The 57,671-nt window shown below is 52.8% G+C and carries 45 protein-coding genes (1 of these 45 running past the window's edge); 26 read left to right on the top strand and 19 right to left on the bottom strand.

Annotated elements, in window-relative coordinates:
- A protein-coding gene (locus E1H13_RS10000) for an EAL domain-containing protein (protein ID WP_240966571.1) crosses the window boundary here: on the bottom strand, nt 1–3,529 show its 5' portion. The gene continues 590 nt to the left of window position 1, outside the view; only the first 3,529 of its 4,119 coding nucleotides appear in the window; it begins with the start codon at nt 3,527–3,529; its stop codon lies beyond the left edge, outside the window.
- 115 nt (nt 3,530–3,644) lie between these two features.
- On the bottom strand, nt 3,645–5,591 hold the full coding sequence (locus E1H13_RS09995; RefSeq protein WP_169613267.1) for a HAMP domain-containing histidine kinase: 1,947 nt from the start codon (nt 5,589–5,591) through the stop codon (nt 3,645–3,647).
- A 262-nt stretch (nt 5,592–5,853) separates the two neighbouring features.
- Here E1H13_RS09995 and E1H13_RS09990 point away from each other — a divergent pair, with 262 nt between their 5' ends.
- The 3 genes from E1H13_RS09990 (at nt 5,854) to kaiC (ending at nt 9,147) form a co-directional block, all read left to right on the top strand.
- Entirely contained in the window at nt 5,854–6,744 is an 891-nt protein-coding gene (locus E1H13_RS09990) for a circadian clock protein KaiA (protein WP_240966570.1), read from the top strand.
- Nucleotides 6,745–6,996: 252 nt separating this feature from the next.
- Entirely contained in the window at nt 6,997–7,311 is a 315-nt protein-coding gene (kaiB, locus tag E1H13_RS09985) for a circadian clock protein KaiB (protein ID WP_169613266.1), read from the top strand.
- A gap of 279 nt (nt 7,312–7,590) precedes the next feature.
- Nucleotides 7,591–9,147 carry a circadian clock protein KaiC gene (gene kaiC, locus E1H13_RS09980; RefSeq protein ID WP_169613265.1) on the top strand — a complete coding sequence of 519 codons (1,557 nt, stop codon included), beginning with the start codon at nt 7,591–7,593 and terminating at the stop codon, nt 9,145–9,147.
- Here the strand turns inward: kaiC and guaD are convergent.
- Both guaD and E1H13_RS09970 read right to left on the bottom strand, forming a co-directional pair.
- Nucleotides 9,126–10,460 carry a guanine deaminase gene (guaD, locus tag E1H13_RS09975; protein ID WP_169613264.1) on the bottom strand — a complete coding sequence of 445 codons (1,335 nt, stop codon included), beginning with the start codon at nt 10,458–10,460 and terminating at the stop codon, nt 9,126–9,128. The genes kaiC and guaD overlap by 22 nt on opposite strands.
- 483 nt (nt 10,461–10,943) lie before the next feature.
- Nucleotides 10,944–11,579: a TIR domain-containing protein gene (locus tag E1H13_RS09970; protein WP_169613263.1), complete on the bottom strand. Its 636-nt coding sequence runs from the start codon at nt 11,577–11,579 to the stop codon at nt 10,944–10,946.
- A gap of 1,039 nt (nt 11,580–12,618) precedes the next feature.
- Between E1H13_RS09970 and E1H13_RS26845 the strand changes: the two genes are divergently transcribed.
- A complete protein-coding gene (locus tag E1H13_RS26845; protein ID WP_206070297.1) occupies nt 12,619–12,927 on the top strand; it encodes a hypothetical protein in 309 nt (102 codons plus the stop codon).
- A gap of 351 nt (nt 12,928–13,278) precedes the next feature.
- Here E1H13_RS26845 and E1H13_RS09955 read toward each other — a convergent pair whose 3' ends face one another.
- The 5 genes from E1H13_RS09955 to E1H13_RS09935 all read right to left on the bottom strand — a co-directional run bounded on the left by E1H13_RS09955 (nt 13,279) and on the right by E1H13_RS09935 (nt 18,845).
- Nucleotides 13,279–15,024 (bottom strand): NAD+ synthase, encoded by a 1,746-nt coding sequence (locus tag E1H13_RS09955; protein WP_169613262.1) that lies wholly within the window; start codon nt 15,022–15,024, stop codon nt 13,279–13,281.
- Between the two features lie 156 nt (nt 15,025–15,180).
- Nucleotides 15,181–16,128: a site-specific DNA-methyltransferase gene (locus E1H13_RS09950; RefSeq protein WP_169613261.1), complete on the bottom strand. Its 948-nt coding sequence runs from the start codon at nt 16,126–16,128 to the stop codon at nt 15,181–15,183.
- 26 nt (nt 16,129–16,154) lie between these two features.
- Entirely contained in the window at nt 16,155–16,910 is a 756-nt protein-coding gene (locus tag E1H13_RS09945) for an NUDIX domain-containing protein (protein WP_169613260.1), read from the bottom strand.
- Complete coding sequence (locus tag E1H13_RS09940) at nt 16,871–17,470, bottom strand: nicotinate-nucleotide adenylyltransferase (protein WP_169613259.1); 600 nt, start codon at nt 17,468–17,470, stop codon at nt 16,871–16,873. Before E1H13_RS09940 ends, E1H13_RS09945 begins: the two co-directional genes overlap by 40 nt.
- Nucleotides 17,471–17,480: 10 nt before the next feature.
- Nucleotides 17,481–18,845, bottom strand: coding sequence for a nicotinate phosphoribosyltransferase (locus E1H13_RS09935; RefSeq protein ID WP_169613258.1), 1,365 nt, complete (start codon nt 18,843–18,845; stop codon nt 17,481–17,483).
- A 504-nt stretch (nt 18,846–19,349) separates the two neighbouring features.
- On the opposite strand from E1H13_RS09935, the gene E1H13_RS09930 reads away from it, so the two are divergent.
- The 6 genes from E1H13_RS09930 (at nt 19,350) to E1H13_RS09905 (ending at nt 25,450) form a co-directional block, all read left to right on the top strand.
- On the top strand, nt 19,350–19,598 hold the full coding sequence (locus E1H13_RS09930; protein WP_169613257.1) for an NfeD family protein: 249 nt from the start codon (nt 19,350–19,352) through the stop codon (nt 19,596–19,598).
- Nucleotides 19,599–20,288: 690 nt separating this feature from the next.
- On the top strand, nt 20,289–21,500 hold the full coding sequence (locus tag E1H13_RS09925; RefSeq protein ID WP_169613256.1) for a peptidoglycan-binding protein: 1,212 nt from the start codon (nt 20,289–20,291) through the stop codon (nt 21,498–21,500).
- A gap of 13 nt (nt 21,501–21,513) precedes the next feature.
- Nucleotides 21,514–21,921, top strand: a complete 408-nt coding sequence (locus E1H13_RS09920) for a PPC domain-containing DNA-binding protein (RefSeq protein ID WP_169613255.1) — start codon at nt 21,514–21,516, stop codon at nt 21,919–21,921.
- A 37-nt stretch (nt 21,922–21,958) separates the two neighbouring features.
- A complete protein-coding gene (locus tag E1H13_RS09915; RefSeq protein WP_169613254.1) occupies nt 21,959–22,300 on the top strand; it encodes a hypothetical protein in 342 nt (113 codons plus the stop codon).
- 175 nt (nt 22,301–22,475) lie between these two features.
- Nucleotides 22,476–23,669 carry a matrixin family metalloprotease gene (locus tag E1H13_RS09910; RefSeq protein ID WP_169613253.1) on the top strand — a complete coding sequence of 398 codons (1,194 nt, stop codon included), beginning with the start codon at nt 22,476–22,478 and terminating at the stop codon, nt 23,667–23,669.
- A gap of 191 nt (nt 23,670–23,860) precedes the next feature.
- The gene (locus E1H13_RS09905) at nt 23,861–25,450 is read left to right on the top strand and encodes a glycoside hydrolase family 57 protein (RefSeq protein ID WP_169613252.1); all 1,590 of its coding nucleotides are present in this window, start codon (nt 23,861–23,863) and stop codon (nt 25,448–25,450) included.
- Between the two features lie 139 nt (nt 25,451–25,589).
- On the opposite strand, the gene psaI is transcribed toward E1H13_RS09905, so the two are convergent.
- Both psaI and E1H13_RS09895 read right to left on the bottom strand, forming a co-directional pair.
- The gene (gene psaI, locus E1H13_RS09900; RefSeq protein WP_169613251.1) at nt 25,590–25,700 is read right to left on the bottom strand and encodes a photosystem I reaction center subunit VIII; all 111 of its coding nucleotides are present in this window, start codon (nt 25,698–25,700) and stop codon (nt 25,590–25,592) included.
- A gap of 46 nt (nt 25,701–25,746) precedes the next feature.
- A complete protein-coding gene (locus tag E1H13_RS09895) occupies nt 25,747–26,178 on the bottom strand; it encodes a hypothetical protein (protein WP_206070295.1) in 432 nt (143 codons plus the stop codon).
- 49 nt (nt 26,179–26,227) lie between these two features.
- Here E1H13_RS09895 and E1H13_RS09890 point away from each other — a divergent pair, with 49 nt between their 5' ends.
- Both E1H13_RS09890 and E1H13_RS09885 read left to right on the top strand, forming a co-directional pair.
- The gene (locus tag E1H13_RS09890; protein WP_169613250.1) at nt 26,228–26,509 is read left to right on the top strand and encodes a DUF2470 domain-containing protein; all 282 of its coding nucleotides are present in this window, start codon (nt 26,228–26,230) and stop codon (nt 26,507–26,509) included.
- A 20-nt stretch (nt 26,510–26,529) separates the two neighbouring features.
- Nucleotides 26,530–26,772, top strand: a complete 243-nt coding sequence (locus E1H13_RS09885) for a 2Fe-2S iron-sulfur cluster-binding protein (RefSeq protein WP_169613249.1) — start codon at nt 26,530–26,532, stop codon at nt 26,770–26,772.
- 68 nt (nt 26,773–26,840) lie between these two features.
- Here the strand turns inward: E1H13_RS09885 and E1H13_RS09880 are convergent, their stop codons facing one another.
- Nucleotides 26,841–27,668: an acyl-CoA desaturase gene (locus E1H13_RS09880; protein ID WP_169613248.1), complete on the bottom strand. Its 828-nt coding sequence runs from the start codon at nt 27,666–27,668 to the stop codon at nt 26,841–26,843.
- 102 nt (nt 27,669–27,770) lie between these two features.
- On the opposite strand from E1H13_RS09880, the gene E1H13_RS09875 reads away from it, so the two are divergent.
- On the top strand, nt 27,771–28,985 hold the full coding sequence (locus E1H13_RS09875) for an aminotransferase class I/II-fold pyridoxal phosphate-dependent enzyme (protein WP_169613247.1): 1,215 nt from the start codon (nt 27,771–27,773) through the stop codon (nt 28,983–28,985).
- 222 nt (nt 28,986–29,207) lie between these two features.
- The gene (gene hisG, locus E1H13_RS09870) at nt 29,208–29,852 is read left to right on the top strand and encodes an ATP phosphoribosyltransferase (protein WP_169613246.1); all 645 of its coding nucleotides are present in this window, start codon (nt 29,208–29,210) and stop codon (nt 29,850–29,852) included.
- On the opposite strand, the gene E1H13_RS09865 is transcribed toward hisG, so the two are convergent.
- Nucleotides 29,849–30,631, bottom strand: coding sequence for a hypothetical protein (locus E1H13_RS09865; protein ID WP_169613245.1), 783 nt, complete (start codon nt 30,629–30,631; stop codon nt 29,849–29,851). The genes hisG and E1H13_RS09865 overlap by 4 nt on opposite strands.
- A gap of 286 nt (nt 30,632–30,917) precedes the next feature.
- On the opposite strand from E1H13_RS09865, the gene E1H13_RS09860 reads away from it, so the two are divergent.
- From E1H13_RS09860 to E1H13_RS09850, 3 genes are all read left to right on the top strand, one after another.
- Entirely contained in the window at nt 30,918–32,738 is a 1,821-nt protein-coding gene (locus tag E1H13_RS09860) for an ABC transporter ATP-binding protein (protein ID WP_169613244.1), read from the top strand.
- A gap of 475 nt (nt 32,739–33,213) precedes the next feature.
- On the top strand, nt 33,214–33,501 hold the full coding sequence (locus tag E1H13_RS09855) for a hypothetical protein (RefSeq protein ID WP_169613243.1): 288 nt from the start codon (nt 33,214–33,216) through the stop codon (nt 33,499–33,501).
- A gap of 223 nt (nt 33,502–33,724) precedes the next feature.
- Entirely contained in the window at nt 33,725–34,111 is a 387-nt protein-coding gene (locus E1H13_RS09850; protein ID WP_206070293.1) for a hypothetical protein, read from the top strand.
- A 51-nt stretch (nt 34,112–34,162) separates the two neighbouring features.
- Here the strand turns inward: E1H13_RS09850 and E1H13_RS09845 are convergent, their stop codons facing one another.
- Nucleotides 34,163–35,143 (bottom strand): glutathione S-transferase family protein, encoded by a 981-nt coding sequence (locus E1H13_RS09845; RefSeq protein WP_169613241.1) that lies wholly within the window; start codon nt 35,141–35,143, stop codon nt 34,163–34,165.
- A 450-nt stretch (nt 35,144–35,593) separates the two neighbouring features.
- Here E1H13_RS09845 and E1H13_RS09840 point away from each other — a divergent pair, with 450 nt between their 5' ends.
- The gene (locus E1H13_RS09840; protein ID WP_169613240.1) at nt 35,594–37,624 is read left to right on the top strand and encodes an HAD hydrolase-like protein; all 2,031 of its coding nucleotides are present in this window, start codon (nt 35,594–35,596) and stop codon (nt 37,622–37,624) included.
- 207 nt (nt 37,625–37,831) lie between these two features.
- On the opposite strand, the gene E1H13_RS27935 is transcribed toward E1H13_RS09840, so the two are convergent.
- Nucleotides 37,832–38,557: an acyltransferase gene (locus E1H13_RS27935; RefSeq protein ID WP_278002506.1), complete on the bottom strand. Its 726-nt coding sequence runs from the start codon at nt 38,555–38,557 to the stop codon at nt 37,832–37,834.
- A gap of 957 nt (nt 38,558–39,514) precedes the next feature.
- Here E1H13_RS27935 and glgA point away from each other — a divergent pair.
- The 4 genes from glgA (at nt 39,515) to E1H13_RS09820 (ending at nt 44,552) form a co-directional block, all read left to right on the top strand.
- Nucleotides 39,515–40,990, top strand: a complete 1,476-nt coding sequence (gene glgA, locus E1H13_RS09830; protein WP_169613239.1) for a glycogen synthase GlgA — start codon at nt 39,515–39,517, stop codon at nt 40,988–40,990.
- Nucleotides 40,968–41,102 carry a hypothetical protein gene (locus E1H13_RS27655; RefSeq protein ID WP_256378507.1) on the top strand — a complete coding sequence of 45 codons (135 nt, stop codon included), beginning with the start codon at nt 40,968–40,970 and terminating at the stop codon, nt 41,100–41,102. The genes glgA and E1H13_RS27655 overlap by 23 nt, the downstream gene beginning before the upstream one ends.
- A gap of 45 nt (nt 41,103–41,147) precedes the next feature.
- The gene (locus tag E1H13_RS09825; RefSeq protein WP_169613238.1) at nt 41,148–41,990 is read left to right on the top strand and encodes a tetratricopeptide repeat protein; all 843 of its coding nucleotides are present in this window, start codon (nt 41,148–41,150) and stop codon (nt 41,988–41,990) included.
- Between the two features lie 159 nt (nt 41,991–42,149).
- A complete protein-coding gene (locus E1H13_RS09820) occupies nt 42,150–44,552 on the top strand; it encodes a S8 family serine peptidase (protein ID WP_169613237.1) in 2,403 nt (800 codons plus the stop codon).
- Nucleotides 44,553–44,841: 289 nt separating this feature from the next.
- Here E1H13_RS09820 and E1H13_RS09815 read toward each other — a convergent pair whose 3' ends face one another.
- A complete protein-coding gene (locus E1H13_RS09815) occupies nt 44,842–47,415 on the bottom strand; it encodes a CHAT domain-containing tetratricopeptide repeat protein (RefSeq protein ID WP_169613236.1) in 2,574 nt (857 codons plus the stop codon).
- Nucleotides 47,416–47,757: 342 nt separating this feature from the next.
- On the opposite strand from E1H13_RS09815, the gene E1H13_RS09810 reads away from it, so the two are divergent.
- The gene (locus E1H13_RS09810) at nt 47,758–49,140 is read left to right on the top strand and encodes an ABC transporter substrate-binding protein (RefSeq protein WP_169613235.1); all 1,383 of its coding nucleotides are present in this window, start codon (nt 47,758–47,760) and stop codon (nt 49,138–49,140) included.
- 24 nt (nt 49,141–49,164) lie between these two features.
- Here the strand turns inward: E1H13_RS09810 and E1H13_RS09805 are convergent, their stop codons facing one another.
- On the bottom strand, nt 49,165–51,165 hold the full coding sequence (locus tag E1H13_RS09805) for a serine/threonine-protein kinase (RefSeq protein WP_169613234.1): 2,001 nt from the start codon (nt 51,163–51,165) through the stop codon (nt 49,165–49,167).
- Nucleotides 51,166–51,321: 156 nt separating this feature from the next.
- A complete protein-coding gene (locus E1H13_RS09800) occupies nt 51,322–52,971 on the bottom strand; it encodes an NB-ARC domain-containing protein (RefSeq protein ID WP_169613233.1) in 1,650 nt (549 codons plus the stop codon).
- A 445-nt stretch (nt 52,972–53,416) separates the two neighbouring features.
- Between E1H13_RS09800 and E1H13_RS09795 the strand changes: the two genes are divergently transcribed.
- Nucleotides 53,417–53,776: a hypothetical protein gene (locus E1H13_RS09795; protein ID WP_169613232.1), complete on the top strand. Its 360-nt coding sequence runs from the start codon at nt 53,417–53,419 to the stop codon at nt 53,774–53,776.
- 134 nt (nt 53,777–53,910) lie between these two features.
- Nucleotides 53,911–55,560 carry a hypothetical protein gene (locus tag E1H13_RS09790; RefSeq protein WP_169613231.1) on the top strand — a complete coding sequence of 550 codons (1,650 nt, stop codon included), beginning with the start codon at nt 53,911–53,913 and terminating at the stop codon, nt 55,558–55,560.
- A gap of 152 nt (nt 55,561–55,712) precedes the next feature.
- Here E1H13_RS09790 and E1H13_RS09785 read toward each other — a convergent pair whose 3' ends face one another.
- On the bottom strand, nt 55,713–56,624 hold the full coding sequence (locus E1H13_RS09785; protein WP_169613230.1) for a tetratricopeptide repeat protein: 912 nt from the start codon (nt 56,622–56,624) through the stop codon (nt 55,713–55,715).
- A gap of 493 nt (nt 56,625–57,117) precedes the next feature.
- Between E1H13_RS09785 and E1H13_RS09780 the strand changes: the two genes are divergently transcribed.
- Nucleotides 57,118–57,621: a rhomboid family intramembrane serine protease gene (locus E1H13_RS09780; protein WP_169613229.1), complete on the top strand. Its 504-nt coding sequence runs from the start codon at nt 57,118–57,120 to the stop codon at nt 57,619–57,621.
- Nucleotides 57,622–57,671 lie beyond the last annotated feature (50 nt).

Raw genomic sequence — 57,671 nt, 5'->3', positions numbered from 1 at the left:
CAATCAGGCCGTTCTCTTCTGCCAGCGGGATAAATTCATAGGGGGGAATCAGCCCCATTTGAGGATGCCGCCACCGCAAGAGCGCTTCCATCTGTTCGGCCTGCCCAGTGGTCACGTTGATTTGGGGCTGGTAGTACAGCATAAATTCTTGGCGGGCCAGGGCATGGTGCAAGGAACTCTCTAACTTCAGTCGCTGGGCAGCCTCGGTACTGAGGTTTTCGGTATAGAACTGATAGTTGTTACGCCCCCGCTCTTTGGCCCGGTACATGGCAGCATCAGCATTTTGCAGCAGGGTTGTCATGTCGTTGCCGTCTTGGGGAAAGAGGGTAATGCCAATGCTGCAAGTCACATGTAATTCGTGGGTATGCAGCACAAACGGGGTAGAGATCTGATCGGCAATACGCTGGGCAATTTTAGCGGCATCTTGGGCATGGGCCAGATGCGGCAAAATTAAGGTGAATTCATCCCCCCCCCAGCGGGCAACGATGTCGTCTGCACGTAAGGCCGTGGCAATGCGCTGGGCCACCTGCTGCAATAATAGATCGCCCACGGCGTGACTCAGGGTATCGTTAATGGTTTTGAAGCGGTCTAAATCCAAAAACATCACCGCCAGCAGCTGTTGGGTAGCGTGCGCTTGGGCAATTACCTCGGGCAGATGACGGTTAAAAAAGGCCCGGTTGGGTAGGTTGGTCAGCGTGTCGTGATACACCTGGTAGCACATTTGGGCTTCTGTCTGCTGTCGCTTCAAGGCTCCCCCTAAACTAGCGGCAACAGCTCGCAAAATTGACTCGTCATTGCTGGTCCATTCCCAAGGCTCGAGGCAGGCATCAAAGCCAATGTAGCCCCAGAGCTGGGTATCGATGAAAATGGGGACCATCAGAATGGATAGAATATGGTCGAGCTTGAGCAAGACTTGCTCTGGGGCAGGGAAGGTGCGAGTCAGGCCATGGATAGACTGGCCAGTCATAAAGGCCTGGTGCCAGCGCTCGATCCCTAGCTGCTTAAACGACTGATTTTGCCAGTGGGGCTGGTCGATACTAGGCGCAATGCCATCGCGGGTCCATTCATATTTCATGCTTATGGCCTGCTCCCCAGTGGTGGGGTGGAGATGCTGCTGATAAATGTAGGCGCGATCGGCAGCGGCGGCCTGCCCTAGGATCTGCAAGACTTGGCCAATGGCGTCGCTAAAGTCGGCCGTGGTGAGCAGGCACTGACTGGCCTGGGCCACCCCCTGCAATAGCAGGTCCTGTCGCAGGATAGCGGCTTCTCTCTGTTTACGCTCGGTGATGTCTTCAACGGTGCCTTCATAGGCGATAATTTCACCGCGATCGCTGTAGATAGCCCGGGCAGATTCTGAGATCCAAATAACTTGACCATCTTTGCGGTATACCTGGGACTCAAACCCCAAGACTGACCCGGCTTGCTGCATTTGGCTCACGAAGTCGAGACGGCGGTTAGGCTGGACATACAGCTGCCGGTTGATGTCGGCCAGGGTGTGGATCAACTCCGTGGGGGAGTCGTAGCCATAAATTCGGGCCAGCATGGGGTTGACGGTCAAATACTGTCCTTCTGGCGTACTTTGAAAAATACCTTCCACGGCATTCTCAAAAATGCTGCGGTATTTTTGCTCTGCCTGTTTGAGGGAGCGTTCCACCTGCTGACGTTCGATGGCTAGGCCCATGTCGGCAGTGGCCACCCGCAATAGCTCGACTTCGGAGCGTTCCCAAAGTTGGGGAATGAGGCAGTTGCTAAAGCCCATGACGCCCTGCATGTGACCTCTGACCATCAGGGGTAGCAACAGGATGGATTGAATATTGCTGGGCGGGGCCGCCAAAATTTGCCGCTGGGCCACCGTAAAGTCATGGACTGTACAGTTGAGGCTACCCTGGCGGTTCACTTGGTTGAGCCAATCGCTAAATAGCGGCACGACTGGAATCGCCTGAAAGCGTCTATCCGCCGTGGTGGGTAAAATACCGGGGGCTGACCATTCCACCCGTTGCCGCATCAGGGGAGTGCCATCGCTGTCGCTAAATAGCTCGTAGTAGTAAACTCGACTGGCCCCAGAAGTCCGCCCCAGGGCGGCGAAGATATGCTGCACCTGGCTACTATCCCAATCCCACTGACTAACGATTAACTGGCGCTGAATTTCGGCCAGGGTACTGAGGTATTGCTCCCGTGTCTTCAGAGCCTGTTGAGCGGTAATGTGATCGGTGACATCCTCAAAGCTACACAAGATCCCGATCACCTCCCCCTGCTCATTGTGCATGGGCAGGCGACTGCAAGAGATCCAGCCCTGACCTTGGGGATAGGTCTGGAGTTCGATCACCCTGGTGTTTGGTTGATTGCGCTGCATGACGATGCGATCGCAGTTTTGGTAGTATTCAGCCTCTTCCTGGCTGATATAGGGCAGTTGATCATCGGTCTGCCCAATAATCTCGAGCGGGTCAGCCAGCCCCATCACCTCTGCAAACACTTGATTACAGCCGAGGTAGCGACTTTGGCGATCTTTCCAAAACACGGGATGGGGAATGCTGTTCAGCACCAACTGTAAGAAAGCTTCCCGCGCTTTGAGGGTTTGCTCGACCTGGCGTAGGGCCGCTTCAGATAGCTTCAAAGACGTAATGTCGCTAATAAAGCCTTCCACCTGCTGAATTTGGCCCTGATCATCCACCGTTGCCGCCCCTTTTTCCCAAACCCACTTGATGTCTCCCTGGCGGGTGACAATGCGATATTCCACCCCATAGGATTCACCGGTGTCAACGGCCCGCTGAATACTGGCAAGCACCGTTGCCCGATCCTCTGGGTGCATCACCTGGTTATAGGAGATAGCTCCCCCTGGGGGCGAAACGTTCTCCACCACCAGCTCCTCAGCCTCGTAGCCTGTCAACGGTTTACAACCCGCGCTTAAGTAGCGCATGGACCAATCGGCATCAGGATTAGCCTGGAAGGCAATACCCGGCAGTACGTCAATCAGGCTTTGATACCGCTGCTGCTGCTGCCCCAAGGCCAGGCTAGTTTGTTTCAGCCGCCAGAGATGGTTAATGTGGGCACAAAGCTTAGTGATCTGACGCTGGCGATCGGCAGATAAGTCTGGGGGAACGGTAAAAAACCAGGCTAGCAGAGCTAACCGTTCCGGCTGATCGAGGGGCAAGGTTAAACCAGAATAGACCCCTGGCTGAGATCCATCAGGGGCATCTGGGGCAACCCATGACCACTGCCAGGTGGTTTGGCCCCAGGCGGTGGCAATAAAATCATCGATAGCAGGGTTCCGTATAGCTGGAGGGCCATAGATTAGGCCGCTGCTAGGGCCAGGACTCCTTGGGTTGCAAGGCTGGTGCCAGACTCCCCCGGCGATCGCGCCCAGGGCCTGCCCCACTACCTTAACAACCATGTCTAGGCTAGTTGACCAGTCTGAGGGGCTAGCTATCATCTGGGTCAGGCGACAGATTAAGTCTGACAGCGCCAAGCAGGACAGTCGTACTGGATGAGCAGTTTGTGGACCCAAGTCATAGGCCTCAGCGTTATTCATGGTGAGAGGAGTAGTCAGAGCCTTACTTAACCCGAGCAATTAGCATTAATGTGCCCAAAATTATTGAGAGTTAGTCCACTTACCATCTGGGTTTTCATCATCTCTTTATCGGGTCCTAACCTGTCCGGCGGGCAGCCACTACTGCCCGAATTAGGGCCAGGCTTCCCAACTGGGGCGGTTGCTGCACCACCTGAGCACAGGGCACAAACCGCAGCCCCAGATCAGAGGCCGACGGTGGCTGAGCCACATCCGCAAAGGTCACCAGGGGGAGGGGGGCCAACTCAGGGCATTGGGCCAAGGCTTGGAGATAGTCAGCCCCTAAGGTTTCCGCCCCCAGCAGAATAATCCCATCGGGTTGCCAAACCCGGCTGAGAACGCTGGCCTGGGTGAGATTGTCAACCTGCAATAGGCGACAGTGATAATGTTGCAGCCAAGCTTGCAAGTTAGTGGATAGCCTATCTGTGGGCCGCTCTAGGGTATCGGCACTTAACAGCAGCAGGGTTAACCCCGGGGGCTGGGATACCGCTGCGGGCCAAGACGTCATCCCAATCAAATCATCTAGGGCCGCCTTTAACCCAGAAGCAACACCATCGGGCGGCAGCGCCATCGCGGGTATGCCGTGCCAACTGGTGATGTTTTCAGATCCTAGTGTGACGATCCCTTGCGGTCTGCAATCAGCCCCTAACCTCCAGGGCAGATCCATCGTCTGATCAGCCACAGCCCCCTCCACAGGGAGGGCAACCTCACAGAGGATGACCCCAGCCAGGGGCAGTCGTTGTTGCAGAGCAGTCCAACGACTCAGGTTGGGGATAGATATCAGCCGGTAGCGGCTGTCCTGCAAGCCCTGGTGAGCCTGGGCAATCAGCTGGGGTTGCTGGCCCACGATCCCCACCAACACTGTAGCCGCATGATCGGGCTGAGCTAGGGGTAACGGTTGGTCGGCCATGGGCAGCAGCAGGGTGAGGTGTTTCTCGTCTGGAAGTGCCAATTCGCACAGGTCACCTCCATGGAGTTGAACCAGGCGCTGAGCCAAGGTCAACCCCAGGGCATCTAGGGCATCAGGGGCAATCCGTTTGGGTTCTGACGAGGGGGGCATCTGGAATGGCTGGGTCGCTGGATCTGGGGCTGGGCTTTGACCTGCTAGGGTAAGGCCTAGCCATCGGCCCCAATCATCGATCTCCAGATATCGGGGCTCAAACCCCTGCTGCATGAGGCTGTCGAGGGCATAGTGCAGACCCTGGCGCAAACGGAGAGCGTCTGCCATCACCACCGGCGGTGTAACCCGGCGGTGAATCTTGAATTGTTGGGGCCACTCGTCCACCACTAGGTCCTCGCTTTTGGTCGCCAAAAAGCTCGGGACCAGATCAGTAATAAATGCCTCTAGATCAAGGGCTTCTAGATGGAGCGGTAGTTGGTCAGATTCCAGCCGTAACCAGTCAAGTAGCTGGTTAACTAAGGTCATAATCTTGCGCACTGCCTGCCGCATCAAGACAACATAGCGAAATTGGCGATCGCTCAAAGACCCCAGCCGACTATCTAACAGCAGGGTAGACAGCCCCAGTAGCGTAGTAATCGGGGTTTTAAGCGCGTGACTCAGATCGACCACCCAGCCTAAATTATCCTGAGCTAGGGGCGATGCCGCCGAGGCAGACATAGGCACGAGCCCCTGGTCTGTCATTTTGGCGTGACGGGCGACCCAACCGAGCAGGCGATCAGCACTCACCACCCCTTGATAGGTCATCGCCCGATCCACCACCACCACCACTTGGGAATTTACCCCCGTCATCAGGGGCCAAAGCTCTGCTAACGTCTGGGGGGCCGTTACCTGCACAATCGGCTCTAGGTCGGCTTCTAAATGGGCCAACGTGACATCAGTCGCCGCTGCCCATAGGCACCCTAGGGCCAACGATCCCATCGGACGACGCTGGGCATCAACCACAATCAGGTGGCTATGCCCTTCCACAGCTTGATGACGCCAGTCCTGGGCAATGGTGCCTAAAGGGGTGTCCAGGGTATAGCTCGGGGCCTGGGTCAGAAATTGATCGATCGCAGGTAACGACATCGCTTAATTGCGAAAATGCAGGTCCTATGAGCCCAACTGGGTACCCCGTTTAGCGCAGCCCTTTTGGGAGCCAAGCCTAAACCAACGGCCGCCCAGAGTTAGCCCTTACGTTAGCACTATAGTCCCTGCTTCAGATTAGCCTCGGTATTCCGCCTTCCACCGATTACAATTGAACTACCTTTATCGCCTCCAGGTCAGCTTGGGTAGGTAAACCGCAATTTCGCTCATAGATCAATTTCGCTCATAGAAAGACGCAGCTGTTTTGGCTTCTCCCCTGCATATACATTTTTTAACCCGGTCTAAAGACATCACCCATGCGATCGCGGAAAGCCCCCAATCGTCTAACTATGTGGTGTCTCAAACTGATTCAATCCCCGCCTGCCTGGGCTGGCTGCAAGCCAATCACGGTCAGGCAGACTGTCTGGTGCTAGACCCCCCGTTGTTGTCAGAGGACCTATGGCAGGGCCTTTCAGAGCAAGGGTTACTGTTGCCGACTGTGGTCGTATTACCGGGGCAGCAACCAACCAAACCCAGCCTGGTTACAGCCATGGCTGATGCTCCAGACATTCCGAAGCCCCTGCTCAGCCACTATCATAAAGCTATTGTCGGGATCAGCGCTCACAGGCCCAAACAACTCGAAGCGGCCATTCGCCAGGCTATTCAAGCATTTTTAGAGCTACCCGCAGACAGCGGCGTGATCCCGACTCCATCTCCAGTCATCGAGTGGCCGTCGCCGTTTCCCCTGAGGGCTCAACAGGAACGTTTGACTGAAAAACTAAAAGCTCGCCTCGGCTATCTCGGCGTTTACTACAAACGCCATCCTGATAATTTTTTGCGCCATATGAGCCAGGACGATCGCCATTCCTTTCTGAAGCAGCTGAAGGCAAACTACCGCCAAATTATTCTGAGCTACTTTGCCAATGACCCTAAGCTGAATCAAGCGATTGACGATTTTGTCAATCAGGCGTTTATGGTTGATATTTCAGTCTCTCAAATTGTCGAGATGCATATGGAGTTAATGGATGAATTCTCAAAGCAGTTAAAGCTAGAAGGGCGCAGCGAGGAGATTTTACTGGATTATCGCCTGACGCTGATTGACGTGATTGCCCATCTCTGTGAAATGTACCGTCGTTCTATTCCCCGCGAACCGTGATATAAACCACATCCAAGTCCAGACCTGGAGTTCTGTCTGGGGGAAACCTGCGGATCTCGAGCTGGACTGGGCATAGAACGGGTGTAGGGCAAAACCCGGGGAAAGTAGGCCAGTGGAGCAGCCCATACCTTGCCGTGACCCCCTTGATTGGCAACTAGCGGGCCACACCTATGCAGCATGAAAATGCTATAGATCAGGCTTATTACCCGATACAATAGCCGATGTCCTAGTTCAATCCTAACCAAACTGCCCATGAGCTCCATTAAAAAGACTTATATTCTCAAGCTCTACGTTGCGGGCAATACCCCTAACTCCATTCGGGCCCTTAAAACCCTGAATAATATCTTGGAGGAAGAGTTCCAGGGTGTCTATGCCCTGAAGGTGATTGACGTGCTGAAAAATCCTCAGTTGGCTGAAGAAGACAAGATTTTAGCCACCCCGACCTTATCAAAGATTTTGCCACCGCCCGTCCGCAAGATTATTGGTGATTTATCAGACCGAGAGCGGGTGCTGATTGGCTTAGACCTACTCTATGACGAACTGCGGGAAGATGATGTCTTTAGTTGAGCCTTAGGGGACTAGGTTGCTGCTTGGCCATGGGGGCAAACCCAAGCAGCAGTCAGATCTGAAAACGTTGAAGGACCACAACAGATTGACACGCCATTTATTCAGAACCACCAGTTCGGGGTATGCTAAATGCGCGAAACCTCTATGATTATGATCGAGATGTATTGGTCAACCTTCAGCCCCCCTTAGTGCTGAACCCCTGTGGCAGGATGCTGCTTCCCAGCTGCTTTTGGAGCAACCTAAAGAAGATTCATTTCCCGGTCGGACTTAACAAAACCCATGACTGAATCAGCCCAAAACGACGCACAACAATCTAAGACTCCGGTCGGCGTCCGCAAAATCCGCACCATGATTGAAGGCTTTGATGACATCAGCCATGGTGGTATTCCAGCCGGGCGATCGACGCTGGTCAGTGGTACTTCAGGTACGGGGAAGACCCTACTGGCTGTGCAGTTTATCTATAACGGGATTGTTGACTTTGGCGAGAACGGGGTGTTCGTCACCTTTGAGGAGTCCCCCGAAGACATTATTCAAAATGCCTACAGCTTTGGTTGGGACCTGCAAAAGCTGGTGGATGAGGGCAAGCTGTTTATTTTGGATGCCTCCCCCGATCCTGAAGGGCAAGATATTGTCGGTAACTTTGACCTATCAGCCCTGATTGAACGAATTCAGTACGCGATTCGGAAATATAAGGCCCGACGGGTATCGATTGATTCGGTGACGGCTGTTTTTCAACAGTATGACGCGGCTTCGGTGGTGCGGCGGGAAATTTTTCGGTTGGTGGCTCGCCTGAAGCTGATAGGGGTGACCACGGTGATGACCACAGAACGGTTGGATGAGTATGGTCCTGTGGCCCGGTTTGGGGTAGAAGAATTTGTGTCCGATAATGTGGTGATCGTGCGTAACGCCCTGGAGGGGGAACGCCGCCGCCGGACTATCGAAATTTTAAAACTGCGGGGTACAACCCACATGAAGGGGGAGTACCCGTTTACGATTACCAACAATGGGGTGAATATCTTCCCCCTCGGGGCGATGCAGCTTACCCAGCGATCGTCTAATGCTCGGGTGTCGTCCGGCGTACCCACCCTAGATGAAATGTGCGGCGGTGGTTTCTTCAGAGATTCCATTATTTTGGCGACAGGAGCAACGGGCACTGGCAAGACTCTACTGGTCAGTAAGTTTTTGGTGGATGGCTGCAAAAACGGAGAACGGGCTATTCTGTTTGCCTACGAAGAGTCTCGGGCTCAGTTGTCCCGCAACGCCTACTCCTGGGGGGTTGACTTTGAAGCCATGGAAGAGAAGGGGCTGCTAAAGATTATCTGTGCCTATCCCGAGTCTGCCGGACTGGAAGACCACCTGCAAATTATTAAAACGGAAATCTCGCAGTTTAAGCCCTCACGGATAGCGATTGACTCCCTCTCGGCCCTAGATCGGGGGGTGAGCAATAACTCTTTCCGGCAATTTGTGATTGGGGTAACCGGGTTTGCTAAACAGGAGGAAATTACCGGCTTTTTCACCAACACCACAGAGCAGTTCATGGGGCTGCATTCGATTACGGAATCCCACATTTCTACCATTACCGACACCATCTTGATGCTGCAATATGTTGAGGTGCGGGGAGAGCTATCCCGAGCCATCAATGTCTTTAAGATGCGTGGCTCTTGGCATGACAAAGGGATTCGCGAGTACACCATTAATCAGGATGGACCCGATATTAAGGCTTCCTTCCGCAATTTGGAGCGGATTATCAGCGGCTCCCCGACTCGCATTTCTGTGAATGAGAAAAGTGAGCTATCGCGGATTATCCAGGGGGTTCAAGGGGCTGGGGATGAGTAGGCCAGTTGGCCCATGACATAGGTGGCGGTGATGGTGCGATCGTCCCCCAAAATAATTAGGGAGAAGGCGCGATCGGCTAGGGCCTCTAGGCTGTCGGGAGCTTCTGGGGAATTGCGAAAGGCCATCAATGGCGTTGCCCTGGGGTTAAGGACAATGAAGTCAGCCTCTTTGCCTAGGTTAAAGTTGCCCAGCTTGTCGTCTAGGCTAAGGGCTCTGGCTCCCCCCAGGGTGGCCAAAAAGAGGGCTTTGAAGGCAGAGAGCTTTTGACCCCGCAGTTGAGCCACCTTGTAAGCCTCATTGGCGGTTTGCAGTAGAGAAAAACTGGTACCCGCCCCGACATCCGTACCGAGGCCGACGTTGACCGGGTGCTCGGGGGATTTGGCCTGCTCAATCTTAAACAAGCCACTGCCTAAAAATAGATTTGAGGTGGGGCAAAAGGAAATCGCCGCCTTGGCCGCCGAGAGCCGCTGGAACTCGGCCTCTGTCAGCTGGACGCCATGGGCAAAGACGGCGCGATCGCCCACTAACCCGGCCCGGTCATACACATCTAGATAGCCATTGCTGTCAGGGAAGAGGGACTGCACCCAGGCCACCTCATTCACATTTTCGGACAGGTGGGTGTGCAGGTAGACATCAGGAAACTCTTGCAGCAGCCGGGCCGCCAGCTTCAGTTGAGCCGGAGTAGAGGTACCGGCAAACCGGGGGGTAACCGCGTAGAGCAATCGCCCCCGTCCGTGCCACTTCTGAATCAGCGCCTTGGAATCCACATAGGAACTTTCGGCCGTGTCCCTCAAATAATCGGGAGCATTGCGGTCCATCATCACCTTGCCGCTGATCATGCGCAGGTTACGGGCCGCTGCAGCTTCGAAAAAAGCATCTACCGACTCGGGGAAAACCGCTGCAAACACCAAGGCGGTGGTGGTGCCATGGCTTAACAGCTGATCGAGGAAAATATCGGCCACCGAGCGGGCATAGGCCGGATCTTTGAACTTGCGCTCGGTGGGGAAGGTGTAACGGTTGAGCCACTCTAACAGTTGCTCGCCATAGGCGGCCATCATACCGGTTTGGGGATAGTGAATGTGGGTGTCAATCATCCCCGGCATGATCAGCTGGCCAGAGTAGTCGACGATTGGCACACCCCCTAGGGTAGACCCGAGCTCTGCATAGGGGCCTAGGGCCGCCACCTGCCCCTGGCGGATCACCAGTACCCCATCGGGGATGAAGCGCACGGCTTCAGTGTCTGACACAAAGAAGGGGTCATTCACAAAGTCCAGTATGCAGCCACGAACAACTAAGGTGTGCTGATTTTCCATGCTGACGCCTTACCCCTCGGTGATGCATTATGCTGATAATGCTCCCACAAAAACTAAATATCTCCTAAGAGGTTGTTTAAAGCAGGGCATCCCTGGTACGGGTTGGCGCCAACAGGCCATAACCCCATTGAAGTTTGAGGTCATTATCCTATTCCATCGGTATCACCTGAGCAGCTCCGAATTGCCAACTTTGGCCCCCCTAGCCCCCGTTCGCGCAGCGTGCCCGGAGGGCAAATTAGGGGGATATGGAACTCAAAGTCCCCCAGAATTGGGGGATTATAGCCCTACGGGCATACCAGAAAAGGGGGCCAAAACGAAGGAATGAGGTCTAGCACAACTTGTGTGTATCAAGTAGCCCATTTTGGGAATAGGCCGTAGGGCGTGCTTAGCAAGGGTTGGGGGATGTAGAGCTTGCGTTTCCCGCAGGGTGGGCCAGACGGATAATTATTTTCATAGATTACTCTAAGCCTGATCGGAATCTTTCTAGCCGATCAACTGGCTCAGCCAAGTCTTAGCGCGAGTGAGCCTGGCTTCAGCCTGGGAAAGTGGCCTTAGCGGCGACTGGTTAAGACTTTCGGCCACATACAACACTTGCAACTGAAGGGGGTGATACGTAGTCCGCAGGAGTGCTTTGTGAGTCCATTGATGGTAGTGACACAGCTCTTGGCCTTTCAGGAGTAAAGCGGGCGATCGCCCTTGTCGCTCCCAAGTTAAGGCTTTGAGCAATAACTGGGTGTGCCAGCGATGGTACTCGGCCTGATGACGCAAACGGTGTAACAACTGATGGCCCCCATCACTTTGGCTGAGGGGTAACTGAGGCTGGCGCAAATTCACCCTGGGAATTGTTTGCAAGGGTTCAGGCAGACGAGCCGGATCTAGGGCTTCCACCTGCACTGGCACAATGCGCTTATGCATGCTGAGGGCAAACAGCAGTCCCTGCAAGCAAAGGGTGTCTTGCAGGGCTTGAGACGATAGCAGAATCATGTAGTTGTCGCAGGCCTCAGTGGCCCTAGAGGTGGCCTCCTCTGAGTTGGCCGCCCAGGGCAGTAGGTGATCTCGGTGCCATACTGTAAAGCCCGCCTGATCGATCAGTTGGGCGACCTCGGCCTCCTTGAACACTGTAGTTAGAGGTTTGGATGCGGCAAGGCGGTTGTGTTTTGTTCCCTGCCGATGAGTTCTATAGTGGGGGTGCCGCCTGAGAGCCCACTGAAGGCTGTCTGAGTGCTGTGGAAAAGGTTGCTGAGAGAAGACTGAGGGGTCACTAGCGCTTGGAACCTGGTAAAGCGGAACCCTTTCGTGTGGGGATGACTGGTAAAGTCTAAATCGGTACTGTCCTGTATCGACAAAACCGGTTGATAGCCACGTGCTCGAGCCGCGGTGCCTTCGATGTGCCCCTGGAGAATCGTCTCTGGCATCACCTTCGAGTTTGACCAAAATCGATAAATGCTTTGGGCGTCACTACTATTACGACTGGCCAACGGAATACTGGCGGTTGGGTTGTGGCCCAGTGTCCTCAAGATCTTCCGTAATCGTTTTGCATGACGCAGATCGCGAAAGTGACTCGGATTGATTGCTTAGCTAATCCAATCGTGCATGGAAGTGCAAACTGGGCGCGAGGGTTGATCCTAGCCTCGAAATCTGCCCAAGAGACTTGCGGGGTTAGCTGTCTGTTAGTGTTGGTAGCACCTTCAGCAGCGCCAAAGTCTTCAATCCCTGCATGGTAGCCGTTCAATAGAACGGTTTAATGTAAGAGCAAAGTCGGGTGGCTCCCTACCATCAACCGTAGCGTAACAATTGGCCTTGCACCCCTCAGCAAGCATACTATGAGAGCAAGACTCGGCTAAACACCTCTATGAGGGTAATTATCACGATTTGATTCAGCCTAACACCTGAATTTGGACAGATAGCCTGATAGGTTTCGGTATAACACCCCACTTTAGACAGTTATGCCGATAATGTTCGGTATAACTACCCCCAGAGGATGTGATATGTAACTTTAATGCTGTCTAACTCCCCTGCCGCAGGATATTAGCTGGTTGACTGACAAAAGTTGACTGTCAGTGGCTGAGTACATTGCTGTGCGGTAGTTTCGGAGACTGAAGGCATGAAGGGAGAGCCAGCGTTCTAAGCTTAGATACCACTCAACAGCGTGAACGCTGTGAAAAAAAACTCCCCTCTCTACAATGCCTTGAACACCTGGCTGGGTCAATCGGTGCCCTGGGCGCATCGCGGCCATCTGACCACCTGCCTCTGGATGGTGGTGGCCTTGATTCAGGCGGCGTTAGCGGATTGGAGCGAGGACTGTTTATATCTGAGCTTGGATACCTCCCTGTTTTGGGATGAGTGTCTGACTGGGGCCGTTCGCCTGCTCGGCATAGGTCAACCCCTAATGCTTGAGCAGATGAACCGGCTCAAGATAACCCCGTTCAAGTCGATGAATTTAGGACCGGGTGTCTGCTGGCGTTAGCCAATGGCTTTAACGTGGCCGCTCCCAGACAATGTGCAGTTCGGAGCGGCCACGAGTAAAATGCTACTCAGCCTCCGAGACAGCCGGTTCTGTCGAAGGGGTCAGCCGCTGGTTGGTGGTACCAACACCTTCCAGTGGCGCTCGACCAAATTTTGGGGACGTTCAGACTGCACGCACACAGCCTGTGCCCAGTAATGTAGTCTAATCGCGTACCGGGCGCAAGTAAGAATTGTTACCAACCAGGCTAGTACTGGAAGGTAGAAGTCAGAAGGATGAAGGCAGAAAGGGAACCCTAAGCCCATCAAGGCTTTCCAAAGGAATCAGTGGTAGGTTTATTTCCGCCCTAGAGTACTAGCTAGAACTGGGCCAGCGCTGGGCAATGGGCATGCGCCAGCCCATACCAAAGGCGCGATCGGTTACCTTGAGCACGGGCGGCGCCTGCCGTCGCTTAAACTCGGCGCGGGAAACCAGTTTGATCACCTGGTTGACCACCTCTGGTTGATGACCGGCGGCCACAATGTCGTCGGTAGACTGGTGGTGCTGCACCAACCGCTCCAAAATGTCATCCAGGATGTCGTAGGGGGGCAGGGAGTCTTGATCCACCTGGCCGGGTTTGAGTTCGGCACTGGGGGGTTTGACCAGAATGTTTTTGGGGATCAAGGTATCGCTCCGTTGGGCTAGCCGAGCGGCCAGATGCCCCAGAACCCGGCTATCCCCCCCGTGGTTTGACTGCTGATTCAGCCAGTGACAGAGGGCATACACTCGGGTTTTAGGCACATCAGCAATCACCGCCAGACCGCCATTCATATCTCCATAGAGGGTGCAGTAGCCCACGGCCATTTCTGACTTGTTGCCCGTGGACAGAAGCAGGTAGCCAAATTTGTTGGAGATGGCCATTAGCAGGTTGCCGCGAATCCGTGACTGGATATTTTCTTCAGCAATGCCGGGTTGGTACCCCGCAAATAGAGGGCCAAGCACTTGGTCGTAGGCGGCCATCAACGGCCCAATCGCCAGGGTGGTATGAGCAATGCCCAGTCGTTGGCACAGAGCCAGCGCATCCGCTACCGAATGGTCTGAGCTATGGGGGGAGGGCATGAGGACCCCCAACACATTCTCAGGCCCCAGGGCCGCGGCGGCAATGGCAGCTACCAGGGCCGAGTCAATGCCGCCACTGAGGCCAATGACGGCTTTTGTGAAGCCGCATTTGCGAGTGTAATCTTGCACTCCCAGCACCAGAGCCGCCCAGATTGACTCGGTTTCGTCGGTGGGGAGGGGGGTGATGTTTGCCGCTAGCAGATCACCCTTGACCGGGTCATAGTCCACTACCATCAGGCCGGTGTGGTAGGAGGGTAGGCGAGCGATAATCTTCCCTTGGCGGTTAAAGGCGGTGCTGGTGCCGTCGAAGATTAGGTCATCGTTAGCCCCCACCTGATTGGCATACAGAATCGGGCAGCGGAATCGAGCGGCGCTATGGGACAGCATCGCAGCCCGCAGCTGTTGTTTGTTCACCGAATAGGGGGAGGCGGAGAGGTTAATCACCACATCGACCCCGGCCTCGGCCAAATCGGCGATCAGGTTGCGGGGGTAGCTGCGCCCCCCCCAAAATTCTTCGTCATTCCACAGGTCTTCACAGATGGTGACCCCAATCCGCAGGTGCCCATCTTGTAGGGGTAGGGTGAAGGTGCTGGGTCCTCGCCCTGGGGCAAAATAGCGGTGTTCATCAAACACATCGTAGGTGGGCAACAGTTGCTTGTGAAACACCTGGCGCACTTGACCCTGGTGAATAAGAGCAGTGCTGTTGAATAGGGGTTTTTCCCCCTGGTGTCGAGCCTGGGGATTGGCGGCGGCAAAGCCGACTAAAACCACCAGATCGGCAGGCAAGTCGGTGGCCAGTTGGTCCAGGGTCCGAGCCATGGCGGCAATGAACCCAGGCCGTAGCAGCAGATCCCGGGGGGGGTAGCCACACAGCACTAATTCTGTGGTCACCAGCACGGTTGCTCCCTGTTGGTCAGCCTGGTGGGCGGCAGTTAGCACTTGCTGGGCATTGTGGGCCAGGTCGCCGATGGTAGGGTTGAGTTGGGCGATCGCAAATTTCATAGGTAGGGGTGAGTCAGTAAATGGAGTGAAGCAAGGCAGGTTGGGTGACATCAGCCCAACCTGATGATTGAATGGCTTGATATACCGTGGACCCAAGGCAGTCCTGCTTGGTAGTGCCAATGCCTGGGACGCCACAGCAGCCCCTACAGCAGGTGATTATGGTTGATGGCTCTGTTGATCTGATAAGGTGTTTCGTTCCCAAAAAACGCCATCAGCATACCCCTGAATCCGAATATTCTCCTCGGCCAACGCTAAACGCTTCTCAGCTAGGCAGCAATAGTCTGGCTCAATTTCAAGGCCAAGAAAGCGTCGCCCCAGCTTTTTGGCCACCACTGATGTGGTCCCACTGCCTAAGAATGGATCAAATACCAAATCGTTGTCTTCTGAACTGGCCAAGATTAACTTGGCAATAAGTTTTTCCGGCTTTTGGGTGGGGTGATCGGTATTTTCTGGCATTGACCAAAAGGGAACGGTAATATCAGTCCAGAGGTTAGAGGGATGGGTGAAGCGATACCGTTCCCCTCCATCATCTTGCCAATCCTTTGGTTTCCCGGCCGAGGTTCTGTAGGGGGCCATGATCCGACGCTTTAGCTTCACAGCATCCACATTGAAGTAGTAATCATCTGAGACGGTACAAAACCAAATATCTTCACAGGTATTTTTCCAGTTAGCTTTGGCCCCCCGACCCTTCTCCCGCTCCCACGTAATTCTGTTTCTGACTTTGAAATATTGCTTGAGTACTGGGTACATGGCCACTGAGGTTGACCAGTCTGCACAGACATACACGGAGGCGTCTGGCTTCAAGACCCGTTTAATTGGCCCCATCCAAGTGTCTAGCCAGACGCCATAATCGTCGTGGTTTAGAGGTTTGAAGGTTCTACTATTAAATTTTTTGTGCAGATTGTAGGGAGGGTCAACAATCATCAAGTCAACAAATTGATTCGGTAGGTGGGGCAATGCTGCCATCAGATCCTGACAGATGGTGCGATTGATCAAGGCCTCGGGTCGGACTTGATGCGAGAGGGACATCAACCGCTGCGATAGCTGCTGCCGCTCTAGGGCATGCAGATCAATGGTTCGATTTCGTGGAGCTCTATGTTTCATTGGCTAACCTAGAGGCAGGCGCAAGCTTAGATAAATACCATAGGTTTGTCTTTTAGAAGCTCAAAGGCCTCGGCATCGAACCGGTAGAGGCTGGCCGGTCGCCCTGCCCCCCGGGAGGTTTTCCGGCCTGTGTCTTGCAGAAAGCCTAATTTCAGCAACCGGGCTCGAAAGTTGGAATAGTCGGAGAAGGCTTCCCCCAGAACCGTGGTGTAAAGCTGGTAAAGATCGCCCAGGGTAAACGTATCGGGCAGCACGTCAAAGGCGATGGGGCTATATTCCAGCTTGTTGCGTAGGCGCTGGTAACCATAGCTGAGAATTTGATTGTGGTCGAAGGCAAGCTGAGGGACCTGGGCCAAGGGATACCAGGCAATGCCGCTGACCCCATCGGCGATTAGCTCGGCTTCGGCAAAGCGCACCAGGGCAAAGTGACTGATGGATAAGTAACGCACATCAAAGGTGGGGGGGGCGTGGGGGGCTTCTCGCGGGTCGCGGCGGGGGCCGCCGAAGGTGTAAAGCTGCTCTAGATAGAGATTGTTGACCCGGATTTTCTCGGCCAGCACTCGGTAGGCGGCATCTTCTAAGGATTCCCCTTGGCGTACTAGGGTGCCTGGTAAACTCCAATAGCCCAGGTAGGGAGCTTCGTGGCGCATCACTACCAGTACCAACAGTCGGTTTTGGTCGGTATCTACGGAAAAGATGACATTGTCTACCCCCACCTTAAAGTCGGCTAGGGCCGGTTTGCTCAGGGGGTGGTCAGGGGTTTTCTGGAGTTTTCCGGCCATGGGTATAGGTGGTGTTGGGCAATGTAGGTGTGAACGGCGGGGGTGAGGGCCAGATCGGCATCAGCCTGGCGATAGTCGGAGGAGGCAACATCGACCTGCTGAGGCAACGTGGCCATGGTGACGGTGGTCTGCTGGCGCAGAGGAGCCAAGTCGGTTTCGGCGATAGGATAGCCGGGGCGAGGGACCACCAGAATGTCCACAGCGGCAAAAACATCGTTGGCCCGATACCAACGGGGCAACTGGGGAACCAGGTCAGAGCCCACCACTAGGGTGAGTTGAGCCTCGGGCCACTGCTGCTGAGCCCGCTCGATGCTGATGATGGAGCGCATATGGCTGAGTTCGGGATGGAGCTTTACCTGGCCGGTGGGCACCTCAAGCTCGTCAATCAGGAGCTGCAGCATACGGCAGCGATCGCCCAGAGAGGTCTGGTGCTCTTTAAAGGGATTATTCGCCGTCCAGACCGCCACATGGTCGAATTGACTGGCTAGCCAAGTCAATACGGTGGCATGGCCCCGGTGCGGGGGGTCGGCGCTGGTGCCAAACAGGGCGATGCGAGTCATGGAACCATCCTTAGGACAACGGCTGGGGGACAGACTGACGGGTGCGATCGGTAAGATCGTGTAGGGCCTGGGAAATGGTAACGGGATAGGCCTCCGGCTGGGTGATGCGCCGGACCGACCCAGGCAGACTGGCCACCGAGGTGGCGGTGCGCTGGGCAATGGTGGCAAGAGCATCAGGCCCTTGTACCGCCTGTCCCTGGTGTATGACTAATTGTAAGAGGGGTTTTTCATCCGGTGCGGCAGGTTCATCCATCAGACCCAGGCGATCGCCCAGGGCCTGCCCATGCTCAAATCTGCGAAACACTTGCTTGCGGCCAGGAAATGTGGTTTTGCTGTTTGACTCTTTCATGACTGGAATGCCGTCGATTTCCACCAGCTTGTAGACGCCGTTCACGGGTTCTCCAGTCACCAGCTTAGTGCCTAAACCATAGCCATCGATGGGGGCACCCGCCTGCTGCAAGCGGGCAATTTCGTACTCGTCCAGGTCTCCACTGGCGAAAATGGTGGCGTTCGGTAACTGCGATCGCACCGCCTGAGCCAGGGCCGCCAGATCTCCCGAATCGAGGCGCACCGCGGCCACCGTCGCCTGTCCCTGCTGCACCTGCCGGGCCAGACGGTTCGCGGCCGCCACGGTGTCGTAGGTATCAATTAACAGGGCGGCGCCAGGGAAGTAACGGTGGAAGGCGGCAAAGGCGTCATCTTCATGCCCTGCAATGGCAGTAAAAGCCATCACCAGGGCATGGGCCATGGTCCCGGCAGGCTTGCGATCGAGGCGCAGGGCAGCTAGCACATTAGAGGTGGCATCTAACCCCCCGGCCAAAGCGGCCCGAGCAGCCCACAGAGAGCCCTGGGGGCTAAATGCTCGACGGGTGCCAAACTCTAGCAGGCGGGTATCTGGCCCAGCCACCTGCCGCAGCCGGGCCGCGCGGGTGGCAATCAATGTCTGGTAATTGAGGGTATTGAGCAGATAGGTTTCTGCCAGTTGGGCTTGCCACAGGGGAGCTTCCACCCGCAACAGGGGCTGGTTGGGAAAGATCGCTGTCCCCTCAGGCACGGCCCAGAGATTGCCGGTAAATCGCCCCCCGGCCAGGGTTTGCCAAAAGGCCTCGGGGGCCTGATCAAACAAACCGGTGTGACGCAAGGCGGTTAATTGGGCCTCGGAAAACCGCCAGTGGGTCAAGTAGTCGATCGCCTGGGCTAATCCCATGGCGACCCCATAGCCATAGTCGTCGGGTAGCCGCCGGGTAAACAGCTCGAAACTGGCCCAGCGATTGCTGATCCCTTCTCCCACGTAGCAGGCGGCCATGGTGAGTTGATATAAGTCGGTCAGCAAGCCATAGTCATCGGGTGTGATCGACAACGCGTGATCGGTCATAGGGACATCCAGGCCTTAGTCATCACTATAGTCATCACTATTTTAGTCACTTATACCATAACTGCCGATGTGGCCCAGTCCTGTAGACAAGCTGGTACCTAGCCTATCAAGGCTATGATAAAAGAATGAAATCCTTGATCCGCAAGCCTCATAGCAATCAAATGCTGCTCTATCGTTATAGAATTTAATCTTGGTTTTTGGTGAAAAAGCTTAAAATAGTTTTGCCGAGAACAGGGGCTTGTCCATTAGCAACAGTTGTCTTTACTGTGGCGGCTTCATAGTCGCTTCAAAATCTGGCACAGGGTCGGTGATCCCACCTGGCCCGTCCCTCTATTGTTCTCACCTATGGCAATGACCACCAGCGTTTTAGGTGGCGATGGAGCACCGAACAATAACGACTGATTGTGACCAACCTAAACCCTAGCTAGCATTATCTGTCACAATTTGCCGTTGAATACCACTTAGAAAGTGAAGAGCCCTTAAAGATTGAATTGGGAGGATACGATGAATCTGCCCCACACTGTAGAACTCTTCAAAGAGCAAAAAAAGGCCCGAGTGGAGCACACCATTACACCCAGCGTTAAAGGACGGGTTTTCTACGAAGGAACCTACTGGCCCGCTAGGGTATACCAAACTACCGATGCCGCCATGGCTGATTACGCCATGGATGTATCAAGCTGGGTCACCGTGATTGGTCGACAAGGATTAACCTTACTGGTGGTGCCGCAAATCACCTCCATGTACGTCGGATGACGTGGTGCAACATGCCATAAATTGCTCGCTTTAGCCTAACCCTCGATCGATTCGCCCCTGTGGTTGCCCCCAGCCCAGGGGCATTTTTTGGGCGCATCCCACTTTTGCAGCCCACTCAAGAGAAGCCGCTCCGCGCCTACACCCTAAATCCCTCTCCCAGAGAGGGAGAGGGACTTTGAATCCGGCTCCCCTTCTCCCAAAATGGGAGAAGGGGCTGGGGGATGTAGAGCTTGCGCTTCCCGAAGGGTGGGCCAACTCGCAAAACTGGGATGCACTCCATTTTTTGGGTCTGTAGCCCTGGAATTGCGCTAACCGATTATGATTAAGGCAGACTCAAGTGATGTTGAAATGAGTTGAAAACCCGGTCGTTTCCATAGCGAGTGTTCAGTCAAAAAAAGAATGACGGGAAATGTGGCTTAAGGTTCACGGTACACGGTTTAAGACGAGCCGTAGACCTTGCCCCGTAGACCGTCAGCCCTGTGAAGGTGGGTCAAATTTAGGGGTCGATCCCTCGGATTGGCCGCCGAGCCAAGGACTACAAGCCCAAGGCTCAAAGCAGAAATCCTCTTCATCAGAGGATTGGGAGATGATTTCCCCAGTCTGCGACCGCAGACATCTGCAGTGAGCCAGGGAGTGAACGCCCTGGTGGTTGTGGCCGAAGTCCTTTTTCTCTGATTCCGGTAAGCGCCTATGGATAGTCTGGCTTGTCTCTGGTTGTGGCTGCTCGATGACTCCCCTGCCCAGTTAGAGGCGGCTAGGGCGGGTCAGCCAGCCGATGATTATTGCCAGGCGCGGCGGTTACTCGTGGCTCTAGCCAGTGGTGTGGTAATTGGCAGCAGTCTGAGCCTACCCGCCCGCGCCGATCAACCCTGGGGCACCGTCGTCTATGCCAACACCCCCCAGGGCTACGCCCTGAATGTGCGCTGGGGACCCGGCACACATACGGGGATTTACCGCCGGGTGCGTCGGGGCAGCACCCTAGAACTATCGGGGCGACAGCAGGATGGTTGGCTACAGCTGATCGATACCACCTGGGTTGCCGGTAACCTGGTCAGCCGTAACCCGATTGACTCTGGCTTGACTGGAGATACCAGTGGAAACTTGGCCTTGGTGATCACCCCCCAGGGATACGCCCTAAACATTCGCAGTGGGCCGGGATACGAGTATCAACGCACAGGACAATTTCGCAGCGGCAGTCGCGTTAGGGTGACTGGACGCACCCTTGTGGGTTGGGCCGAACTGGCTACCGGGGAATGGGTTGATCGGGCCTATTTGCAATACGGCTCGTTTGTCGAAGATAGTCCAGAACCTGCCCAGCCAGAACCCGATGACAATGTTAGAGAGCTGCAGCGACGGCTGCGCCAGTTGGGCTACTTGCCGTCAGACTTTCCCATATCAGGAATTTATGACGAAGAGACCCAAAATGCAGTGCGTGTCTTTCAACGGGTGAATGGCTTGCCGGTCACTGGCCGAGTAGACAATGACACCTGGCTAGCCCTATACAGCGCCACCTCCCCATCCCCCACACCCACACCTACCCCCACGCCCACACCTACCCCCACGCCCACACCTACCCCCACGCCCACACCCACCCCATCTCCCACACCCACCCCATCTCCCACACCCACCCCATCCCCCACACCCACCCCATCTCCCACACCCTCCCCTACCCCTACCCCCACACCCACGCCCACACCCACCCCTACACCAGGGGAACAGCAGAGACGGGTTGTCACCGATGGTGACCCCACCCTAATCTTTGATGGCCCGGGTACTGAAAACGAAATTCTGGGATCTGTGGATAATGGCACCATTGTCACAATCACAGGGGAAACCTTCGGCAACTGGAGCGAACTGGCAGACGGCGGTTGGATCTTTTCCATGTGGTTAGAAGAGCTGTAGTCACCCTACGCCTATGGATACTTTTTGCTTGCGGCTCTCCCCTGGCGACGATCTCAGGCAAAGCCTGCAAACCTTTGCCGTCGAGCAAGGGCTGGAGGCGGGGATCATCTTGACCGCCCTGGGCAGTCTAACCCAGGCATCGTTGAGGTTTGCAGCGTCCTCAACCGTCAGCGTCATCCCTGGCCCCTTAGAGCTGATTTCCCTCAGCGGTACCCTGTCACGCCATGGTCTGCACCTCCATGGTGCTGTAGCAGATGCCCAGGGACGGATGCATGGGGGTCACATTATGGTTGGGTGCATAGTGCGGACAACGGCGGAAGTGGCGATCGCGTCCTTGCCCCGCCTGCGCCTTAGCCGCCACCATGACCCCAACACGGGTTATCTAGAGCTGGTGGTTGAGGCTACAGATTTGGACCTATGATGGGCTTGGTTCACCTTCAGGGGCTAATTGTCGACCTATGGCTGATATCTTAGAAACCCCGGAGCAGCAAGTTGCTGTGATCGAGGCTAATGCTTTGAAAATTTGCCAGGTGGGCGATCGCGGTTACCAAGAACTGGGGGAAAAGGGAACCGTCGTCCTGCTGCGCCAACTGGAAAACCCGTCCACAGAGCTGGAGGACTGGCAGCTGAAGTATCGCCCCATCAGCACCATCGACCACATTCTCTCGGATTGGAAGCAGACGCCGCTGCAAGACATGATCATTCGCTACAATCCCGAGGTTTCTGTGGTTTGTACGTTTCTGTACCCCAATGGCACCCATGCCAGTTACCATTTTGGCCGGATTAGCCCAGATACCTAGCCTAATGGCCAGGAACCAGCCCCAGGAAGCTGAAAAGATACTATACAGTTTCGTTTCAGCGGTAAGGTTCGGCTTAATCTGATGGTAGACGCAGCTGTTGCCGGGTCAGGGGTGTCTGGTGTAGGTACCTCTGCCATAGTCCCAATCGCCCTAGTCAACCGATAAGGATGACGCTATGAATACCTCATCAGATACCATCATTGCCGAGCAGCTTCAAACTCTCTTGCAGCGGATTGAAGCCATAGAAGCCCAACTCCAGGGAAGTGGCGTAAGCCCAGAGACGAATGGACACCCCACGGCTGATCCGGCCCCAGAGGCTGTCGATGCCGCCAGATTGGCTTGCGCCTTACCAGAGGTCCCAGAATCAACGTTTGATCAGACGGTTTCAGCCCATCGGGCCAGTCTAATTCGCTATATCAGTAAAAAATGGGTGAACGGTACCAAACTTCGGTACTACTTTTTTGAGAGCGGCCCCTTTGCTACAAACAACATCCAAAAAGATATGGTGCGACAGGGGTTCCAGATTTGGACAGAGGTGGGCATTGGCCTTGGGTTTGAAGAAGTCAACCAAATCAGTGAGGCTGAAATTCGGATCGGCTTTTTGCAGGGGGACGGGTCCTGGTCCTATGTGGGCCGCGATGTTCTGCAGTACCCTGGCCAGTCAGAGCGCACCATGAATTTTGGCTGGGATTTGACCGCCGACCCCCGGGGGGTAGATACCCCTGTCCATGAAATTGGCCACACCTTGGGATTTCCCCACGAACACCAAAACCCCTTTGCCGGTATTGAGTGGGACGAAGAAGCTGTTTACCGCTACTTTGGCAGTCCGCCCAACCGTTGGCCCCGCCAAACCACTTACCACAACATCCTGCGCAAACTATCCCCTGGGGAGGTAGAAGGATCGGTTTGGGATCCAGATTCCATCATGCATTACAGCTTCCCCAGGGGCTTAATTACCACGCCAGAGCAGTATCGGGCCACTGGAATTCAACCCCAGTTGGGGCTGTCAGACCACGACAAAGCCCAGGCGAAGTTATTTTATCCCCCTTTGGATGACACCCTCTATCCTGAGCTGCAACCTTTCCGCTCAGAAACCCTGGCCATCGCCCCAGGGGAGCAGAAGAACTTTACTATTCAGCCCCAAGCAACTCGAACCTATACCATTCAAACCTTTGGTAATTCTGATACCGTGATGGTGCTGTTTGAAGACCAAAACGGTGACCTGCGGTTTGTGGCTGGCGATGATGACAGCGGCTATGACCGCAACGCCCGAATTCGAGTACGCTTGTACCGAGGCCGGAAGTATGTGCTCCGTATTCGTCTGTACCTAAACTATGCGGCTGGCGCAACCGCAGTCATGATGTGGTAAGTCTTTAGAGTTCTCTCTGAGCGTTCTGAGGTCAGCCTTTTATGGCATATCAAGGCGAACCACCCCTGGCGTTGCCAGCTGATGCCAGGGGCCCAAACAATTAGATGCAGCCTAGCAAACCGTAACTACTTAACTTTTGCTTTAGAATCTTGTCAACGATCTCTCCAGTTCACTTTCCTTAACGGCACCCTATGGCTATCGGATATCTCGCCCTTGTTCTTCATGCCCACCTGCCCTATGTTCGCCACCCCGAGAGCGACTATGTGCTTGAAGAAGAGTGGTTGTATGAGGCGATCATCGAGACCTATGTGCCCCTACTGACCATGTTTGAGGGGCTAAAGCAGGACGGTATCGACTTTAAGCTAACGATGAGCATGACCCCGCCGTTGGTGTCGATGCTGCGGGATCCCTTATTACAGGAGCGGTTTGATGCTCACCTAGCCATGCTAGAAGAGTTGACCGAACTGGAGGTGGAGCGGAATGCGCACAACGGTCATCTACAGTATTTAGCTGAAACCTACGCTAAAGAGTTCAACCATGTGCGCCAGGTGTGGGAGAGCTACAGTGGTGACTTGGTGACGGCGTTTAAGCAATACCAAGACAGCAACAACCTGGACATTATCACCTGCGGTGCCACCCACGGTTATCTGCCGCTGATGAAAATGTACCCTGAAGCGGTGTGGGCCCAAATTCAGGTGGCGGCTGAGCACTACCAGGACACCTTTGGTCGTCCTCCGGCTGGTATTTGGTTGCCAGAGTGTGCCTATTACGAAGGTCTGGAGCGGATGGTGGCCGATGCCGGTCTACGCTACTTTTTAACCGATGGCCATGGCATTCTCTACGCCCGGCCCCGGCCCCGGTTTGGCAGCTATGCCCCGATCTTTACTGAAAGTGGGGTTGCGGCTTTTGGCCGTGACCATGAGTCATCTCAGCAGGTGTGGTCGTCCCAGGTGGGCTACCCGGGTGCCCCGGAATATCGCGAGTTCTACCGCGACCTGGGCTGGGATGCGGAATACGAGTACATCAAGCCCTATGTGATGCCCAACGGCCAGCGGAAGAACGTGGGCATCAAGTACCACAAGATTACCGGCAAGGGGCTGGGCTTATCGGACAAAGAGTGGTACGACCCCTACTGGGCCCGGGAAAAAGCGGCTGAGCACGCCAGCAACTTTATGTACAACCGGGAGCAGCAGGTCAGCTATCTCCATGGCATCATGCAGCGCCCGCCCGTGATTGTGTCTCCCTATGATGCCGAGCTGTTTGGTCACTGGTGGTATGAGGGCCCCTGGTTCCTAGACTACCTGTTCCGTAAGAGCTGGTTTGACCAAGACACCTACGAGATGACTCACCTGGCAGACTATCTGCGAGCTAACCCGACCCAGCAAGTGTGTCGCCCCTCCCAGTCTAGCTGGGGCTATAAGGGCTTCCACGAATACTGGTTGAATGAAACGAATGCTTGGATTTATCCCCACCTGCACAAGGCGGCGGAGCGGATGATTGAGTTGGCCAAGCGCGAGCCAGCGGATGAGCTAGAATGGCGGGCCTTGAATCAAGCGGCGCGCGAGCTGTTGTTGGCCCAATCCTCGGACTGGGCGTTTATCATGCGCACAGGCACTATGGTGCCCTATGCGATTCGACGGACGCGATCGCATCTCATGCGGTTTCAAAAGCTGTGGGATGACATCAACCTGGGTAAAGTTGACTCCGGCTGGCTCGAAAAAGTCGAAGCGGTTGACAATATTTTCCCCAACATCAACTACCGGGTCTATCGTCCGCTGTAACAAGCGAGAAAGGAGTTCCCCTGCCTCCCAGGGGTTACAGCGTCGGCAGGTGGGTGGGTTATACCTGCCATCGGCCAAAAAACCGCCTGGGCACTAACCTGCCCAGGCGGCCAATATGGCTTACAGCAAGCAACAGAACCTAGGCCGCATCTTCTTTTTCAATGTAAAGAAACAAGAAGGCCATGGTAGCAGCGGGAACAACAATGCCCACCAGAGGAACAAAGATAGAGGGTAAAAAAGCAGCTGGCATAAGGGTTTCCTTACTCAATAACTGGAATCACAGCATGTGAATCAGATTACTCCGAAAGGGGCGTCTGTATGTCAGTTTCTTTACAAACTTTCTCACTCGCCCTATCCCTTGGAGATTGGTCCATTCCTGAGCGTGATGGGGTATGCCACCAAGCCTGTAGGGCTGGGTCAAACCGGGCGGTGTAAAGAGTCGTTACAAAAGGCTGGGTGTGATAGCCCTGTCCCACAATTTCCACGCAGTAGGACGGCGATCGCCGGGTAGCCATATCTGGAATGAACCGCTTGCCAATTCGTCGCCAACTGGGCTCTTTGCCCCGCCACTGAATACGACAACAGGGCCAGGGCAACTGCTCACGATCGAAAAGGCGACAGCAAGGACCAATCACCCGATAGGTCAGGTGAGCCCCAGGACTATGAAAAATATGCCCTGGGGGCCAGGGATGCTCTGAAGCGGCAGGTAGGGACGGTATTATAGCCATATAGACTAGGCTGAAATCAGTCTTGCTGATGTAGTTTACGAGATAGTTTATGCCTGAGCCAATTACCAGTGCGGTGAGCGATCGCATCTGCAAGCACATGAACAAAGACCACGGTGAGGCTGTGCTGCTCTATGCCACCGCCTATGGCAACCAGCTTAACGCCACTGCCGCCACCATGGAATCTATTGACCCAGAGGGCATGACCCTAGCTGTTACTGTAGACGGAACCGCCACCTCTGTACGAGTCAACTTTGACCACACCCTGACCGGGGCTGAGGACGCCCACCATACCTTGGTAGAGATGTTAAAGCAGGCGCGGGTAGCCCCATAGGAGATTCTCATAGGAGAGTTATGAGTGTTTCCATTCAGTTTCTGCCCGACGGTGTCACCGTAGATGCTGAGGTAGGAGAGCCCTTGCTGCAAGTGGCGGAACGGGCCGGGGTAACAATTCCTACAGGCTGTTTAATGGGGTCTTGCCATGCCTGTGAAGTGGAAGTCAGCGGCCAGGAAGATCCCATCTGTGCCTGCATTACGGCTGTACCACCGGGGCAGTCTCAGCTGACTATCAATCTTTATGTGGATCCGACCTGGTAAAGAATCCCGGTTTCTAGTTGTACCAGCCATATCCTCTGGCAGTACCCATAGAAACCGGGGCTCAACGCTTACGAGTCTGTTGGGGTATTCGCTAGCTTCACCTTTTTCGCCAAGCCCAGCTTTTCTAGCAGGCTAATGGTCATCCAGGTAATGTCCACTTCCCACCATTTCAGGCCGTGGCGGGCCGAGTACTGATAGGCGTGGTGGTTGTTGTGCCAGCCTTCGCCGTAGGTGACCAGCGCCACCCACCAGCAGTTGGTGGATTTGTCTTCTGTTTCGTAGGTGCGATAGCCAAATTTGTGAGTAGCACTGTTAACAAACCAGGTGCAGTGGTAGACCACCACCAGGCGCACAAAGATGCCCCACAGGACAAAGGGCCAGCCACCGGCTAAATAAAGAACAATCCCGAGGGCTACTTGCAGGGCCAGAAAATATTTTTCAAAGAACAGGTAAACCGGATCATCGTTAATGTCGCGGGTAAAGCGTTCGATGTCTCGCCGAGCTGGTACATCCCGCAGCATCCAGCCCATATGGCTCCACCAAAATCCTTTATTAGAGTCGTGGTGGTCGTTAGCTTGGTCAGAGTAGGCGTGATGGTGACGGTGCAGGCCAACCCAGACCAAGGGGCCATGCTGGCAAGCGAGAGCACCGCAGAAAACAAAGAAATACTCCAGCCACTTGGGCACCTGGAAGCTGCGGTGAGAAATCAGCCGGTGCCAGCCGAGGGTAATGCCCAAGCAGCCGGTAACCCAATGGAGCAGTAGGGCGACACCAATGGCGGCCCAAGAGAAATTGCCGGGCAAAAAAGCTAGTAGGGCAATACCGTGAATAATGGCCATAAACGACAGGGTGACCCAGTCGCGAGATAGCTGTTGATCAGAAGTTGCAGCAGTCATGAAAACATCTCAGAATTTTTGGACAGTCAGAATAAATTCGAGGGACAATAAGCACCCCTGTTTCTTAACGAAAAAATTCAACCTAGGAAACGATTAAACCTGATGATCCCACCAGAGTCTGCACAGCTTTCGATTTTTTATGGAATTGATATCCAGGTCAAACAAAATTTAGGCCGAGTGCTGGGAGCATTTCGTCGCCACCGGGTGGGTAGTCACCACTTCAGCAGCGTGTCAGGCTATGGCCACGATGACTTGGGTCGCGACACTTTGGATCGGGTCTTTGCCGATATTGTGCAGGCGGAGGCGGCGGTAGTGCGATCGCAGTTTGTTTCTGGCACCCACGCCATTGCCTGCGCTCTGTTTGGGGTACTGCGTCCGGGGGATGAACTATTAGCGGTGGCGGGCACCCCCTACGACACCCTGGACGAGGTGATTGGGTTGCGCGCATCTGGCCAGGGATCGTTAGCAGAATTTGGGGTGTCCTATCGAGAAGTACCACTGACCGATCAGGCTGCCATTGATTGGTCGGCCTTGGAAACAGCTATCAAGCCAGAAACTCGATTGGTCCATATCCAACGATCCTGTGGCTATAGCTGGCGGTCAACTCTTACCATAGCCGAAATTGAAGAAATCATACGAATTGTGAAAGGACAGAAACCCGACGTTGTCTGTTTTGTTGATAACTGCTATGGCGAGTTTTTGGAGAACCAGGAACCCTGCGCCGTGGGGGCCGACCTGATTGCCGGATCGTTGATCAAGAACCCTGGGGGAACCATCGCCACCACCGGCGGTTATGTGGCCGGACGGGCCGACCTGGTAGAAGCCGCCGCTTGTCGGCTCACGGCCCCTGGCATTGGCCTTAGCGGTGGTTCCAGCCTCAACCAGAATCGACTGATGTACCAGGGGTTGTTTCTGGCCCCCCAAATGGTAGGGGAAGCCATGAAAGGCAATTACCTTTTAGCGGCCACCTTTGCCGCCTTAGGCTATGCCACTAACCCGGCCCCTGACGCCCCCCAGCGGGACGTGATTCAGGCGATTCGCCTGGGCTCGCCAGAAAAACTAATCGCCTTTTGCAAAGCCGTACAGCAATATTCCCCGGTTGATGCTTATGTAGAACCGGTACCGGCCCCCATGCCCGGCTACGACAGCTCACTGGTGATGGCCGGAGGCACCTTTATCGACGGCAGTACCTCTGAGCTTTCCGCCGATGGTCCCTTGCGGGAGCCCTATATCGTTTACTGCCAGGGGGGGACCCACTGGACCCATGTGGCCATGGTGGTGGAGGCAGTGGTGGAGGCGATCGGGGGGATGGGGTGATGGGTGGATGGGTGGATGGGGTGATGGGTGGATGGGGTGTAGACGCGGAGCGGCTTCCCGAAGGGTAGGGGAGATGGGGAGATGGAGGAGATGGGGAGATGGGGAGATGGGGAGATGGGGAGATGGGGGAGATGGGGGGATGGGGAGATGGGGAGATGGGGAGATGGGGAGATGGGGGGGTAAAATATCAAAATCTACAGATCAATCTCACCTCTTACGCCCATGCTTACTATTGCCTTGCCGAAAGGGTCTCTGCTTAGCGATAGCATTCGTCTGCTGCAAGGCGTGGGGCTTGATTTCAGCTTGTTTCAAGATAAAGCGAATCGCCAACTACAGATTCTCGACCCGACCGGGCGGGCTCGAGGGTTGCTGGTGCGGGCCCAGGATGTGCCGGTGTATGTGCAGTATGGCCAGGCCCAGTTGGGAATTGTGGGCTATGACGTGCTGCGGGAGAAGCAGCCTTCAGTGGCTAATCTGGCAGACCTGGGCTTTGGGGGATGCCGGTTGTCGGTGGCGGTAAAAGCCACTAGCCCCTACCGCTCGGCCTTGGATCTACCGGCCCACTGCCGGGTGGCGTCTAAGTTTGTCAATTGCGCCCAGGCCTATTTCCAAAATTTGGACCTGCCAGTGGAAATCGTACCCCTGTCGGGTTCGGTGGAACTGGGCCCCATTACTGGCATGTCAGAGGCGATCGTCGATCTGGTATCCACTGGCAAAACCTTGAAGGAAAATAACTTGATTGAGCTGGAGGTGCTCTACTACAGCACGGCCCGCTTGGTTGCCCATCCCCTCAGCTATCGGGTAAACCCTTACGGATTGAAGGATTTGATTGATCAACTGCGGGACCAGGTGGCGACCCCGGTTTAAACCTTATTGGCGGCGTTATCAGAGGCTTCTGACCACCGCCAAGGGCGATCGCGGGGAATGGTGGCATCTAACGTATTTACCACCTCCGGCATTGTTCCCTCTGCGGTTACCCAGCCTTGATCGATGGCCGGAAAGTCAAGGCTGCAATTTTCGCATTTTTTGCCGTTATAAAACCGAATCGGGCACCAGAACGATTCGACATTTCGCAACATTTCGGCCCCAAGGGAATAGACGCCAGTCATCCAGTCGCAGTATAGACACCACATCAAGTCATGACCTACCAGGCCTTCAAATTTCTGGCGGCTGACATTAATCCACTCACTGTGGTCATAGGATTTAAAGTTCAAAAGCCAGACTAGCAACGGGTAAATTAGAACCTGAACCGCCCGAATCAGAAAAAACATCGGCAGCACCACCGCCGTAATCCAGAGAGCTAGGTGGTTACGCCACCAACCGTAGCGCTGGCTTAGATAAGCGTTAATGCCCACTTCAGGACGAGATTGGCGGCAAATCCAGCTATGCCAAAGCACCCATACCTGAGAAGCCGCCACTTGCCCCGCCCCGGCACTAGCAAGACCAGACCAACCTGCTCCTAGGCCACCCAAGACCCAAGGCAGTACAATTAGCGCAATTATCACAAAATCCAGTCCCGGGGCTTGGCTGCAGTAGTTGATCACATCCTCGCCCGACTTGCCTAATTTGCTGGCTAAACCCAGCAGTATGGTCAGGGCTAGCACAATTGCAAATGTCCCACCGCCAATAATTAAGAGGTCATACATAGACTGAAGCCTTTAGGCGAATAGACCTGAGGACTCGAAAATTTATTAATTATATTTGCAGAGAAGTTTTGCTGTATCTATCGCGGGGAATAAATCAGGGGTATCCCTTCATCTGGCGGCAGGTCGAACTGACTGCGTTAGAGTTTAGAGTATGACCCGTTGGCTGAGCCATACCAAGTCCAGCTCGGGATCTGGAATTTTCCCAAAGGCAGAACTCCAGATCTAGACTTGAATTTGGTTTAATTTAGCCAACTTTTTTCAGCTCAATCTTGCGATCGCGCCTCATATGGTAGCCACTTCCCCCTCTCAGTACCCGACCCCGACCGCAGCCAACAACGATTGGCGGCTATTTTTGCGGCTGTGGCCCTACATCCAGAAACGACGGCGGATGATGGCCCTGCCGTTAATTTTGCTGTTACCCCTGGCTGGGGCCAATGCTCTGCAGCCAGTTTTGATTGGGCAGGCAATTTCCCTCATCCGCCAGGAAGAGGTGATGTGGTTTTTGGAAGGGCGCACCCTCCAGGGGGGGCTGAACCTGCTGGTGGGGCTGCTGGTGGTTACCGTGGCCATTCGCCTGGTGTTAGATGGCTACCAGAGCTATCTGGTGCAGGAGGTGGGGCAACAGATCACCGCTGACATTCGGGTAGATTTGTTTTCCCATGTCATGTCCCTAGCGGTACGGTTTTTCGATCGCACCCCCGTCGGCAAATTAATTACCCGCATCACCAGCGATGTGGAATCCTTGGGGGATGTGTTTTCCACGGGTGCCGTCGGCATCATCACCGATATTGTCTCGATTTTGGTGCTGCTGGTGGTGATGTTTACCATGCAGTGGCAGTTGGCCCTGATGCTACTCAGCCTGCTGATACCGGTCACCTGGCTGGTGGTTTACTTCCAACAGCGCTACCGCAAAGCCAACTACAAAGCCCGGGAGTACCTCTCGGAGCTGAACGCCAACCTGCAGGAAAACATCGCTGGCATCAATGTGGTGCAACTGTTTCGGCGCGAGCGCTACAACGCCGAGCTGTTTCGGGCCACCAATCAGAAATACATCACCGCTGTCGACAAAACGATTTTTTACGACTCCGCTGTTTCCTCGACGTTGGAGTGGATTTCTCTGGTGGCGATCGGCGGTGTGCTTTGGTTAGGGGGTATTTTTGTCATGCAGGACGCCCTCACCTTTGGCACCCTGGCCACCTTTATTTTGTTTGCCCAGCGGCTGTTTGACCCCCTACGGCAGTTTGCCGATAAGTTCACCGCGATCCAGGCGGGGTTCACCGCCGTTGAGCGGATCACCGACCTGTTTAGCGTGCCGGTCGAAATCCGTGACCCCGAGGCCTTATCCACTTCCCCTCCCGCCCTTCGCCCGGTCTCTATTCCGGCTGAAATCCGGTTTAACCACGTCACCTTTGGCTACAAAGCTGACGAATACATCCTCAAAGACCTCACGTTCACCATTCGCCCCGGGGAAAAAGTTGCCCTGGTGGGTCCCACTGGGGCGGGCAAAAGCTCGATTATTCGTCTGCTCTGCCGGTTGTACGACATCAACCAGGGGGCGATTCTGCTGGATGGCGTGGATATTCGCGACTTACCCCAAGCTGAACTGCGGCGACGCATGGCCGTCGTGTTGCAGGACGGCTTTCTGTTTGCGGGGGATGTCAAAAGTAACATTACCCTGGGGGAAGATTACCCCCTGGAGGCGGTGGTTGAAGCCGCCAAGAAAACCAATATTCACACCTTCATTGAGCAACTGCCCCAGGGGTACAACACCGAACTACGGGAGCGGGGTACTAACCTCTCGGGGGGGCAAAAACAGCTGTTGGCCTTTGCCCGGGCCGCCATCCGTGATCCCGGCATTTTAGTCCTAGACGAAGCCACCGCAAACCTGGATGTGGGCACCGAGGCGATGATTCAGGACGCCCTGGAACGGCTACTGGAGGACCGCACAGCGATCATTATCGCCCACCGTCTATCGACCATTCGCAATGTCGATCGGATTTTGGTGTTGAAGCATGGGGAACTGGTGGAGCAGGGTAGCCATGACCAACTGCTAGCCCAGGAGGGCCTCTATTCCAGCCTGTATCGGCTGCAATTGTTGGGCCACTAGGGCAGGAAGGCGGAGGGCGGAAGGCGGAGGGCGGAAGGCGGAAGGCGGAGGGCGGAAGGCAAAAGGCAGTAGGGCGGAAGGCAAAAGGCAGTAGGGCGAAGCCCGTGCGTAGCAGGTAGAAAGGAAATCCCGCTCCCAGCAAAGGTTTGCGCTGATTGAAGTAGGTGAGTTATTTCTACCGTGGAGTACTAGAGCATGGGTGCAGTCAACCCAGGAACCCTCCTAAGAAACACGGCTCCGATCGTAGGGTGGGCTCTGCCCACCAACCCCAGGAACCGCCGTCACCGGGTTTCTTCCTGCTCTATCGAAGGGCACCGCCATTAGTCACCCGCTGGGATCTGGACTGGCGGTTTAGATCTCTGTTGGTCCGTCCACTTGAGGCTAACAGAGCCCCCCAGATCTACCCCTGGAGCTAGATACGGCGATCGCTCGGGCAAGCTATGCTGCTGACTGTGATGGCAGGAGGGAAAGCGCGATGGGGCTGATTGAGTTTCTGATTTTATTGATTGTGGCCGCCGTTTGTGGCGCCATTGGCCAGTCGCTGGCTGGCTACACCACGGGTGGTTGTCTAACCTCGATTGTGGTGGGGTTTATTGGCTCTTACCTGGGATTGTTGATTGCCCGTAATTTGGGCCTACCTGAGCTGTTGGCGTTACAAATCGGCGGGCAGGCGTTTCCGATTATTTGGTCGATTATTGGGGCCACCCTCTTCACGTTTATTTTGGCTTTGCTGAATCGGGCCTTTGTCAGGCGGCGACCGTAGGCGGCTTACTGGAACGGTCATCTCCTCTGACACCTGACAAACCCACCCCTGCCTACTTCGACAAGCTCAGCACAGGCCTCCCAGGAGGGGATTCTGATACCTGACACCTAACACCCTCTGTAAAGAAGGGGGTCGCTATTTCTGCCCACTACCCTAGTGTCACCGTCCCTAAGGCAGTAGCCTGGAGGTGGTGGTTTAGCGAAGAAGAGCTATGGGAGCGCTAGTGTCAATTCAGCCAATCAAATATTTGATCATTATTGGGCTTTGCCTGTCCCTGTGGGGCTGTGGGCTGACCAAGCCGAAACCACCTAGAGCCGCCGTAGAAACCGCGATCGCCCAAAAGATAGCCCAGACCCAGGCCTTGCTACGTGGCCAACGGCCCACCTCAGACACTTCTGCCGCTTCCTTTCAAGTTAGCAGCGTCAAAATTACCCATCACCAGTGGACCACCCTGGCTGATCAGCCTGTGGTAGAGGTGGAGGGCACCTACCGCCTAACTGGGGAACGTCTCAGTCGGGCCCAGCAAAGGCAGGCCAGAGCCTTTGATCTGTATTTACAACAGGGCGCTACTGACACAGACTGGACGTTGGTGGATCTTAACCCGGGCTAGGGGGACGCCATCGGCCACCATGCCCGAGCCTTTATTTAAGCTTCTACCAGGTTAAGCCTCTACCAGGGCAAACCGCTGCGCCCGATCGTGGGGGGCGTCAAAGTCCAGCTCAGGCCCCTTAGGCACAATGCCGTGGGGGTTAACCCCAGGGTGGCTCATGTAGTAGTGGCGTTTGATATGGTCCATGTTGCAGGTGGCTTTGAAGGCCGGCTGCTGGTACAAGTCCCGCAGATAGCCCCAGAGGTTGGGATAATCGACAATGCGGCGCAGATTACATTTGAAGTGCACATAGTAGACGGCGTCGAACCGGTAGAGGGTAGTGAACAAACAAATGTCGGCTTCAGTGATGCGATCGCCACACATATACCGCTGCTGAGCCAGCACCTGTTCCCAGTAGTCCAACGCTGCAAACAGCTCCGTCACCGCCTCGTCATAGGCCCCTTGCTGGGTGGCAAACCCAGCTCGATAGACACCATTGTTGATCGGCTGATAAATCGCATCGATCGCCTGATCAATTTCAGGCTGCAGGGCTGGGGGGCAAAGGTTGGCATTCCCTTGGGCGATGGCGTTCCATTCGGTATCCAACATGCGAATGATCTCGCGGGACTCGTTGTTGACAATGGTGTTGGTCTGCTTGTCCCACAAAACGGGTACGGTCACCCGGCCCGAAATATCGGGCTTAGCTTTAACATAAAGCTCCCGCAGATAGCGCGCCTGGTTGACTGAATCTGGGATCGCCCCCGGGTAGTCGCTGAAAGCCCAACCTTCATCCCCCATGTAAGGATCCACTACAGACAGGGAGATGGCGTCGGTTAGCCCCTTCAGTTCGCGCATAATCAGGGTGCGATGGGCCCAGGGACAAGCCAGGGAAACATACAGGTGATAGCGCCCCGGCTGCGGCTGAAACGGGCTAGAACCATCGGCCATCGTCCAATGATGAAAGTCGGTCTCGGGCCGCACAAACCGCCCCTGGTCGTCTTCCTGATCGCGAGTTTTCTGCCACTCACCATTAACTAATAGACCCAATCCCATGGGATCTCCTTCACGCTTCTTTACAGTGTCATAGATATTCAGTCTAGCTTTTCCTGGCCGAAGCTCCCTCTAGCTAGGGAGATAACTGAAAAAACGCGATCGCCTAACACCTCGATGTCGATGGCAGCGACAAGTCGCCTCCTTATACCATGTCCAGCTCGGGATCTGAAGTTTTCCCACAGGCAGAACTCCAGATCTGGACTTGGATTTGGTTTAGTACTGCCATGCAAGCAGGGGGATACCCAAGATATTGACGGAAACTTCTTAAAAAATTCACTCAAAATATATGTTTGCTGTTCCCAGCCGTCTTGCCAATGCCTATGCTTACAACAGAATAGGTCCACTAGTGCCCAAATCACTGCACTAATGGGATTACCGCGAACTTGAGTCTAGTCTGACTGAACAAGTTGATCTGTGGTTGTCAGAATACCAAAAGAGGGAAAGCCCAGTATGACAGTGATCTCGTCATTTGATGTGTTTGATACGGTCTTGGTACGAAAATCAGGATCGCCTGAGTCCAGCTTCTTGTTTCTCGGTCGAAAACTTAAGAAACTTGATTTAATTCAGATTACAGCAGAATCGTTTGCGCTGGTTCGAGCAGAAGCAGAAAGACGAGCATTTGAAAATGCTGGGGGGTTAGATTCTGATGTTAGCTTAGAGCAGATCTATCGAGAAGTTGGCCATGTCCTCAGCTTATCTGTCGATCAAATTGAAAGACTTCAAGCCCTAGAACGCAAGCTTGAAATTGAGCTACTTGCTCCTGTCCCTCAGGCATTAAACCTTATTCAGAAGGCCAGAGACAATCAACATAAAGTGGTTTTTGTCTCAGATATGTATTTGGAACCTGACTTTATCAAGGATCGGTTAGTTCAGCTACATATTTGGCATGCAGAGGATAAAATTTATGTGTCAAATACTTATAGAAAATCAAAGTTATCTGGTCAGCTCTACTACGAAGTAGCGAGTCGCGAACAGGCTAAGCGATCGCAGATTATCCACTGCGGTAATCATCCCTGGTCAGACGTCCAATCTGCCCTGAAAGCAGGTCTTCGGGTACAGCCCTTTTTAGAGGGTAACCTAAACCGCTATGAGCAAATCATGGAAAACTACGCCTGGATGTCGGAAGGGCTATCATCAGCTATGGCGGGTGCCTCAAGGCTGACCAGGCTATCTCTGTCCCACGCATCGGCAAAGGAGTCTGCCTTACAGGACGTGGCCGCAGGTGTCGCTGCACCAATTTTGGTTGGGTTTGTTCTATGGATTTTGAAAAGAACCCAAGAACTGGGTATTAAACGACTTTATTTCCTGGCGAGGGATGGGCAAATATTGATCGCGATCGCAGAACGGCTGATTCAAAAGCTCGATCTAGACTATGAGCTCACCTACCTCTATGGTAGTCGCCAGGCCTGGTTATTACCCAGCATGACAGTGGTTGACCAAGAGCAACTAAAGAGAATTTTTCCTCTAGAGTATGATGTCGACTATCTTTCCCCTCGAGTTCTCTTTGCCCGATTCTGTATTACTCCGGACGAGATTCGGTCCAGCTTAGAGAAAATTGACATCTCAGCCAACGATTGGGACCGCAATCTTAACGAGGCTGAGCGACAGGCATTACATCATCATATTCTGTCAGACCCAGATATTCAGCAGTTAATCTTAGCGCGGGCTGCAGAAAAGCGTCATGCTCTTCTGCAGTATCTCGATCAGGTTCACCTAACTGACGACAACAATTACTGTGTAATTGACTTGGGCACAGGCGCAACCCTACATAATGCCTTAGCTGCCGTGTTGGATACCCGTAACATAGCACCACCTAGAAGCTTTTACTTAGGACTCAGAAATGTGGCAGATAGTCAATATGGTCTGCCCGAACCGTATATGTATGATCAACGCTATCAACTAGGGTTTAACCATGTATCTGGCCTAACTACACTCTTAGAGATGGTATGTAGTGCTGACCATGGCTCAGTGATTGATTATCAGATCAGAGATAATCAAGTTTATCCAATCTTTAAAGAGGAATCTAATCAAGCTGTACTCGATTGGGGTTACCCCATCGTGCGAGATACTATTTTGCACTTTGCCGATCACCTGCTGCTTGATGCCAGTTTGCTCAATCCCCAAGCCGACGTTAGGTCTATGGTTGCAACCTTGCAGCAAGCATTCTGGCTTACCCCAACTCAGAACGAAGCACGAGCCTGGGGGACGTTTCCCATGGAAGATGGGTGGGGAAAAGAATCAGAATTCATTACCTTAGCCGCGCCTTACTCCCTCAAGGACTTGCCAAGACTGTGGTGGCATGCGGTTAAGGACATTGAAATTTTATGGCGGCGACACTGGTGGCATGGTGCCGCTATCCAACTGACCTCTCCTTGGATGCAGGGGCTATTTTATAATGGACAAAGAACAATCTTTTTTTTAAGGAAAGTTTTTCAAAAAACGTTAAGCACAAAGCTATTTGCAAAAAAACTAACTTCTTAGAGTTAATGCTTGCTTGACTATTGCCGTTTTAAATCCATAAGCATAAGCTAGACATCTCACCTGGTTAAGCAAGATGTCTCTAAACTATAGGTAAAAATAAATCTATTTTCTGTAGGTTGGCTGAAACGAAGTGGAACCCCAAAACAGTAAGCTTGTTGGATTCTGCTAGTGCGCCACCCAACCTACAAATTTAGAATTGACAGATCTTTAGGAGACTACAGAAACTTGAGGTTCCTGCTTTCGTTGAGACACAACTTTAGCAGGTACACCTACAGCAATGGAATAAGGCGGAATACTCTTGGTAACAACGGCACCGGCCCCAACAATACTGCCATGTCCAATCGTAACCCCATCTAAAATCCGAACCCCACTACCAATCCAACAATCATCCTCAATCACAATTCCTTTGCAAATATACCCTTGCTCAATAATGGGAATACTGGGATCTGAGTAAATATGATTATTAGCATATAAACTGCTGTGGGAAGCAATTAGACAGTTTTTGCCAATGGTGATATCTCCAGGTCCACCCATACAAACAAAAGGGCCGATCCCTGTCTTCTCGCCAATCTCAATACAACCTCCAAAGGAAACCAGGCAAATATCCCTTTCTAGAGTGGCGTAAGGACCCAGTACAATGCGGCTATTGGGCACCCTACAGTTTAGGCGAACACCATTCAGGACCATCGAGTTATCTTTCAAAAAGATCCTATCGGTACCCATCAAATCTAAACCAGTGCCGAGGAAAACATCCTTGCCTATCTGCCCCATGAAAGAGCGATAGGACCAACGTCTTATTTTTCGGCCAAGGGAAAGTGGGATCGCCCCAAAAGCTGCTGTCAGCAGTTGGGAGGCTTTGTGTTTCCAAGCAACGTCAGAGGAGTTATGCTTAGGAGCTTTCAGAGCATCTGAGGATAGTATCTTGGGAGTCATAGTTTTAGACATTGATTAATTGATTTTGTATGGAAATTAGTTATTTGAAATCAGGTCGTAGGTGTCTGACCAGGGGATTGAATTATCAAGAAACAGAGTCAAACAAGGAGAAATCAATCAATTCGAGACAAACCCAGTCCCCTCCCTTGCCTAGTCGATCAACAGCTATGGATGGCTACTAATTTCAAATATCCCCTAGCCTTAAGTTGGGGAACCGCATGAGACGGTAGCAAAAGCTTTTGACACTCACAACCACCCCTGACTCTGTAACACCTTCACTCGACAACACCAGACAAGAGCGAGGGCGATATTCTCGCTGGTATTGCTCTCGCAAAAGTCTTAGCTTTGATTAGTTTACATTGGTTTTACTGGTATTGATTTTCCTGAGGCCAATAGAGGACTGTTGCTTGAGGCGCAGTCTTTTAAATCCGTAGAGTTTAGATCCGTAAGCGTTCTATCTTAAGCGTTCGATCTGTAGAGTCAACCTTACTCTCTCATAAGCGACTATATTAACTCCAGCTTTGGAATAGCACATGATAGTACTGTTCAACAAGGGGAACATCGGGCAACTTTTCGTAAACAGTACAATTTTCTACGGAGTCTTTGCCAAAACTTCATCCAAGCCGAAAACTAATACTCTGCGGCAGAAGGCGATCTGCCAGTCCAGATACCTGACACGGGATGATTAAGGCGGCAGGGGGACGCATCGCGATGTATTTCGCCTGAGTGACACCGGCTATGTCACTGATGATCAGGAAGGTTCCGCCCCCCTTGACAAGTCACTGATGCGGCCATAAGTCAATCTTCTCCCTGTGGGCAGGGTAGGATGGGCCACCCCCTGAATCTGGCCTGTTGCCGGTCCCAGGGCCAGTTTCTGATCTACTCCTCTTGCTTCCTTCTCAACATCCTGATTGAATAAGGTCATCAAAAAATGAACTTTTATAACGGGGATGGCCCATGTACATTGTGCAGATTGCCTCGGAGTGTGCCCCTGTCATTAAGGCTGGTGGCCTGGGGGACGTGGTTTATGGCCTCAGCCGTGAATTAGAAACCCAGGGGCACTGCGTAGAGCTGATTCTGCCCAAGTACGACTGCATGCGGTATGACCACATCTGGGGCCTGCACGATGCTTACCGAGATTTGGTGGTGCCCTGGTACGGTACGGATATTCGCTGCGATGTCCACTGTGGTTGGGTGCATGGGCGGTTGTGCTTTTTCATTGAGCCCAAGTCTTGGGAGATGTTCTTTCATCGTGGCTGTTACTACGGCTGCGACGACGATGCCATGCGCTTTGCCTTCTTTAGTAAGGCGGCGATGGAGTTTTTGCTGCGCAGTAATAAGCGGCCTGATGTGATTCACTGCCACGATTGGCAGACGGGCTTAATTCCAGTCATGTTGTTTGAGATTTATAAGTACAACGGCATGGAGTTTCAACGCACCCTTTACACCATCCATAACTTTAAGCACCAGGGGTTTGGGGGGACTGAAATTCTGGAGGCTACGGGGCTGAATCGACCGGAATACTACTTCCAGTACGATCGCTTGCGGGATAACTTTAACCCCTTCGCCATTAACTTTATGAAGGGGGGGATTACCTATGCGAACCATGTCAACACCGTGTCGCCCAACCATGCCCTGGAGGCCCAATATGGGGACTATGGGTTTGGCCTAGGGCATACCTTGCACGTTAACCAGCATAAGTTTTCTGGCATTCTAAATGGCATCGACTACGATGTCTGGAGCCCCGAGACGGATCGCTACATTCCTCACCACTATGGCCTCACCACCTTTGAGGATAAAGCTCTGAATAAAAAGGAACTCTGCGATCGCCTCTTGCTAGACCAAACTGACCAACCGCTCGTTGCCTTTATTGGTCGTCTGGACGATCAAAAGGGGGTCCACCTGGTGCACCATGCCATCTATCACACCCTGGCCAAGGGCGGCCAATTTGTTTTGTTGGGGTCTGCCACAGAAAAAGGAATTAACGATTGGTTCTGGCATGAAAAGCTATTTCTCAACGAGAATCCTAATGTGCACCTGGAGTTGGGCTTCAATGAGGAATTAGCCCATCTGATCTATGCTGGGGCCGACATGATGGTCGTGCCCAGTAAGTTTGAACCCTGCGGTTTAACCCAAATGATTAGCCTCCGGTACGGCACTGTGCCGATTGTGCGCGGGGTAGGGGGGCTGGTGAATACCGTCTTTGACTGGGACTACGACACCTACCACGAGCCCGAGGAGCGCAATGGGTTTGTCTTTTTCCAGAGTGACCATGTTGCTTTGGAATCAGCCATGAACCGAGCCTTTGATGTGTGGCAGCAGAACCCTGCCCTGTTCAGGCAGATTGCTCAGCAGGGAATGCAGTATGACTTTTCCTGGAATCATCCGGGTGAAGCCTATGTTGATGCGTATGAGTACATACGCCATAAATAGCCCTTGGCCCAAGGGCCATTCCCGGCACTGGTCTAGCGATCGCCTGGTTGCGGAAGTCGCGATCGCCCCTCCACCGACCATCACCCGGGCCGGTGAGGATTCTGATCGCTAACCTGGGCAATCTGGGGATAGTAATTCTGTGTATGGCCAACGGTTGATGCCTGCTCCCTCTGATGCTACAACCCCCAAATTGTCCCGGGCGGCCCTGCTGCGGGGCCAAGGGGATGCCCTTTACGCCATTGGTCGCTATGGCGAAGCTTTAGTGCGGTTTAATGAAGCCCTGGCCCTGGATGGCCACGACTATGAAGTCTGGACCCTGCATGGGTTTTGCCTGGCGGCCCTGAAACAGTACGAAGCTTCGTTAGATAGCTTTAACCAGGCCATTGCCCTGTGTGCAGATCATGCCTTGGCCTGGCACGGCAAGGGGCACGCCCTGGCCAAGCTCAGTCATTTTGAAGAAGCCGCAGCCCATCTGGAACAGGCGGTGCAGCTTAACCCCAACGATCACAAAGCCTGGTACAACCTGGGCACGGCCCAAAACCAACTGCGGCAGTACGTCAAAGCGGTGGTCAGCTTTGAAAAAGCGGTTAAACTCAACCCCGAGGACTACCGAGCCCGTTATAACCAGGGCGTTGCCCTGAGTGGTTTGCATCGCTACGAGGATGCCCTCAGGGTGTTGCAATGCGCCATTGATCAACGGCCTCAGACTCACTATGTTTGGAATCAGCGGGGCACGGTGTTGATTCAGATGGGCCGCTTTGATGAAGCCCTGGACAGTTTTGAAACCTCCCTGAATTATCAGGCTGATAACCCCAATGCCTGGTATGGGAAGGCCCGAGCCTATGCCATGATGGGCAATTTAGAGTTGACCCTCAAGCATCTTTACCGCACGTTTGTGCTCAGCCCTTATGTGTATCGGGTGATGGTGCAAATTGACGCCCACTTCGACGGTGTCCGCAACGATCCCCGCTTCCAACACATGGTTGATTTATCGCCATAGGCTAACTCAGCTTTAGAAAACTTCATCTTTTGGGGCAATTTTTGGCCCTTTGCATAATTCAGGCGGCTGCGATCGCATACAGAGTCGAAAGCTCGAATCGACTCCCAACCCCAGGGAGTCCATTGTAGTGATTAGGACATACGTATGTACGATTCCACAATGGCATCTACCACTGCCGGTATGAACGCCACGGCCCCCAATCTTCAAGCGGACATCGGTAATTCTGTTGCCCTTGGTGGCCTAGACGATGACCTGTTGACCACGGCCCAATTCGATGGCTCTGGGTCAGGGCTCAGCGTTGAACAGGCCGATGCCCTGGTGCAGCAATACTTGCAGCAGTTCCACAGTACAGAGTTCGGCAGCCTGGACCCCTGGATGGATCTATCCTTTGGCACCGAGGATGTGGAGCCCTTGCCCGTCAGTGCAGATGCCGTAGACAGTCTGACCGGGTTAAGCCCCCAGGCGACCCTGGCTAACAGCCAATCACCGGAAATGAAGGATTTAGGTACTATCCTGGGTGCCCGAGAGTTTGACGGTCAAGGCACCAGCAATCCGCAAAACCTGTACAGCTTTACCCTCAACAGCGATAGCGACCTGCACATCAACCTGGAAGGGGCAAGCCGCAGCCAAAATCTATGGCTCTATGAAGTCCAACCAACGTCATCAGCGGTACCCTATCAGCTTATTCGATTCTCTAATGGCTGGACATCCGAACCCTCGACCATCAATTTGAGTGATCGAGGTCCAGGGGAATATCTGATACGGGTCGACAACTCTGCCTCAGCCCGAGATTACACCCTGAATATCGACGTGAACCCCACAGGCGGCCTTGAGCACATTCAAGGAGGGTTAACCGCCGACAACTGGGAGTTTGCAGGCGATACCCGCTACACCGTCTTTTCTGGGGAAGGGAATGTCAACTTTGGCCAGGGAGAGTATGACCTGATCGACTTCTCCCACTATTCCATCGATGATGTCACCGGCTGGAACCCGGTTACCCCCGAGGGCGGCGGCATGTTGTTTGACCCCGGCAACGGTCTGCGCCTGTTTGACGCCATGCAACTGAATGATGGCAACCACATTTTGTTTGAAGGCATCGATCGCCTGGCGTTTGCCGATGGCCAGGTTGATCTGGCTGTAGTTCCCAGTGACTCCTTATTTAATCAACAGTGGAATCTGCACATGACCGGGGTTCACAACGCCTGGCGCTTTACCCAGGGGTCAGAGGATGTGTTGATTGGCATTCAGGATACTGGTTTAGGCCTAGATCCATTCAATAACTCACATCCTGACTTAAGACCAACCCTTAACACTAATCGTTCTCAGCTCTGGGATTCATATTTCAATTTTGGACGCGAACCTTTTGGATCTGATTTTCAACCAAGGACTTTTCATGGAACTAAAACTCAAGGCATTATCGCAGCCAAGACTAATGAAAGCAACCAGCAAAGCATGAGTGGAATAAATTGGGAGTCTGATGTAATAAACTTAAATGTTTTTCGTAACTCCGACATAACCTTTGCAACAGAGCTAATGACTAACTACTCAAGTTCTCAAGAGCTTCCAATCATTATCAATATGAGCATCGGATGGCTTGAGCAACAGGAACCTGGATTTTTGCCTGAATTTGAGTCTCTTGTGAAAGAGCATGCAGATGATGCACTATTTGTGATTGCTTCTGGGAATCAATCTTCTGATCAACTCAGCTATCCTGCTATTCTGGCTCAGAAACATGACAACGTAGTTTCAGTTGGAGCTTCTTTAAGAGGGATAGAGGACTCTGATCAAGTTGTAACCCCGGGTCAGCGGGCATCTTATTCTAACTATGGGGATGGACTAAGCTTGATGGCTCCTACCGATGTGATTACAACATCTGCTCAGTCCACTATTTCTTTTCCTTTCATTGAGTTTGGGTATGACCAATATGGCGGCACCTCTGCGGCCGCTCCCCATGTGACGGGGATCGCGTCTTTGGCTTGGAGCGTCAACCCAGATTTAACCGCCGCTGAGATCAACAGCATCATGCAGAAAACCGCCCATGATCTTAGTGAACTCGGGGACGAGTTTGAATATGGGGCCGGTCTGGTCAACGCCGATGCCGCTGTACGCAAAGCCATGGCCTCAGCTAACCCGGTCAGCAACTGGAATGCCTTGGGGGATCAACCCCTATCTCTGGCATCCTTCATCGACCAGGGCGCAGAAGCCCCGGTCTTTGGCATCACCGCCACCCAATTTGAACCTGAGCATCCAGTGGAAACAGTCGCTGAAACAGGCCACGAAGCCGTCGCTGATGGCGCAGCAGAAGCAGCAACTCCCTGGTGGAATGTCCCCGTCTCGTTACCGACCTTTGATGTCAACTCCCCCTGGGCTAACCTGGACTGGCAGCCCTCGGAAATTGCTGTAAGCCAGTCTGATTGGGTGATTCCAGAGTTTTCGGTACCTGGGGCTGATTGGGTACAACCCACCACCAGCGTTGAATCGGCCTCGTTGCCGACTGTGGATGAGTTGATCAGTCCTGTGGTCGAAGGATTGAATGAGCCGGTGGTAGATGCGATCGCCTGAGCTGTGAACCAGTACAGCGTCAAGGTCTGAAATCCCCTCCCTGGGAGGGGTAGGGGTGGGTCAACTCAAGCCCGAAGAACCCACCCCGCCCTCCGGGCACCCCTCCCAGGAGGGGACGGCAGTGAGTGCATCCCAGTTTTCGCTAGCTTTGCCCCCCCGCCCCCCAATTCTGGGGGGATCTGAAGTCCCCAAGGTTGGAGGCAAAGACCATACAGGCACTATTCCTTTTCAACAATGAAGTAACCCTGAGGCTCTGCGGGGGCACCAGGGGACAGGCTGTACTGATGCTCTAAAATTCGAGCGGACGCCAGTCTCCAGAGGCGATGAACGCTGCCCAGTAATAGGGATGGCGGTGGGCTGGGCTGTGGAGCATGGCCAGTTGGGCCTGGCGTAGGGCTTCGTGGCGACCCATGGGCTCTTCGTTGGCCAGCAGCCGCTGGTAGTAGTCCACCATCAACTCTTTAGTCGCCAAATCTTCCACTGGCCAGAGGCTGATCACCTGACTTTGTACCCCCGCGATCGCTAAGGCCCGCCGCAACCCATAGACCCCCTCCCCGTTACGAATATCGCCTCGGCCAGTGTCGCAGGCGGATAGCACAGCTAGCTGTGTACCCAGCAAGTTAAGGCCCACTAAGTCCAAAGCTGTCAGCAGGCCACCATTACCAGCAGTCATGGTTCGATTGGCACCGGCCATGGCCAGACCCGATCGCATTAAGGGGTTGGGTATCGGCAGAGATGGTTGTCGGGCGACGCTTGATTCGCCTGGGGTTAGGGGAGCTAAGGTTGGATCCGCTAAGAAAAAGCCATGGGTGGCAATGTGGAGGATCTGGGGGGCGATCGCCTGTTTGAGCTGATCCGTCGTTGCGGCAGCCCCCATATATAGCCGGACCGGCTGTGACGCCTGGCTAAACAGAGCGTTTAGGGCTTCGCCTTCCTGGCGACTGCCAAGCAGTGACGAAAAGCTCAAGCTAGCGAACCCTGGATGGGCAGTGGCCCGACTGGCGGCGGTTTCCTGGGCCCTAGGTGGCCCATAGTCTGGATCGGCAAAAATGGCTGTCGGGTTATGGCTCGTGGGCAGCACAGGGAAACGTAGCAAGTCCCGCCCCGAGGTTAGATAGGTGAAGCTGTACGCTTCAATTAAAAACTGCCCTGAGGCCGTGGTCAGTGCTTCGAAGGGAATAAGATTGAGCGCCCCATCGGGCGATATCAGGATCTGCTCGACCCCAACCAGGTAGGGGATGATGGGTTCCAGAATCAGGTTGTAGAGGGCATGGCCTTTGGCCTCGACCTCTGTCATTTCCCTCAAGTCAGCCGAATCCCGCCTCTCCAGTTGGTGTCTAAAGCTCTGGATCGCATCCTCAATGGGGCGGGCTGGCCCCAAATCAACCCTGTGGGGAGGACCGTTGGCCCTGAGGATATAGGCAGCATAGTGAGGCTGACCCCAGGGATGATCGCCCCCGGCCTGCGCCTCAAAGGTTGTATAGCGCACATATTCGACCAGGGCGCCCTGGGCCGGAATGTGGGCCTGCACCTGGGCGATAGTGACTGGTTCATCAATGATCTGGGCCGTAGCGCTGTGGCGATAGAGTTGAGTTTCTAAGGCTTGTTCTTGCTGCAATAACTGGGTATAGGCGGTCTGGCCGTCGGTTGGTGATGGGTCAGGGGATGGGGGGTGCAAGAGTTGTTGCCTAACGGAGTCCAACTGACTCAATATGGCTTGGGCTTCGCCGTCATCGTCGAGTTGCTGTCGCAGGGTTTGGAAGGCATTAGCCTGGGCGTCTAAGATGCGGCCCTTGCGGCGCAAGACTGTGGTCAAGGCTAATTCACGGGCTTCTAAGGTGGGGTGAGCCATCGCCAGGGAATGAACTACCTGGGTGGTCCCAAACAGCTTGTCCAGATAGGTCTGCTTTTGGTGCTCTGGGCCAATGGTTACCATTCGGGCCAGCTGATCTTCTTCGATATCTGTGGCGGTCTGTAGGGCTGCTATGGCCTCGGTCTCTAGGCCCAGGGACTGGTACACAAAGGCCAGGTTTTGCAGGCTAAGGGCTACCCGGGGATGGCGATCGCCGAGGCTGTTGCGGTAAATGGTATGCGATCGCACCAACAAATCTTTGGCCGTCGCCGTATTTCCCATCGCTCGATGAAGCCCTGCCAGGTTCAGCAGGCTATCAGCCACCTGGGGGTGATCATCGCCCAACTCCGTTTGACGAATCCGTAAGGAATCCTGCAGCGCATCTTCTGCATAGGAGTAGTCTCCCAGGCCTTGAAAAAGCAACCCTAAACTATTCAGCCCATCCGCCTTGTGGTAAGGACTGAGGTTAGGCACCTGAGGCACCAGCCCCAGAAACTCTTCAAACAAAGCGATCGCCGCTTCGTAGTTGCCCCGCTGCCGATAGAAGGCTCCCAGGTTAATCAGGCTCGTAATGAAATCTTCGGGGTTAACCTGCAAATGCTGCTTACGAAGCCGCAATGCATCCATCAGGTAGTGCTCAGCCTGGGGATAGTTCCCGGTTCTCCAGTAGAGTAATCCTAAATTGTTCAGGGTCTGGGCAATCTCTGGATGGTTGGGGTCTAGATGCTGCTGCTGTAAGGCTAAGGCTTCACGGTAAAGTGGCTCGGCCTGAAGGTAGTTGTCTGCAATGTAGTATTCCCAGGCTTTTTGGTTCAGGTTGGCGGCAGCTGCGATCGCCTCTGATGAACTATTTGAGACCGTTAGATGGGAATGCTCATAGACAAGCGAAGTGGCAACAGCTGGCCTGTGCCCAACTATTTGGAGGGGGTGGCTAAGCCCCAAGCTGAGGCCCATGCCCACCAATGCTAAACACCCTAGCTTTACCCACCGCAGGGCAACGGAAATTGGCATAAACACCAACCCATAATCTGTCGGAAACCTATTGGAGAGAGGGGTAGCCTCGCCTCGCAATCATTTCATTTTTGCTTTCCATTTGCTTTCTAGTTTAAACCCGCTCTATTAAAGCAATTCAAATAACTTGGCGAATGCGAGTGACCTGCTTTCCCATGCAGACAAGGCATCCAATATGCAGGTTATGGCAAGCCGAACAAAACCACTATGCTCAATTTTACCCTGAAAGTCGAACCTGTTCAGCTTAACTTAGATACATATTTTTCTTGACATCAGAGGCCCCTTGCCTGGTATGTTTGGCGGCGGAGCTATCAGGGGCTAGCGTCTCCGGGATGAAGATATATGCTGACGAATTGGCTTTATTCGCATCAAAGGCTACTGAGAAAGCTAGGGTTCGGTCTGATTATTGCTATTGTTGCAGCCATATCGATCGCGTTTCATGGTTGCACCAATGTGACTCAACCGGATGGCCCTATAACGTTAAGAATGGCCGTGCCTGATGATGAAAGGACTTCATGGGCTCCTTTAATCAATCAATTTCAAGCAAAGCATCCAAATATTAGAATTAATTTAGATGAAGGATTAGGTAGTGACGGCTTAAAGCAGTTGTATATCAATTCGTTCCAACAGGAAGAAGACTCAGGTTCTTCCCAATTATATGACTTGGTCTACACTGACATTATTTGGCTTTCAGAGTTTGTAGAGTCAGGTTGGCTAAAAGATTTAACAGAGTATTTCCCAAACATCGAGGAGGAGAACTTCCTCGAAAGTGAAATAAAAAGTGGTCGATATGATGTTGGAGATGGTAATGGTGAAAGACTTTACCGCATTCCCTTCCGCACTGACGTCGGAGTCTTATATTACCGTCGGGATTTATTAAATCAGGCCGGATTACAACCCCCTAATACTTTTGATGAACTGATTGAGGCTGTTACGACCTTGAAAGAGCAACCAGATGTGCAAGGGGGATATTTGTGGCAAGGGCGTAAAGATGAAGCAATTTCAGCCATGTTTTTAGAAGTTCTCCATGGTCATGGCGGATATTGGATCAAGCCTGATAAAATAAGCGACGACTTAGAGCAGTCTGTTGGCCTGGATCATGAAGAAGCAATAGAGGCTGTTAATTTTCTGCGTCGCACTCTTCAGGAAGGTATTTCTCCAGAAGCAGTGCTTTCCGATCGGGAAGATGCCACACGTCAAAGATTTAGCGATGACAATATTGTATTCATGCGTAATTGGCCTGCTGCCTGGGTCAGAGTAAACCAGTTTGGTTCCACTGCTCATGGAAACCTAGGTATGAAGGCTATGGTTAGTAATGTCGAAAATTCATTCGCAACTAAAGGCGGGTGGGGTTTTGGAATTGCTCATAATTCTTCACACCCTGAAGCTGCTGTAGAAGCAATTAATTTTTTTACTAGCCCGGCTTCGCAGCGACGTTTTACCCTGGATCATGGTTCTGTTCCGAGTCTTCGGTTCTTATTCTTTGATCCTACAATTGTCAACCAATATAATCATTATCCGCAACTTCTTAATATCATTGATAATTCCTGGGTTCGTCGTCCTCGCATCCCAAACTATGGAGTCGTTTCAAATGTCTTACAAGAACATTTACGAGAAGCACTAATAAATATCGACCAAACCGACTCAAGAGATATTATGCGGCGAGCTGCATCGACAACACGTCGATTATTATCACGAGCTCAAGAGGCAAACATGGCAGAGTAGCGGAGCGACAAAGTACCAATATATTTACCTCCAGCTTCGTAGTTGAACGGTACCATCTGACATTGCGATGGCAAGTTGCGATGAATCTATAGGGCTAAAGGCAATATCTACAGGTTGACCACCTAATGAAAGCTCTTCAAGGTTGCTTAGATCATCAACCGAAACCACCTTAACTGCACGATTCGTAATCAAGCCGATCTCACGCCCACCTTGAGGATTAAAAGCAAAGGAAATAACCTTTTCTTCTGGTATTGAATCTGCGGCCCAACTACCCTCATGTCGCCTCCAAAGAGTGGTTGGTGATATACGTCCCTCGGCTGCTAAAGCAGCAATATTGCGCCCATTCGGACTGAACTCTATTGAAGTTAAGCGTCTTGTCATTTCCAGCCTACTAACAGGTGAGTCTGGTGTTTCAAGATTCCAGATTTTGATCACACTATCAGTTCCCATAGTTGCTATCTCTGAAGCTTCTATCGGATTAAATGCTACAGACAAAACGTCATCATGAGAAATTTCGAAGATATTGTTTTCATTGCTGCCTAGATCTAAAACTATTGGTCGACCACCTAAGCTAGCAGTAGCAAGGTAAGTCTCATTTACACTAAATTCAGTAGATGTAATGTACTGATGACCAGGCAAACTTACACTTTGAAAGCTCTCTTGGCTTAGCTTATCCTCTTGTAAGCTCCAAACTCTAGTTTCACCACCACTGAATCCAGCCGTCAAATATGAGCCATTAGGCGAAAAGCTCATTGCAACTACCGGCTCATCATGCTCCAGCTTAGAAAGCAACTCAACCCTATTGGTACGCGAGTTAATCTCCCAAAAGTTTATAGTTCCATCTAAACCAGCTGTAGCAAATTGGTTAACCTCTGAACCACCTACCCTTGGGCGAAAAGCCACAGCTATAACACTTGTACTATGCTCTACATATTCAGCACAAGTCTCATTTATATCTTCCTCGCCCACATCGTATATTCTTACGCTTCTATCAGAACTAGTAGTAGCCAAGAAATTGCCATCAGGACTAAAGCTCATATCTGTGACGTCAGCAACACCCATCTGACATTCATTAGCAACTAAGGCATCGGTAGTTAGTTCAGAGACAGGATTGCCCTCCCACTGGGTAATGCCCCACCCTAGACCAATGCCAACCAGTAATAGTGCCGCCCCAGCTGAGGCTTTGAGGATTGACGTGTGAACTTTGCCATATAGCTCAATCCAACGAATTCGCTGCAGAATTTTATTTTTGTCACTTGGGCGATCTTTAGGCTCATAGGCCATAAACCGATCGATCAAATTGAAGAGTTGTTTAGTTTGAAACTCCGTTAAGCCATTGTTTCTCTCTTGTCTATTGCGCTTTGGCACATGATCGCGCCAGATCAGTCGACGATGAACCTCTTCCAGTGAGCAAGGAGATTTTCCCGTCAGCAAATAAACGAAGGTACGACCCAGAGAATATAGATCTGACTCAAGATAAGCTCTATTCTGAAACTGTTTGAAGTCCGGAAACTGTTCGGGGGCGGCATAGCAGTCGGACATCATTAAAGTTTTATCGGTATCTGATAAAACCGTTTCTGTGGTACTGCAAACGGTATCAAAGTCAATTAAGGCTAAAGCGCCATCAGGACGACGAATAATGTTGGAGGGTTCAACATCTCGATGGATCAATTTTTCTTGATGAACCTGGTCAATAACCTCAACCAGTTGTTTGAGCCATTGCCAGGCTAAATCTGCTGAAATAGGGCCATGGGTTTCTATCCACTGTTTTAGATTCTGGCCTTCGATTTTTTCCATGGCCAAGCAGTGTATAGACGGAGCACCTTGAGCTGGTATAAGTGTGAAATAACCATCAAGTGCCACTCTAGGGACGCTGGGCAGGTTGAGCCCAATCAACGTTCGTGCCTCGCGCTGGATACGTTCAATATGATTTTCAATAAAATCAATATTTGGAAAAGCCTTAACAATTTTTAAGATTTTAGTGTCATTATCGACCACATCCTCCACCTCAAAGACTTCTTTCACTTCAGAGTCATGGAGACGTCGCAGTAAGCAGTAGCGGTTGTGCACTAGCAGGGACGTGCCACAGGTCAAACAGTGGCTGGCATCTTCTGGGTTGTGGCGCTTCGGGCAAACAGGATTAACGCAATAAATCATCGGGCATCTCCATTACGCATGGAGTCAGCTAGGATGGTCTGTGAGTAAAGTGATTAAGTGGCCTATATTTTCAGTGGCGTATGTATTTTTTACCAGGAATTCGGTCTTAAGCCAAGTCTGAGTTTGTCTAAGCATGTCTACAATATGTTGCTGATTGGGAAATTCGGCTTGCAACTTATGCTTAAGTTGAGCAAGCGCTCTAGAAAAGCCAGAATCTGATCTACCATTAAATATTTTTAAGCGTGCGAGTAAACTTTGACCTAGCCATGTCTGCAACTCTGAGGTTGACTGGGTTTGCAGTTGTTCAAAGCTAGTAACAAGCTGACACGTCTCTTGACATAAAACCTCAAAAATATGGTCAGTAACATATTCCAGCACAACATCCCTGAGCATAAATCGGCTGGTATTTTCAGGATCTGTTGCAATCAGCGATCGCTGCCGGAGAGATATTACAATCTGCATTAGATCTGACATATCTAGAGGGGCCAGAATATGATTCTGGATGGCTTGCAAGTCGAGAGAGTCTGAAGCCAATGCCAGGCAGTACATAATGTCTACTTCTGGCTCTGATAGTCGCTCAAATGATGCTTTAACTAGATCACGAATTTCTTGAAAAACAAGGGGTGTATTCTGTTGAAAAAACGCCTCTACGCTACCGCCAAATAGCATTTTCAGCGTAGAAGCCACAATTTTTAAGGCCAGAGGATTACCATCGTAGGTAGTAATCAAATGGTGCCATTGTGCCGATTCAGAGGGCTGTAGTCCCAAGTCTGCTAGTAAACTTAAGGCTGCATCTGGGTCTAATCCTTCGAGTTGTAAGGCTCGCACGGGAGAGTTATCCCCCTCTAGAAAGGTAAGTGCATTGATTGTCTCGGTGCTAATTAGAATCAGGCAGCTCTGGTGACGGGCCTTACCGATGCGTTGGAAAAGCTCACCATAGTCTTCGTAACCCTCCCGATAGTTTCCAGCCAATGTTTTAGGTTTTAGCAGGCATTCACCATCATCTAAAATGATCAAATAGCGATGGTGTTGTAAAACCTCTAATATCTGGGAGATTTGCGCCCTCTGGTCTTGAGCTGTGGGCGGCAAGCTGACGCCCAATGAGGCCAAGAGCCCATCCAAAAACTCCTTCAAGTGAGGGGCATGGCTGAGGGAACGCCAGACGATTCCCTCGAACTCGGCAGAGGTGGCAAGTTGCTCTGCTAAGTGCACAGCCAGGGTGGTTTTGCCAGTGCCCTTTAACCCATAGAGTAAAACCAGACGACAGCGATCGCGCTGTTGTATCCATTCCTGAAGCAGACTTAACTCTGACTGGCGACCATAGGGGTCTGGAATTTTAGGGGCTTCACCCCAGTCCAAAGATGGTGGTGCCGGGGAAGTGGGCGGGGACCCGGGTGGAGGCCCCGGAACAGCCGTAGGCTCTTGCTGCGTTTGAAATTCATTCGATAGCTTCTGCTGTAGCCTGGCCAGTTTAACCGGACCACGCCCCTCGATCTTGCACTTCTTGTAGACCTCACTCAACCGTTTTCTGACAGCATCCTCACTGATGCCCAGTTTTGTGGCAATAGCTGTTGTAGGCTTTCCGTCCACAACTAATGCCACCACCTGCAGTTCAGCCTCAGAAAGACCATGGTGAGCGGCAAACTTATCCCTTAGGAATTCTTGAGGTATCAATAACTTTTCTCGTCACAGGTCAACACCTCATTTTAGCTCACGAATGTGAGCTGACAAGATTTTTTCGATCAACCACGTGACCTTTACTCGGTCCTGCTCTAAATCAAAGTGGCTCAAAAGCCCATGGAGGCTAGCCTTCCGTAGATGATCTCACATTTATGACGCCTTGCCTCACACCAACACTATAAAGAAATGTGTAAGCCCCTTGCAAGGACTCACACAAAGGCGATAAAAGAAAGTCATTCAAGTGAGCTAGTTATGTGCTTCGATTACAAGTTGATGTGCCTTAAATGTCCTGAAAAGACCTTTGTCAGCTTGATTCACGCTTTTCACTTGAGTGAGAAATTTGCCCTCACAGGAGACACGTTCCATGATCATGACTTTTCAATCTCACCACTCTTTTCTAGGTCTGTTCCTTGGCTTATGCACTGTTGCGCCTGCCTTCTTGACTCCCCAAGCTGCTCAAGGTTCAAGCTTTGGCCCGTCTCAAGACGTTAACCCAGGGCCGACGAGTCATGTCAGGCTGTCAACTCAAGATATTAGTCGATATCTAAATCGGCTGCAAGAACTCAGACAGCACCATGGCTACGAAGCCTGCACCTTGAACTTTGGCCACAGCCCAGTCCAGTTGAATTTGTCTGCTCTACCCCCTGCAGCCGAAGTTCTGGAGCGCATTCGCCAACCCTCCCCTGATGCAGTGCTGGAGTTTCGAGCCGATTCATTATCCCTGGATGCCCTGCGTGAGGGGATTCAGGCAGGTGGCGGGTCACGCCAGTACCACTTGACTTGCGTTGGAGCGCCGTAAGTCACGTTTGCTCTCTGTCCTGGGGCGCCGTGTGACAAATTCTCAACGTTCTGCAGATTTGCATAACCCCTAGGGCAGTCGCCACAGACAGATTTAGAGATCTCATTCACCTCAGAATTTACCAAGGTCTTGCCATGTATACCTCGTACAAATCCATTTTTCTCCCCCTCTTGATCGCCCTGGGCAGTACCGGGCTGGCTGAAGCCGCGATCGCTAGGGATGCCTCATCCAATAAACTGGCCGACTTAGCAAACGAATTGCAGAGACCGACAATTGAACAGTTGCTAAACTTACCGCCCACCCATGATGTCTCTCCACCCAATGACAACAGCTCCCCTGAGGAACAATCCTCCCCCCGTTTCTGGACACCCGCAGAAAATTCTTCCCAAAGACTGTATCGAACTATTTTTGCCGATGGTTCAGAATTTAGAATCAACCTTTCTGGCCGACCGGGGGCAGCGGCAAGTCCGCCCAGCCCAACTCAACAAAGGAACTTCCACGATCCAGCCAGGATACAACGGCGCTTGACTGGTGAAGAACCCGAACAGCCACAGAGTGTACAACCAATTCATGGTAGTTCTGGAGGACCAGGTGGTGATGGTGGGGTGCTAACGGTCTACTACACTGATCTGGATAATCTGCGGCAGGTCTATGTGGATGCTTCAGGAGGGCGTGGCGGTGCAGGCAGTCAAGGTATTGATGGGTTTACCTGCCCACCACCACCCCTTGAGACGCCGGAAGTTACCTCGCCGGAAATTAACTTGCCAGCCCTTAACTCGCCAGAAACTAACCTGGAAGATCTCTTCCCGCCGTCTCCATCGTTTGAACCACCGTCAGACATTAATATAGATGACATTCTTTCGCCCCCAGCGATTCCCCAGTCAGACGGCGATTTACCTGAACAATCTCTAGCCAAAGAACTAAAATCATCTGCACCCCTGACTGCCCAAACCGTCAACCCTTTTCCAATCAGTCGTTCGATCCCATCGGGTTGTCGAAGGGTATCAGCAAGATCGGGGGGACGAGGCAGAGATGGCAATGTTGGTCACCTGAGACTTGTTAATCAACAAGAGCCCCTGCCGCTGGAGCGATCGCGGGTAGCGACAACTCTATCTGAGTTGACCAGTCAAACATTTGAACTATCCAAACATGTGTGGCGCGAACGCAGGGGCGCAGCGGATCTGTTAGCACCTGGATCAATCATTGCCGATACCTATTTAGAGTTTGTAGAACGGCTTGAAGCAACAGCCCAATTAGATTGGCAAGCTGACCCACCGATTGAGGAATTTGCAGATCAACCAGCTAGTCTTTCCTTAGAGGACGATGGACGCATTAGTCTTTCTCTGACCGAAGACCTGTGGCCTTTGACAGAAACTCAATATCAGGATGAGTTAGCAACGGTCATCGTTCAGGATTTTATTCCGGCTGATGAAGTCACAGAACTAGCCCCTGGTTTAATGGGTAGAGACGGTAATTCTTTGACCTTCAGTGTGATTGATCTTGCCGGACATTCAGAGGTTTTATACACTGATTTTCACATTCGCTATAGGTCGGGAATATCCCATAGCTCCCGCCCCCGCTGGCAGACCCGCTATGAAGGCGAGATCCCCGCAGAACTAGTCACCCGCGACCATAATCGCTTTGTGATCGACCTCAGCCAGTTACCGATCGAAGCGCAATACCAGCGATCGGGCACTCCGGTAAATATTGAGATTACCGCCACCCGCAGCCTGGGCGATCGCGCCAAAACCCAGACCCTGCGCTGGCAAGACCAGCTCCGCTAGGTCACAGCTTTGCCCCCCCGCCCCCCAATTCTGGGGGGATCTGAAGCCCCCAAGGTTGTATGGCAAGATCCCAGGGGTCTGCCCTGGGATAACTCGCAAGCCATAGCCAAAGACAAAAGACCCCTGGGATCTATGATCTATCGGTATGGCAGCTATTCGTTAGATGACACATGCCGGAAGCGATCGTAGAGATCCTGGATCTCCTGGTCGCGGTTCATGGTGCGATAGAGCCTCATCAGGTTACGGGCTGTTTGTTCCACCAGGGGATGGCTTGGCCCGAACTCCTGCTCACGGATGTCGAGGGCTCGCTCCAGCAGCGGCACCGCCTCGTCATAGTTCCCCATGTTTTCATACAGCAGGGCCAGGTTGCTGAGATTAGTCGCCACCTGGGTGTGATCAGGCCCCAGCTCTTGTTCCCGCATCGCTAACGCTTGCTTGAACAGGGTTTCAGACTGGGAGAATCGTCCCATCTGCTGCTGGAGGGTACCCATATTACTGAGGACGGCTGCCACCAGGTGATGGTTGGGGCCTAGCTGTTGCTGGCGAATTTCTAAAGCCCGTTCATAAGCCGCCTCTGAATCGCTATAGCGACCCAGGCTGGCATAGGTGAACCCCAGGCCATTCAAACTTTCCGCTACTTTTAGGTGGTGCGGCCCCAGGTGTTGTTCTCGAATGGTGAGGGCCCGTTCTAATAGCGGCTGAGCCTGATCATAGCCATTGATGAAACTGTAGAAAAAGGCCAGATCATTCAGGCTTTGGGCCACATGGAGATGATCAGATCCCAGTTCCTGCTCTTGCAGTTCCAGGGCACACCGGAGCAGATCAATGGCGGCTTCGTAGTCGTTTTGGCGGTAGTGTAAGGTAGCTTGCTGCTCAAGTTTTAGGGCTTGTTCTAGTAATTTGGTGGAAGTTTTCTCAGTGGGCGCGATCGCGTCTAATACATTTTCTGGGCAACTGGCGATCGCATCTTGGCTAAAACTAGGCTCAGCGATCGCAAAACTACCGGCACCAGCCAAGCAAGTGGCCAGACCCAGAAACCAGGGAGTGAGTGAAGAACGTGTCATAGTTATACGTCAAATGCGTCTACTTAGGACTGTGAAAAGTGCTCCAGTTTTTACGCAAACAATAATGAAAATTAAGTTTTGTATAACTTGCATAAAGCCAAAGGATTTTGACACAGACTTCAGTGAAAGGGCCGCAGGGTGACTACGCTATGCACTCTCCTTTCTCTGGTTGATATTCACCTGAAAATCTATGTTTATAAGAAGAGATAACTCAGCTAAAGTTTGCTTCTCTTGTCACACCCTGGTTTCGGCCAATGCCAAGGTTTGCCACAAATGCCAGCAAGTCAACCCCACCCTGTGGGGGTATGAAAAAAGTCTGCGACGACGAGGGCCTGACTTTGGTTTTGTCCAATTTGTGATCAAGGCCTGTGCGGTTGTCTATGTATTGACATTGCTGATAGATATGGAGGGAATTAGCCACGGTAATGGTCAAGATTTACTATCTCCCAGCCCATTTAGCACCTTGATTTTAGGATCTTCAGGAGCCCATCCTATGTTTACCGTTGGCCGGTGGTGGACCGTCTTTACCGCTGGTTGGTTGCACGGTGGCTTCATCCACATTGTCTTTAATTTGTTCTGGATTTACCACCTCGGTCCCTGGGTGGCCAAGCTTTATGGTGCAGGCCGATTGGTAATTATTTACGTTGCCTCAACAGTGACAGGGGCAGCGTTAACGAGTGCCGTTGCCCAATATTTACCCAATCTGCCCGACCCCTGGCAGGGGGCTCACCTGACGGTGGGGGCCTCCGGTGCTGTCTTGGGATTGCTGGGGGCGATGGTCTCCCACGGGCAACGGACACGGAATAGTGATCTGACCTACCGTGCCGGAATTTACAGCTTTCTGTTGATTTTGATCGGATTTTTCTCAGTCAGAGGTATTGATAACTGGGGACATATTGGTGGCTTCCTGGGAGGATATTTGCTGACTCAGTTTCCAGGGTTTAATTCTTGTCAGCCTCAAAGATTGTGGGGAGCACTCCACAAGGCGGGACGTTAAGGGGTTAATTGTCGTGTATCAATAGATACTTGTAAAGAAAAGCTCTGCGG

This window comes from Nodosilinea sp. P-1105, assembly GCF_012911975.1.
Classification (GTDB): domain Bacteria; phylum Cyanobacteriota; class Cyanobacteriia; order Phormidesmidales; family Phormidesmidaceae; genus Nodosilinea.
The sequence above is the reverse complement of the archived record's forward strand: the minus strand, read 5'-3'. Positions and strand labels throughout refer to the sequence as shown.

Excerpts from the sequence above, each read along its gene's own strand:
- E1H13_RS09995 (WP_169613267.1), bottom strand. The coding sequence starts at position 5,591 with ATGTCGTTACCTGCGATCGATCAATTTCTGACCCAGGCCCCGAGCTAT.
- kaiB (WP_169613266.1), top strand. The coding sequence starts at position 6,997 with ATGAGCTCCATTAAAAAGACTTATATTCTCAAGCTCTACGTTGCGGGC.
- kaiC (WP_169613265.1), top strand. The coding sequence starts at position 7,591 with ATGACTGAATCAGCCCAAAACGACGCACAACAATCTAAGACTCCGGTC.
- guaD (WP_169613264.1), bottom strand. The coding sequence starts at position 10,460 with ATGGAAAATCAGCACACCTTAGTTGTTCGTGGCTGCATACTGGACTTT.
- E1H13_RS09955 (WP_169613262.1), bottom strand. The coding sequence starts at position 15,024 with ATGAAATTTGCGATCGCCCAACTCAACCCTACCATCGGCGACCTGGCC.
- E1H13_RS09950 (WP_169613261.1), bottom strand. The coding sequence starts at position 16,128 with ATGAAACATAGAGCTCCACGAAATCGAACCATTGATCTGCATGCCCTA.
- E1H13_RS09945 (WP_169613260.1), bottom strand. The coding sequence starts at position 16,910 with ATGGCCGGAAAACTCCAGAAAACCCCTGACCACCCCCTGAGCAAACCG.
- E1H13_RS09940 (WP_169613259.1), bottom strand. The coding sequence starts at position 17,470 with ATGACTCGCATCGCCCTGTTTGGCACCAGCGCCGACCCCCCGCACCGG.
- E1H13_RS09935 (WP_169613258.1), bottom strand. The coding sequence starts at position 18,845 with ATGACCGATCACGCGTTGTCGATCACACCCGATGACTATGGCTTGCTG.
- E1H13_RS09930 (WP_169613257.1), top strand. The coding sequence starts at position 19,350 with ATGAATCTGCCCCACACTGTAGAACTCTTCAAAGAGCAAAAAAAGGCC.
- E1H13_RS09925 (WP_169613256.1), top strand. The coding sequence starts at position 20,289 with ATGGATAGTCTGGCTTGTCTCTGGTTGTGGCTGCTCGATGACTCCCCT.
- E1H13_RS09920 (WP_169613255.1), top strand. The coding sequence starts at position 21,514 with ATGGATACTTTTTGCTTGCGGCTCTCCCCTGGCGACGATCTCAGGCAA.
- E1H13_RS09915 (WP_169613254.1), top strand. The coding sequence starts at position 21,959 with ATGGCTGATATCTTAGAAACCCCGGAGCAGCAAGTTGCTGTGATCGAG.
- E1H13_RS09910 (WP_169613253.1), top strand. The coding sequence starts at position 22,476 with ATGAATACCTCATCAGATACCATCATTGCCGAGCAGCTTCAAACTCTC.
- E1H13_RS09905 (WP_169613252.1), top strand. The coding sequence starts at position 23,861 with ATGGCTATCGGATATCTCGCCCTTGTTCTTCATGCCCACCTGCCCTAT.
- psaI (WP_169613251.1), bottom strand. The coding sequence starts at position 25,700 with ATGCCAGCTGCTTTTTTACCCTCTATCTTTGTTCCTCTGGTGGGCATT.
- E1H13_RS09895 (WP_206070295.1), bottom strand. The coding sequence starts at position 26,178 with ATGGCTATAATACCGTCCCTACCTGCCGCTTCAGAGCATCCCTGGCCC.
- E1H13_RS09890 (WP_169613250.1), top strand. The coding sequence starts at position 26,228 with ATGCCTGAGCCAATTACCAGTGCGGTGAGCGATCGCATCTGCAAGCAC.
- E1H13_RS09885 (WP_169613249.1), top strand. The coding sequence starts at position 26,530 with ATGAGTGTTTCCATTCAGTTTCTGCCCGACGGTGTCACCGTAGATGCT.
- E1H13_RS09880 (WP_169613248.1), bottom strand. The coding sequence starts at position 27,668 with ATGACTGCTGCAACTTCTGATCAACAGCTATCTCGCGACTGGGTCACC.
- E1H13_RS09875 (WP_169613247.1), top strand. The coding sequence starts at position 27,771 with ATGATCCCACCAGAGTCTGCACAGCTTTCGATTTTTTATGGAATTGAT.
- hisG (WP_169613246.1), top strand. The coding sequence starts at position 29,208 with ATGCTTACTATTGCCTTGCCGAAAGGGTCTCTGCTTAGCGATAGCATT.
- E1H13_RS09865 (WP_169613245.1), bottom strand. The coding sequence starts at position 30,631 with ATGTATGACCTCTTAATTATTGGCGGTGGGACATTTGCAATTGTGCTA.
- E1H13_RS09860 (WP_169613244.1), top strand. The coding sequence starts at position 30,918 with ATGGTAGCCACTTCCCCCTCTCAGTACCCGACCCCGACCGCAGCCAAC.
- E1H13_RS09855 (WP_169613243.1), top strand. The coding sequence starts at position 33,214 with ATGGGGCTGATTGAGTTTCTGATTTTATTGATTGTGGCCGCCGTTTGT.
- E1H13_RS09845 (WP_169613241.1), bottom strand. The coding sequence starts at position 35,143 with ATGGGATTGGGTCTATTAGTTAATGGTGAGTGGCAGAAAACTCGCGAT.
- E1H13_RS09840 (WP_169613240.1), top strand. The coding sequence starts at position 35,594 with ATGACAGTGATCTCGTCATTTGATGTGTTTGATACGGTCTTGGTACGA.
- E1H13_RS27935 (WP_278002506.1), bottom strand. The coding sequence starts at position 38,557 with ATGACTCCCAAGATACTATCCTCAGATGCTCTGAAAGCTCCTAAGCAT.
- glgA (WP_169613239.1), top strand. The coding sequence starts at position 39,515 with ATGTACATTGTGCAGATTGCCTCGGAGTGTGCCCCTGTCATTAAGGCT.
- E1H13_RS27655 (WP_256378507.1), top strand. The coding sequence starts at position 40,968 with ATGAGTACATACGCCATAAATAGCCCTTGGCCCAAGGGCCATTCCCGG.
- E1H13_RS09825 (WP_169613238.1), top strand. The coding sequence starts at position 41,148 with ATGCCTGCTCCCTCTGATGCTACAACCCCCAAATTGTCCCGGGCGGCC.
- E1H13_RS09820 (WP_169613237.1), top strand. The coding sequence starts at position 42,150 with ATGGCATCTACCACTGCCGGTATGAACGCCACGGCCCCCAATCTTCAA.
- E1H13_RS09815 (WP_169613236.1), bottom strand. The coding sequence starts at position 47,415 with ATGCCAATTTCCGTTGCCCTGCGGTGGGTAAAGCTAGGGTGTTTAGCA.
- E1H13_RS09810 (WP_169613235.1), top strand. The coding sequence starts at position 47,758 with ATGCTGACGAATTGGCTTTATTCGCATCAAAGGCTACTGAGAAAGCTA.
- E1H13_RS09790 (WP_169613231.1), top strand. The coding sequence starts at position 53,911 with ATGTATACCTCGTACAAATCCATTTTTCTCCCCCTCTTGATCGCCCTG.
- E1H13_RS09785 (WP_169613230.1), bottom strand. The coding sequence starts at position 56,624 with ATGACACGTTCTTCACTCACTCCCTGGTTTCTGGGTCTGGCCACTTGC.
- E1H13_RS09780 (WP_169613229.1), top strand. The coding sequence starts at position 57,118 with ATGTTTACCGTTGGCCGGTGGTGGACCGTCTTTACCGCTGGTTGGTTG.